The 57,671-nt window shown below is 44.6% G+C and carries 53 protein-coding genes and 3 tRNA genes (2 of these 56 running past the window's edge); 5 read left to right on the top strand and 51 right to left on the bottom strand.

All coding sequences use genetic code 11. The features are described 5' to 3' along the window. The 35 genes from smc to murJ form a co-directional block, all read right to left on the bottom strand. Positions 1 to 2,321: the 5' portion of a chromosome segregation protein SMC gene (gene smc, locus B2U56_RS01130; protein WP_286951683.1), read on the bottom strand. It extends 1,099 nt beyond the left edge of the window; only the first 2,321 of its 3,420 coding nucleotides appear in the window; it begins with the start codon at positions 2,319 to 2,321; the stop codon falls past the left edge of the window. Further along, positions 2,296 to 3,795, bottom strand: a complete 1,500-nt coding sequence (locus B2U56_RS01125) for an Rne/Rng family ribonuclease (protein WP_286951680.1) — start codon at positions 3,793 to 3,795, stop codon at positions 2,296 to 2,298. The genes smc and B2U56_RS01125 overlap by 26 nt, the downstream gene beginning before the upstream one ends. After that, positions 3,788 to 4,447, bottom strand: a complete 660-nt coding sequence (locus B2U56_RS01120) for a DUF2344 domain-containing protein (protein WP_286951678.1) — start codon at positions 4,445 to 4,447, stop codon at positions 3,788 to 3,790. The genes B2U56_RS01125 and B2U56_RS01120 overlap by 8 nt, the downstream gene beginning before the upstream one ends. Continuing rightward, positions 4,444 to 6,279 carry a TIGR03960 family B12-binding radical SAM protein gene (locus B2U56_RS01115; protein WP_286951676.1) on the bottom strand — a complete coding sequence of 612 codons (1,836 nt, stop codon included), beginning with the start codon at positions 6,277 to 6,279 and terminating at the stop codon, positions 4,444 to 4,446. The genes B2U56_RS01120 and B2U56_RS01115 overlap by 4 nt, the downstream gene beginning before the upstream one ends. A 21-nt stretch (positions 6,280 to 6,300) precedes the next feature. Further along, positions 6,301 to 7,410, bottom strand: coding sequence for a rod shape-determining protein RodA (gene rodA / locus B2U56_RS01110; protein ID WP_286951675.1), 1,110 nt, complete (start codon positions 7,408 to 7,410; stop codon positions 6,301 to 6,303). Positions 7,411 to 7,422: 12 nt separating this feature from the next. Continuing rightward, complete coding sequence (gene minE, locus B2U56_RS01105; protein ID WP_286951673.1) at positions 7,423 to 7,695, bottom strand: cell division topological specificity factor MinE; 273 nt, start codon at positions 7,693 to 7,695, stop codon at positions 7,423 to 7,425. A 21-nt stretch (positions 7,696 to 7,716) separates the two neighbouring features. Next, on the bottom strand, positions 7,717 to 8,520 hold the full coding sequence (gene minD / locus B2U56_RS01100) for a septum site-determining protein MinD (RefSeq protein ID WP_013048007.1): 804 nt from the start codon (positions 8,518 to 8,520) through the stop codon (positions 7,717 to 7,719). Positions 8,521 to 8,546: 26 nt separating this feature from the next. Next, a complete protein-coding gene (gene minC / locus B2U56_RS01095) occupies positions 8,547 to 9,215 on the bottom strand; it encodes a septum site-determining protein MinC (RefSeq protein WP_286951672.1) in 669 nt (222 codons plus the stop codon). Positions 9,216 to 9,252: 37 nt separating this feature from the next. Next, positions 9,253 to 11,013, bottom strand: a complete 1,761-nt coding sequence (gene mrdA, locus B2U56_RS01090) for a penicillin-binding protein 2 (protein WP_286951670.1) — start codon at positions 11,011 to 11,013, stop codon at positions 9,253 to 9,255. After that, the gene (gene mreD / locus B2U56_RS01085) at positions 10,982 to 11,443 is read right to left on the bottom strand and encodes a rod shape-determining protein MreD (RefSeq protein ID WP_286951668.1); all 462 of its coding nucleotides are present in this window, start codon (positions 11,441 to 11,443) and stop codon (positions 10,982 to 10,984) included. Before mreD ends, mrdA begins: the two co-directional genes overlap by 32 nt. Further along, positions 11,440 to 12,234 (bottom strand): rod shape-determining protein MreC, encoded by a 795-nt coding sequence (gene mreC / locus B2U56_RS01080; protein WP_286951667.1) that lies wholly within the window; start codon positions 12,232 to 12,234, stop codon positions 11,440 to 11,442. Before mreC ends, mreD begins: the two co-directional genes overlap by 4 nt. 17 nt (positions 12,235 to 12,251) lie before the next feature. Beyond that, positions 12,252 to 13,331 carry a rod shape-determining protein gene (locus B2U56_RS01075; protein WP_286951704.1) on the bottom strand — a complete coding sequence of 360 codons (1,080 nt, stop codon included), beginning with the start codon at positions 13,329 to 13,331 and terminating at the stop codon, positions 12,252 to 12,254. Then, complete coding sequence (gene radC, locus B2U56_RS01070) at positions 13,328 to 14,002, bottom strand: RadC family protein (protein WP_286951664.1); 675 nt, start codon at positions 14,000 to 14,002, stop codon at positions 13,328 to 13,330. The genes B2U56_RS01075 and radC overlap by 4 nt, the downstream gene beginning before the upstream one ends. Then, positions 13,999 to 14,646, bottom strand: a complete 648-nt coding sequence (locus B2U56_RS01065; protein ID WP_286951661.1) for an MBL fold metallo-hydrolase — start codon at positions 14,644 to 14,646, stop codon at positions 13,999 to 14,001. The genes radC and B2U56_RS01065 overlap by 4 nt, the downstream gene beginning before the upstream one ends. After that, positions 14,646 to 15,095 (bottom strand): D-aminoacyl-tRNA deacylase, encoded by a 450-nt coding sequence (gene dtd, locus B2U56_RS01060; RefSeq protein ID WP_286951660.1) that lies wholly within the window; start codon positions 15,093 to 15,095, stop codon positions 14,646 to 14,648. The genes B2U56_RS01065 and dtd overlap by 1 nt, the downstream gene beginning before the upstream one ends. 6 nt (positions 15,096 to 15,101) lie before the next feature. Further along, positions 15,102 to 17,417, bottom strand: a complete 2,316-nt coding sequence (locus B2U56_RS01055) for a RelA/SpoT family protein (protein ID WP_286951659.1) — start codon at positions 17,415 to 17,417, stop codon at positions 15,102 to 15,104. 19 nt (positions 17,418 to 17,436) lie between these two features. Beyond that, complete coding sequence (locus B2U56_RS01050) at positions 17,437 to 19,101, bottom strand: single-stranded-DNA-specific exonuclease RecJ (protein WP_286951657.1); 1,665 nt, start codon at positions 19,099 to 19,101, stop codon at positions 17,437 to 17,439. Further along, positions 19,098 to 19,511, bottom strand: a complete 414-nt coding sequence (locus tag B2U56_RS01045) for a LapA family protein (protein WP_286951655.1) — start codon at positions 19,509 to 19,511, stop codon at positions 19,098 to 19,100. Before B2U56_RS01045 ends, B2U56_RS01050 begins: the two co-directional genes overlap by 4 nt. 28 nt (positions 19,512 to 19,539) lie before the next feature. Further along, entirely contained in the window at positions 19,540 to 20,997 is a 1,458-nt protein-coding gene (locus B2U56_RS01040) for a radical SAM protein (protein WP_286951653.1), read from the bottom strand. A 179-nt stretch (positions 20,998 to 21,176) separates the two neighbouring features. Further along, entirely contained in the window at positions 21,177 to 22,055 is an 879-nt protein-coding gene (secF, locus tag B2U56_RS01035) for a protein translocase subunit SecF (protein ID WP_286951652.1), read from the bottom strand. An 18-nt stretch (positions 22,056 to 22,073) separates the two neighbouring features. Continuing rightward, positions 22,074 to 23,468: a protein translocase subunit SecD gene (gene secD / locus B2U56_RS01030; protein ID WP_286951651.1), complete on the bottom strand. Its 1,395-nt coding sequence runs from the start codon at positions 23,466 to 23,468 to the stop codon at positions 22,074 to 22,076. 117 nt (positions 23,469 to 23,585) lie between these two features. Beyond that, positions 23,586 to 23,990, bottom strand: coding sequence for a preprotein translocase subunit YajC (yajC, locus tag B2U56_RS01025; RefSeq protein ID WP_286951649.1), 405 nt, complete (start codon positions 23,988 to 23,990; stop codon positions 23,586 to 23,588). An 85-nt stretch (positions 23,991 to 24,075) separates the two neighbouring features. Next, positions 24,076 to 24,705 (bottom strand): redox-sensing transcriptional repressor Rex, encoded by a 630-nt coding sequence (locus tag B2U56_RS01020; RefSeq protein WP_013047991.1) that lies wholly within the window; start codon positions 24,703 to 24,705, stop codon positions 24,076 to 24,078. Between the two features lie 44 nt (positions 24,706 to 24,749). Beyond that, positions 24,750 to 26,036: a phosphopyruvate hydratase gene (gene eno, locus B2U56_RS01015; RefSeq protein ID WP_286951647.1), complete on the bottom strand. Its 1,287-nt coding sequence runs from the start codon at positions 26,034 to 26,036 to the stop codon at positions 24,750 to 24,752. 36 nt (positions 26,037 to 26,072) lie between these two features. Next, on the bottom strand, positions 26,073 to 26,348 hold the full coding sequence (locus B2U56_RS01010) for a S4 domain-containing protein (RefSeq protein WP_286951645.1): 276 nt from the start codon (positions 26,346 to 26,348) through the stop codon (positions 26,073 to 26,075). Positions 26,349 to 26,394: 46 nt separating this feature from the next. After that, positions 26,395 to 28,140, bottom strand: coding sequence for a DNA primase (gene dnaG / locus B2U56_RS01005; protein WP_286951642.1), 1,746 nt, complete (start codon positions 28,138 to 28,140; stop codon positions 26,395 to 26,397). Between the two features lie 91 nt (positions 28,141 to 28,231). Continuing rightward, positions 28,232 to 30,187, bottom strand: a complete 1,956-nt coding sequence (locus B2U56_RS01000) for a sodium-translocating pyrophosphatase (protein WP_286951640.1) — start codon at positions 30,185 to 30,187, stop codon at positions 28,232 to 28,234. 123 nt (positions 30,188 to 30,310) lie between these two features. After that, complete coding sequence (locus tag B2U56_RS00995) at positions 30,311 to 30,958, bottom strand: molybdopterin-guanine dinucleotide biosynthesis protein MobB (protein WP_286951639.1); 648 nt, start codon at positions 30,956 to 30,958, stop codon at positions 30,311 to 30,313. 9 nt (positions 30,959 to 30,967) lie between these two features. Beyond that, the gene (locus B2U56_RS00990) at positions 30,968 to 32,176 is read right to left on the bottom strand and encodes an AI-2E family transporter (protein WP_286951638.1); all 1,209 of its coding nucleotides are present in this window, start codon (positions 32,174 to 32,176) and stop codon (positions 30,968 to 30,970) included. A gap of 12 nt (positions 32,177 to 32,188) precedes the next feature. After that, positions 32,189 to 33,721, bottom strand: coding sequence for a glutamine-hydrolyzing GMP synthase (gene guaA, locus B2U56_RS00985; RefSeq protein ID WP_286951635.1), 1,533 nt, complete (start codon positions 33,719 to 33,721; stop codon positions 32,189 to 32,191). Positions 33,722 to 33,849: 128 nt separating this feature from the next. Beyond that, the gene (gene groL / locus B2U56_RS00980; protein WP_013047983.1) at positions 33,850 to 35,487 is read right to left on the bottom strand and encodes a chaperonin GroEL; all 1,638 of its coding nucleotides are present in this window, start codon (positions 35,485 to 35,487) and stop codon (positions 33,850 to 33,852) included. A gap of 37 nt (positions 35,488 to 35,524) precedes the next feature. Next, a complete protein-coding gene (gene groES, locus B2U56_RS00975) occupies positions 35,525 to 35,815 on the bottom strand; it encodes a co-chaperone GroES (protein ID WP_013047982.1) in 291 nt (96 codons plus the stop codon). Positions 35,816 to 36,018: 203 nt separating this feature from the next. After that, complete coding sequence (gene tsaD / locus B2U56_RS00970; protein WP_286951632.1) at positions 36,019 to 37,032, bottom strand: tRNA (adenosine(37)-N6)-threonylcarbamoyltransferase complex transferase subunit TsaD; 1,014 nt, start codon at positions 37,030 to 37,032, stop codon at positions 36,019 to 36,021. Positions 37,033 to 37,038: 6 nt separating this feature from the next. Then, a complete protein-coding gene (locus B2U56_RS00965; RefSeq protein ID WP_286951630.1) occupies positions 37,039 to 37,581 on the bottom strand; it encodes a hypothetical protein in 543 nt (180 codons plus the stop codon). Positions 37,582 to 37,600: 19 nt separating this feature from the next. Then, a complete protein-coding gene (murJ, locus tag B2U56_RS00960) occupies positions 37,601 to 39,157 on the bottom strand; it encodes a murein biosynthesis integral membrane protein MurJ (RefSeq protein ID WP_286951629.1) in 1,557 nt (518 codons plus the stop codon). A 43-nt stretch (positions 39,158 to 39,200) separates the two neighbouring features. Here murJ and B2U56_RS00955 point away from each other — a divergent pair, with 43 nt between their 5' ends. Further along, positions 39,201 to 39,677 (top strand): hydrogenase 3 maturation endopeptidase HyCI, encoded by a 477-nt coding sequence (locus B2U56_RS00955; protein ID WP_286951627.1) that lies wholly within the window; start codon positions 39,201 to 39,203, stop codon positions 39,675 to 39,677. Here B2U56_RS00955 and lptB read toward each other — a convergent pair. The 5 genes from lptB to thrC form a co-directional block, all read right to left on the bottom strand. Beyond that, a complete protein-coding gene (gene lptB / locus B2U56_RS00950) occupies positions 39,650 to 40,378 on the bottom strand; it encodes an LPS export ABC transporter ATP-binding protein (RefSeq protein WP_013047977.1) in 729 nt (242 codons plus the stop codon). The two genes, B2U56_RS00955 and lptB, sit on opposite strands and share 28 nt — an antisense overlap. Beyond that, positions 40,378 to 41,136, bottom strand: coding sequence for an LptA/OstA family protein (locus B2U56_RS00945; protein ID WP_286951625.1), 759 nt, complete (start codon positions 41,134 to 41,136; stop codon positions 40,378 to 40,380). The genes lptB and B2U56_RS00945 overlap by 1 nt, the downstream gene beginning before the upstream one ends. Positions 41,137 to 41,197: 61 nt before the next feature. Then, positions 41,198 to 41,710, bottom strand: coding sequence for an ACT domain-containing protein (locus B2U56_RS00940; protein ID WP_052292794.1), 513 nt, complete (start codon positions 41,708 to 41,710; stop codon positions 41,198 to 41,200). Between the two features lie 32 nt (positions 41,711 to 41,742). Next, on the bottom strand, positions 41,743 to 42,651 hold the full coding sequence (gene thrB / locus B2U56_RS00935) for a homoserine kinase (protein WP_013047975.1): 909 nt from the start codon (positions 42,649 to 42,651) through the stop codon (positions 41,743 to 41,745). Next, positions 42,648 to 43,697: a threonine synthase gene (gene thrC, locus B2U56_RS00930; RefSeq protein ID WP_013047974.1), complete on the bottom strand. Its 1,050-nt coding sequence runs from the start codon at positions 43,695 to 43,697 to the stop codon at positions 42,648 to 42,650. Before thrC ends, thrB begins: the two co-directional genes overlap by 4 nt. Positions 43,698 to 43,750: 53 nt before the next feature. Between thrC and B2U56_RS00925 the strand changes: the two genes are divergently transcribed. After that, a complete protein-coding gene (locus B2U56_RS00925; protein ID WP_286677210.1) occupies positions 43,751 to 43,978 on the top strand; it encodes a hypothetical protein in 228 nt (75 codons plus the stop codon). Positions 43,979 to 44,027: 49 nt separating this feature from the next. Here the strand turns inward: B2U56_RS00925 and B2U56_RS00920 are convergent, their stop codons facing one another. Both B2U56_RS00920 and B2U56_RS00915 read right to left on the bottom strand, forming a co-directional pair. After that, a complete protein-coding gene (locus B2U56_RS00920; RefSeq protein WP_013047973.1) occupies positions 44,028 to 45,284 on the bottom strand; it encodes a class II fructose-bisphosphate aldolase in 1,257 nt (418 codons plus the stop codon). Between the two features lie 158 nt (positions 45,285 to 45,442). Further along, positions 45,443 to 46,783 (bottom strand): sodium-dependent transporter, encoded by a 1,341-nt coding sequence (locus tag B2U56_RS00915; protein WP_286951619.1) that lies wholly within the window; start codon positions 46,781 to 46,783, stop codon positions 45,443 to 45,445. A 516-nt stretch (positions 46,784 to 47,299) separates the two neighbouring features. Between B2U56_RS00915 and B2U56_RS00910 the strand changes: the two genes are divergently transcribed. Next, a tRNA-Gln gene (locus tag B2U56_RS00910) sits at positions 47,300 to 47,373 on the top strand. Between the two features lie 8 nt (positions 47,374 to 47,381). Beyond that, positions 47,382 to 47,457, top strand: a tRNA-Glu gene (locus tag B2U56_RS00905). 83 nt (positions 47,458 to 47,540) lie between these two features. Here B2U56_RS00905 and speD read toward each other — a convergent pair. Both speD and B2U56_RS00895 read right to left on the bottom strand, forming a co-directional pair. Next, positions 47,541 to 47,951, bottom strand: coding sequence for an adenosylmethionine decarboxylase (gene speD, locus B2U56_RS00900; RefSeq protein WP_273312624.1), 411 nt, complete (start codon positions 47,949 to 47,951; stop codon positions 47,541 to 47,543). A gap of 167 nt (positions 47,952 to 48,118) precedes the next feature. Next, positions 48,119 to 48,194 (bottom strand) — tRNA-Ala (locus B2U56_RS00895). Positions 48,195 to 48,355: 161 nt separating this feature from the next. On the opposite strand from B2U56_RS00895, the gene B2U56_RS00890 reads away from it, so the two are divergent. Next, positions 48,356 to 50,104, top strand: coding sequence for a phosphodiester glycosidase family protein (locus B2U56_RS00890; RefSeq protein ID WP_013047969.1), 1,749 nt, complete (start codon positions 48,356 to 48,358; stop codon positions 50,102 to 50,104). Here B2U56_RS00890 and B2U56_RS00885 read toward each other — a convergent pair. The 7 genes from B2U56_RS00885 to B2U56_RS00855 form a co-directional block, all read right to left on the bottom strand. Then, a complete protein-coding gene (locus B2U56_RS00885) occupies positions 50,074 to 50,937 on the bottom strand; it encodes a mechanosensitive ion channel family protein (protein WP_013047968.1) in 864 nt (287 codons plus the stop codon). The two genes, B2U56_RS00890 and B2U56_RS00885, sit on opposite strands and share 31 nt — an antisense overlap. A gap of 22 nt (positions 50,938 to 50,959) precedes the next feature. Next, on the bottom strand, positions 50,960 to 51,469 hold the full coding sequence (locus B2U56_RS00880) for a hypothetical protein (RefSeq protein WP_286951616.1): 510 nt from the start codon (positions 51,467 to 51,469) through the stop codon (positions 50,960 to 50,962). 35 nt (positions 51,470 to 51,504) lie between these two features. Continuing rightward, on the bottom strand, positions 51,505 to 52,326 hold the full coding sequence (locus B2U56_RS00875) for an SDH family Clp fold serine proteinase (protein ID WP_013047966.1): 822 nt from the start codon (positions 52,324 to 52,326) through the stop codon (positions 51,505 to 51,507). A 115-nt stretch (positions 52,327 to 52,441) separates the two neighbouring features. After that, entirely contained in the window at positions 52,442 to 54,934 is a 2,493-nt protein-coding gene (locus B2U56_RS00870) for an ATP-dependent Clp protease ATP-binding subunit (protein WP_286951614.1), read from the bottom strand. A 27-nt stretch (positions 54,935 to 54,961) separates the two neighbouring features. Next, positions 54,962 to 55,444, bottom strand: coding sequence for a CtsR family transcriptional regulator (locus tag B2U56_RS00865; RefSeq protein ID WP_013047964.1), 483 nt, complete (start codon positions 55,442 to 55,444; stop codon positions 54,962 to 54,964). A gap of 90 nt (positions 55,445 to 55,534) precedes the next feature. Next, on the bottom strand, positions 55,535 to 56,137 hold the full coding sequence (plsY, locus tag B2U56_RS00860; RefSeq protein WP_286951612.1) for a glycerol-3-phosphate 1-O-acyltransferase PlsY: 603 nt from the start codon (positions 56,135 to 56,137) through the stop codon (positions 55,535 to 55,537). 2 nt (positions 56,138 to 56,139) lie between these two features. Further along, positions 56,140 to 57,671, bottom strand: the 3' portion of a protein-coding gene (locus tag B2U56_RS00855) for an acetate--CoA ligase family protein (RefSeq protein WP_286951610.1). Its footprint extends 520 nt past the window's final position; 1,532 of the gene's 2,052 nt are visible here — the last part of the coding sequence; the start codon falls outside the window, past its right edge — the gene reads right to left on this strand; the stop codon is at positions 56,140 to 56,142.

The raw sequence follows: 57,671 nt of genomic DNA, 5'->3' as shown, positions 1-57,671 counted from the left end.
GCAGAGGCCAATTCTCGCTCAAGTTCTGTCTCGTCTGGAAAATCCCCAAAAGAGGCTATTGCTTCCTCCAGCTCTTTTAAACGAAGCTGAGTACTTTTCAGCAATTTTTCGCTGTCTTCAACATCATTAAGGAAGAAGGATCGTTCTTTTTCCAGTCGAACTACCTCTTCTCGTTGCCACTCAAAACGTATGGAATGAGATAAAAGTTTTTTTTCCGCCTCTTGTTCCTTCTCTTTCCAAAAAGCTCTTTCTTTTGCAGTAACACACTCTAGCTCCTCAGCTTCTTGCAATAGTGAGGCAACTCTTTCAAGGCTTTCTCTCTTATCTTTGAGATTTTTTTCAAGATTTTCTATCTGTAGGCGTCTTTCTATGACGCCACCTGTTTTTCTAAATTTTCCTCCGCTTACACTGCCACCTACTGTAAAAACATCGCCTTGGAGAGTAACGATTGGGAATGAAGCGCCTGCTCTGGCAAGGTTCATTCCTACATCATACTCCTCAACAATGAGAAGATCTCCCAGCAGGTGGTTCACTGCTGGGCCCCATAGCTGTTCTGATGCAATAAGGTCTGTAGCCCATCCTACTGTCCCCTGACACGGCAAGGGGAAACCATAGTTAGGATTCCTGGGATGACATTGCTCCAGGGGAAGAAATGTTATACGGCCTGCCCTCTTTTGTTTAACAAGCTCTATCCCTAGCTGAGCCTCTTCAAGGGATTTAACGAAAAGCCAGAACTGCCGCCCTCCGAGGTAAGCTTCCAGTGGGGCTGCAAGCTTTTCCTCACATTTAAAAGCATCTGCAGCAAGCTTAACCTGGATAGGCAACTTCCCTAATTTTTGTGCCGCCAGAATAACCCGTACAGATTCTGGATAAAGCCGCTGTTCTGTATTTTCAAGGACAGTTTCAAGCTGGTTTTCCAAAACATCCACATTCTTTTTTAACTGAGAAAGAGATGTCGCTAACTGCTGACATTGGACATAGATTTCTCCATGGCGCTCTATTACTTTTTTATAACTTAGATGAGTATACTCAAATTCCTTTTTATAAGTTTCTGCCTCTTTCTCCGCAACAAACACTTTGTTTTTTGCTTCTTCCAGTTCTTTTTCGTTTTTATCAAGGGCCTCGCTACGAGCCTGTAAGCGAGAAAGGATTCTGGCGCACTCACCTTCTACGTGAGCATATTCATTGCCGTATTCCTGTCGCCGCTGCCGCTCTGCTCGAAGGGAAGAGCGAAGGTTAGAAAGTTTTTGCCATAAGGCAGATACTTCTTCTTTTTTCTTATGAAGATCCTGGGTCAAAGAATAGCTCGTCCCCCTTGCCAAAGTCGCTTCTTCATCAACTTTGGACAAAACTTCTTCCACATGCCTTTTTTCCTCTTTCTGAGCAATGAGCCGTTCGCGAGCAGATTTTACAGTAAGGGCAGTGGCAAAACACTGACGCCTCAATGTTTCTCTTTGGGATCCAAGACTCTCAGTTCTTTCTTCGTGCACTTTTTTCTGCTGTTCGTAGGAATTAAAAAGAGACTGATAAAAAGAAAGCCCTTCTTTCCAAATGGTTTCCCACTCTGCCGCCCTATTTTTTCGCCTTTCCAGAGCATGAATGCGACTCTGAAAAGAATAAAGCTCCCTTTCTAAAAAAGCTCTGCGTGAAAAATAGTAGCCTCGCCGTTTCTCGTCAAGTTCATCGAGTAAGCGGCGAGCCTTTTCAGCAATGATAACCATGGGAGCTATTTCATCACAGCGGGATGTCAATTCTGAAACAAGCGTTTCTAGGCGTACAAGCTCCTCTGATGCAAACTTAAGTTTCTGATTCGCATCCTCTCTCTTTTTTCTGTATTGGTCTATGCCAAAAAGAGCCTCGAGGATAGACCTTCGCTGTTGAGGACGATGATGGATGGCTTCTGCCACTTCTCCCTGGCCTATGAAAGCAAACTGCTCACCTTCCATATGCCATTGCCGCTTTACATCATCTAAATCCTGCAGACGGATCCTCATCCCATCTACAAAAAGAGATGTTCCTGTTTCAGGAGAAAACTCTCTTTTTATAGTGCATATCTTGGGGTCTTCACGGATACAAAGGGATACTTCCGTTTCAGTAGCAGTAGGGAGACTGATGCTTCCCTGAAACAGAAGATCACTCTGCCTTGTTATTCTCAGACAGCTTGGGCTCCCTTCTCCGAGTACCCAGCGCAATCCATCAAGGATGTTGCTTTTCCCACTGCCGTTAGGCCCTACTATCGCTGTAAAGCCGGGAGAAAAGGTCAGTTCGTGGCTTCCGCCGAAACTTTTAAATCCTTTAAGACGAAGCCGTTCGATAAACACGAATCTGTGCCTCCCATTGCTCCATTTGCTCAATACGACGTTCTACTACGTCGATAGGCCCCTGCATATCGAGACGATACTTATTCCACGCAAATTCAGGCGCTGCCGCTATAAAGATTCGTCTTTGCAACTCTTCTTCCCAAACGGCAAGATAAGTGTCCGCTATATATTGAGCAATAACAGGGTGAGTTTCAAGGAGCATGGCATCTGCTTTATTAGAAAGAGAAACTTTTCTCAAAAAACGCTTAATATGCATGGCCACGCTATCTTCCTTCAAAACCCATCCATAGCCCCCGCAAAATGGACATCCACGGGTCATGACCGAACGCACATCAGGTCTCGCCCTTTTTCTTGTAATCTCAACTAGACCTAATTGGGAAACGCCAAATATCCTTGCACGATACCGATCTTTTTGAAACACTTCATCCAGGCGTTGAAGAAGTTTTTGTCTGTCTTCTTCATACTCCATGTCGATAAAGTCAATGACGACAATTCCGCCAATAGCCCTCAGTCTTAGTTGACGTGCTATTTCATCCGCTGCCTCGAGATTAGTGTCAAGGACAGTATGGCGCAGATCCGTATCTCCCACATACTTACCTGTATTCACATCAATAACAGTAAGGGCCTCTGTATGATCAATAATAAGATAGGCTCCTGAACGTAGCCATACCTTGCGATCAAGGGCAGTTTCAAGCTCCCTCTCTATGCCATAAAAATCAAAGATGGGCGAGCTTCCTTCATATAAGCTCACTTCAGGTTCCTGCCCCTCAAGTATGCGATTAAGATAATCCTTGACTTTATGACACTCTTCTTCGCTGTCTATAACTATTTCACTTACATCGCCAGTGAGCTCGTCCCTGAGAACCCTTCCTACAAGCCCAATATCCCTATAAATGAGGCATGGAGCTGCCTGTACCTGGGCATCATGGCGTATCTCTCTCCACAGGTCTACAAGAGTGTGAAGATCATGGGTAAGGGTTTCTTCGTCAACCCCTTCAGCAGCGGTGCGAATGATCACACCGTAACCCTCCCCTTCATCACGCAGTTTTTTAGCCAGGAAACGGAGTCGCTTACGTTCTTCCTCGTCTATTATTCTTTTAGAAACACCTGTTTCCTGTCCATCAGGGACAAGAACTAGGTAGCGCCCCGGCAAAGAAATTCTCGAAGTTACTCTGGCGCCTTTATTTTTTCTGGCTGCCTTCACAACCTGCACTACCACTTCCACGTTCGGCTTCAGGTTTATACCCTTCGCATCATTTAAATATAAAAAGGCATTCCTGCCGTCCCCCAAATTTACAAAAGCGGCGTGGATGCCAGGCAAAACACTATCCACCCTGGCTTTATAGATTTCTCCTGTCTTTTGACGCTCCCACATTCGCTCAACAAAGATATCTACAAGTTTTCCTTTTTCCAGTATTGCAACTCGCATCTCTTCAGGATCTAAAGTGTTGGCTATGATTTTACGATCAGTCATGGCGTAACATCCCCTCAGTTTTAAAATTCCGAGGCAAACGGGGAAGTACCCGCTGTGTAACTACTGGTTCCACTTCTGATCCGTTCCAGCATCCTACCGATGTTCTAACAATTTTCACATCAGACCATCCCTTGGTGTACCCAGCTTCTACTAATTTTTTCACTAAAGTTCCCGGGCCGAAGGCAAAAGGCGTTTTGAGAATCAGCTTAATAAAAGTGCCTTCTACTGCGCTAAAGACACGTTTCTCCTGCAAGAAAATCCCCTGTTCCAGGTCATGGGCCAGTTTTTCGAAATATGTGGGGGAACGAAACCCTAGTAAATAGCCAGACGCATCACAGCTTTTACTGAGAGAAGGGCCTTCATACACTTCCCCACCTGTAATAGTAAAAGCTTCTGGAATTACGTTGTTCCATCGATCTAAAGTCCCTTCATCCCATTTTTCGATCCAGATATCAGCCGGTTCCGCAAAAGCGACGACTCCAACTGGAAGTTCTGGTCCTAAGCTGACTCGAGGCCGGGGCGTGAAGCCCTCGGACAAAGCAAAGACAAGACCCGCCCTTCGTCCAGATCTGTAAATAAGCTGAGGAATCACGACGTGGGGAATAAAGCATCCACGTCCGCGCTTTGAATAAGTTATCCTTACGCGGATCATAATGAGCATTCCCCCTTTGACCATTGACAACCACTATTCTGCCAACCGCAACCATGACAACTGTTCCATCGACAATCTGGTGTCAGTTCCCCTTTAAATGCATTCTCCTTTTCCTTCCACAGGAAAGCACGAGAAACTCCTGTATCAATATGATCCCATGGAAAGCCTTCTTCTTTTGATCTACTTCGAGATGTATAAAAAAGCGGATCTATGCCGGTCTCATCAAAAGCATCAAGCCAGCGTTGCAAAGAAAAGGTTTCACTCCACCCATCGAATCGGGCTCCCTTTCTCCAGGCACACTCAATGGTTTTAGCCAAACGCCGGTCGCCACGAGCAAAAACACCTTCAAGGAAAGTTTGCTCCGGATCATGATACTTTAAAGAAATCCTGCGGTTATATATCTGCCTTTTAAGGAACTGTCCCTTTTCACGAAGTTCTTCCATGGTATTTTGAGGTTCCCATTGAAAGGGGGTATGGCCTTTAGGTACAAAACCAGCAACGGAAACAGCAACGTTGACCTTACGCTTATAGGCTTTGCCGAGGGTCAATGTTTGAAGGGCTATATCGATTATGCCCTGAAGATCTTCCTCAGTTTCAGTAGGGAGACCCATCATAAAATAGAGCTTCACACGATCCCATCCATGTTTAAAAGCGGTTTCCAGTGAAATTTTTATGTCTTCCTCTGTTACTCCTTTATTAATTACATTTCTGAGCCGTTGCGTTCCCGCTTCGGGGGCAAAGGTCAAACCTCCTCTACGCATGGCTTGGAGGCTTGCTGCTAAATCTATGGAAAAAGAATCCATCCTTAAACTTGGCAGACTTAACTTGACTCCTTTTTCATCAAGAAAGGGAGTTAGATCATTCAGCAACGGTGTTAGACCTGAATAATCGCATGAAGCCAAAGAGACCAGCCCCACTTCTTCCCATCCAGACGAGAGGACTAATTCCCGCACTATTTTACTTGTTTCTTCAGGTCCCCGTTCTCGTACAGGACGATATATTATGCCTGCCTGGCAAAAACGGCACCCTCGCGTACAACCCCTGAAAATTTCAACTGGAACTCTATCGTGAACTACACCAGCAGACGGCACAATAAGGTTGTCTGGATGAAAAGCATCTTTGAAATCCTTCACTAACTGTCGACGTACAGGCAATCTTGAGCTGGAAGAGAATATAGTTCCCCCGTCTCCATACTTCACATCTACAAGGGAGGGGATATATATTCCTTCAATTCCTGCAAGGGAATTGAGACGTTCTTTTCTTGATAAACCTTTTGTTTCATACAGAATATCAACAATCTGAGGAAGTAAGACTTCGCCTTCTCCAAGACAGAAGACATCAATAAATGGGGCGACAGGCTCTGGCGTTAGCGTCCCTGGTCCTCCAGCAAAGACAATGGGGTCACTCTCAGTCCTTTCTTCTCCATATAACGGAATCCCGCCTAGATCAAGCATGGTGAGTATATTGGTAAAACTCAATTCATATTGAAGGGTAAACCCTACCCCATCAAAAGAAGAGAGTGGGCGCCCTGTTTCAATGGAACCAAGATAGAGTTCGTTTTTCCTCAGCAATTCCTCCATGTCTATCCATGGACAATAGGCCCGCTCAACATCGGATTTGGGTAGACGCTTAAGAAGATTATACAGAATCTGAAAACCAACATAACTCATGCCTATTTCATATACATCGGGAAAAGCCAAACAAAACCTAACCAGGGATTGCCCTGATTCTTTAGGCTTCACAGGCCCCCATTCACACCCCGCATAGCGCGACGGGTGGGCAACTTGGGCTAATAACGGCCACAAGCCATCATCAAAATCCGGGATCTCCATACAAATCCTCCCTACTAAAATCTATTCATAATCTTTCATCGTTGAAAGATACACACTCATAACAAGGGCAATTGCAACAGACACGGCTAAAAGAGAACTGCCTCCATAACTTAGAAAGGGCAAGGGGAGTCCTGTGATAGGAAGAAGCCCCATACTCATTCCGATAGATTCTACAACCTGAAACCATATCCATGCTGCCAAAGAAGCTACTAAAACTTTCCCTCTTTTATCTTTACATCGAAGGGCCGCATTGATTATTCTCCAAAAAACAACGCAAAAAAGCACTAGAACTATAAGCGATCCCAAAAAACCGAACTCTTCTGCATAAACACTAAAGATAAAATCAGTATGAGGTTCAGGTAAGAAACGAAGTTTGCTTTGCAATCCATGTAAAAATCCTTTTCCCAACAATCCCCCTGATCCGACTGCGATTCTTGATTGTATAACGTTATATCCTGCTCCTAAGGGATCTAGGGCAGGATTAATGAAAACAAGGAGTCTTTTTTTCTGATACTCCTTTAAAAATTGCCACCCAACGGGTAAAAACACGAATGCCAGGCCTGTCAAGGTTAACACATATCGTTTCGGGGCTCCTGCGACAACAAGTGCTATTAATATCATGAGCCCATATACAATAGAGCTGCCCAGGTCTGGTTGGATAAAGACTAAAAGAGTCGAAATCCCAGCAAGGATCAATCCACCAATAAAACGAGAAAGATTTTCTGGCGGGTATCTACAGAAATGCTTAGCCATTACCAAGGCTAGGCCTATTTTGCCTGCCTCTGACGGCTGGAAGCGAAGTAGTCCCAAATTTAACCAGCTCTGGGCCCCTTTCACAGTCAATCCCATAAGAAGCACGACTAAGAGCGAGCCGACTGAAATCCAGTAGATAAAGTACGCCCAATTGATCAGTCGACGGTACCCTACCTTAATAACCACGAAAAAAACAACGAGAGAAATAAGACCCCAAACAAGCTGCCTCATGGCAAATCCACTAGCTCTGCGGCCCACTCCCATTTCCGCGCTATATATAGATAATACTCCCAAAACAAAAAGAGCGAATACCGATATGATCAGTACTTTATCTCCATATGTAAAAATTTCTTTAATAGAGAATCTTTTTTCGCCCATCCTAATTCAAGTTCATTGCTCACTCTGTGATTTTCTCTTAATTCTAACGACCGGGATATTTGCGACAAAAGCCACAGATTTATTAGCCTTGTCAAGATCCATCTCAATATTGTCCGTATCGATCTCCATATATTTAGAAAGAACTTCAATCATATCTTTTCTAAGTTCTTCCATAAGGCCAGGGGAGATATCAGAACGATCGTGTATCAAAACAATCTGAAGTCTTTCTTTTGCTGTCTTTTTTGTGCCTTCCCGTCCAAAAAGTTTTTGTAGTATTCCTAGCATAATGTCCTCTCCTCCCGGTTTCTAAAAACCCAGCAGCTTCTTGATCCCAGAGAAAAACCCTGAGCCTCTCTGGCTATCGAGATTTAAAAAGGCAACTTCTTTCCCAAGCAGTCTGTCCGCTATGTTTGAGAAGGCCATAGATGCAAGGGACGTATCGCCGCTGGTAAGAGGCTCCCCTCTGTTTGCTGATTTGACAACACTGTCATCATCGGGAACAATTCCAATAAGCTCAATGGCCAGCACATCGAGTACATCCTGTACGTCAAGCATTTCCCCTTCTTTGACCATACTGGGTTTAACCCGGTTAATTACGAGACGAATTGGTTTTTTTTCCATTGATTCCAAAAGGCCAATAATGCGGTCTGCATCTCTAACTGAAGGAATTTCTGGAGTTGTCACAACGAGAGCCTCAGTCGCCCCCGCCGCTGCGTTCTTAAAGCCACCCTCAATACCTGCAGGGCTATCAAGAAGAATAAAATCAAAACCTTCTTTTTTCAGCATTTCGCAGAGTTCCACCATCTGGTCTGGACTTACGGCATCCTTGGTGCGAGTCTGGGCTGCTGGAAGCAGAAAAAGATTGTCGACCCGTTTATCCCGAATAAGAGCCTGGGGAAGGCGACAAGTCCCTTCAATTACATCGATAAAATTGTACACGACGCGATTTTCCAGGCCCATTACCACATCAAGGTTCCTAAGGCCAATATCAGCGTCAATTGCAACCACTTTATAGCCAGCCTTTGCCAAAGCAAAAGAAACGTTGGCCGTAGTGGTCGTTTTTCCAACTCCGCCCTTCCCGGACGTTACAACTATGACTCGAGGCTCCACGAAAATCCCTCCATTCCCAATCTCTGTTATATTTTTAGTTCGCGAACAAAAAGAGAATCATGCTCAAGAGTAATAAGGACTGAGTGTGCCCACCACTCCATAGAGCTATCCAGGTAACTTCCCACCTTACTGCCAAGACGAACTTGTTTTGCCTGAAAATCCCCCACCACTATGCTCTGTTCAGTATTCCCGTCTGAACCAGCATGGGCCAGTCCTTTTAAGCGGCCCCAAATACAAATATTTCCTGAAGCTATCACTTCAGCGCCATCATTGACATGACCGATGATAACAACGTCGCCGCCATGCTCTATGCGCTGCCCAGAGCGAAGGGACCGCATGAGAAAAAGCGTGTCATAATTTTTGCTCTTACCATGGGGCTTTTCCCGCGCTGGCTCCCCTGTTTTTGCGCCAAATGCCTGAAGCAAGTGCTGACTCTCTGCATCATAAGTGACCCACGATGATACAAAAACACCTTTAGACCATATAAAATCCTTAAGAATACTTATGATAAAGTCTTTACTTAATATACGTCCTTGAAAATCGAGTATCACTTTCATCTCTAACAATGCTTTTGCTTGAGACGAAACACGTTCAAGCTCCATAAAAACTTCTTTTTCTTTCAACTCTTCAGGGACAATAAGACGCAGCCCCCCTCCTGTTCCCTTTAGTAGAACTGGAGTTTGAAACGTTTCCATAGACTCCATACTCCTTCCTCCCTGAGGTTTAAAGAACCTATTTTAGCGAATCATGCCCCACAAGGTAAGCAAGCACTTCTCCTACAATTGGGGCCGCTGCGGAACTTCCGTGCTCTCCAGCCTCAATCACAGCAACAGCTACATAACGAGGTTTATCTGTAGGAGCATACCCTGCAAAAAGAGCGTGGTCAGGTCCATGGGCATTTTGTGCAGTTCCTGTCTTTCCTGCCACTGTGACACCAAAGCTTCCAGCTCTCCACCCAGTTCCTCTTTTAATTACGTTCACAAGCCCTTCATGTATTGTTTTTATGTGACTTTTAGAAAGGTTCAACTTCTGAGGAGGAACCATCTCTCCCCTATAAAGATGAGGGGTTATGAGATTTCCCCCATTAGCAAAAACAGCGTACATTCTGGCTATCTGTATAGGGGTCATGAGCAAGAAACCCTGGCCTATAGAATAGTTTACCGTATCTCCCTGGTACCATACCTCATTGACAACTTTTTCTTTCCACTCTCGGCCCGCTCTATTACCTGAAAGTTCCCCCGGTATATCTATACCTGTTAAATTTCCCACCCCTAATTTCTGCCCCCAGCGAGTCAATCTGTCAATGCCAACTTTAATTCCTGCTTGATAGAAGTATACATCACAAGATTGACTTAAAGCTTCTTTTAATCCGGTTGTTCCATGCCCGCCGCGCTTCCAGCAGCGAAAAGCTCTTCCCCCCAATTGGAAGGATCCCCCACAGAAGTACGTCGTTTTAGGTGTGATTTCTCCTTCCTCAAGGGCAGCGAGAGTTACCAGAGGCTTAAAAGTAGAAGCTGGCGGGTACACCCCAGCAATGCTGCGATCAAGCATTGGACGTTCTGGATCCTTCAAGAGAGAATTCCACTCCTTGGCAGACACTCCCCACGCCAAAGGGTTATTGTCATAGGAGGGAGCCGTATAAAGAACAAGCACAGCACCAGTCTCCACATCCAATACTACAACAGATCCTCTATTCTCTTTCATTAGGTCAGCTGACAATCTTTGAGCGCCAAGGTCAAGAGTGAGATAGATATCTTTCCCCTTAACTGGAGATTTAAAGTCTATTTCCTGTACTCGTCTCCCTCTGGCATCTACCTCAATAGATTCTTCTCCAGGCATGCCCCGCAATAGGGATTCATAGGAAAATTCTATGCCAGCTTTGCCAATAAGGTCTCCCCCTACATAGTCCCCTTCTCTTTTCGACTTCAACTCATCTTCGCTAATCTCAGCCACATATCCCGTTACATTTGCCGTTAAAGCTCCAGATGGGTAGGTGCGACGCCAGACTGGTACTGGAAAAAGCTGAGGTGGAAACTCCGGATCAGCTATAAGATCAACCATTTGAGTTAGAGTAAGATTTGACACCACGCGAACAACTCTGTAGGGAGCCCAGTATTGCCGCTTGACCGTATTCTTAATCTCCTCTGATGTCAACGGGATTCCGTGTTTATTCAATATTTCAGATGTTTTAGATACAAGCAGATCTTTCTCCAGATCGAGAGGATACCCCATAATATCGAAAGTACGAATATTGGTGGCCAGTGGAGCGCCATTTCGATCATAAATATTCCCTCGAGAGGGAGCGAATCGAATAAAACGGAGGCGATTTCCTGTCGCAAGTTTTATATAACTATCCCCATGAATGATCTGAAAGTAATAAAGAGCCCCCATAAGAAGTCCCATGGAGCATAACATCACAATTCTCCATATTCTGAGACGTCTATCGATATCACTTCGGTCGCTAGGCATCGTTTTGTCCCACACTCCAGGCATAAAGAAGGCAAGCTCCAAAAACCATTGGCAAAAGAACCCCCTGCTGCACTAAAAAAACTTTTAGAAGGGTCTGTTCTCTTATCCCCCACATAAGAAGCCTGATAAAAGTTAAAAGCAAATGGGCACTCCAGATTAAAAGGCCAAAGGCTGGGACACTTCGTGCTGAAGATGGGAGGGAAAGCCAAATCCAACGGACAAGGATAATGGACGCCACATAAAGAGCTGAAGAAACACCAACCAACCCTGGCCACCTTAAATCCCACAGAATACCGCCAAGAAAGCCACTCCAAAGAATATAAGCACCTTCATCCTCATGCTTCAGAGCCATGTAAAGCAAAACAAGGAGAAAAATTTCAGGCACTAAAAAGTGACCTGAGGAAAAAACACGAAGAAGATCTTGGACATACCATGCTATTACAAAGGATGTCATGGTTTTGTTCCCTCTGTTAATACCTCTACTTGGTAAAGGCGGATAAAATCTGCCCCTGGTTCTATCCTATAAGCAACAAACCCCCCAGAAGAATGGCGAAGCTCTCCAGTTACAGAGCCAACTGGAAGCCCCGGGGGCAAACTTTCACTAACCGGCGCAGTGCTTACAGTCATTCCTTTCTCTATGGATCTGCCTTCCGAAATATACTGCAACCAGATCTGTCCCTGCCCATCACCTGTCACCACACCAAGATCCCGGGTCTGATCCACAACCACAGGTATAAGGAGAGATGAGGAAGTAATAAGTTCCGCCCAAGAATATCCGGCTTCAACTCGGGTAATACGTCCCACTAAAGATCCTTTTTGTAAAACAGGGAATCCAGGTTTTAAATTTTTTTCTTCCCCTTGATTTATTCTTATCTCTGTCCACCAGTTGTGGGGTGAGCGCAAGGTTATTCGAGCGTATTTTGTAATTTGATTCATTCGTTCCACATAACTTTCGACCTTTTCTTGACTTATGGCAACTTTCAGCATCCAGTTTTCCTGAGACAGCCTTTGGTTCTCTGTAATGAGAGTGGATCGTTCTCTGAACCAGGACGAAGCCTTGCGAAGAGTATTGTTTAATAACACCGCTGGGGTCTCAGGATAATACAAGATTTTCCCTACCCAGTCAGAGGGAGTTCGAAAAAGAAGAATTTGAGGGGCAAGAGCAAGCAACATGAAACTAGCGGCAAGAGCCACAAGCCCATGGATGACTTCTTTATTGAAATCACCGGAATCTGGTTTACGCATTCCCTATCTCCCGAACATTACTGAGAGCCTTTCTCCACAGAGAGAAGAACTTTTTTCATATCGTCAAGATTCTCAAGTATTTTCCCTACCCCCTGTGCTACGGAAAAGAGAGGATCCTCCGCCAATATTACAGGGGTACTCAAAGCGCGAGAAAACCGCTCAGATAGTCCTCTTAGCTGAGAAACCCCGCCCGAAAGTATTATTCCCTGATCTACTATATCTTTTGCAAGTTCAGGTGGGGTCTGCTCCAGGGCGACTTTTACCATATCTTCAATTCGGCGTATTATAGGCTCAAGGGCTTCTCTAACCTCGTACGAGGTCACCATGTCAGCCTTTGGCAACCCATCTGCCAGATCTCGCCCCTTTACGACCATTTCCAGTTCGTCTTCCATAGGGAGAGCCGTTCCTATCTGCATTTTTACTTCTTCTGCAGTGGTATCACCAATAAGGAGAGCATACTTTTGACGGAGCATGGCAATAATAGCTTCGTCCATATCCTTACCTGCCGTACGAAGGGAGTTCGTAACCACAATGCCGCCCAGAGAAAGGACTGCGACCTCGCTTGTACCGCCGCCAATATCAAGTATCATACTTCCCCGAGGCTCTTTTATTGGAAGACCTACTCCGATGGCAGCAGCAATTGGCTCTTCCACTACATAGGCTTCTCTGGCTCCAGAGCCCAAAGTGGCATCTACAACTGCTTTTCTTTCTACCTCTGTAACCTCGGCAGGCACTGATATGACTACTCGGGGATGGGCGAGTACAGTACTTCCCCCCGCAGCTCTTTTAAGACAATATCGAATTAATTCTTCTGTCATATCGTAATTGGCTATAACACCATCCTGCAGCGGCCAAATAGTATAAACTCCTGTAGGTGTTTTGCCCGCCATAGCCTTTGCTTCATTTCCGACAGCTATAACTTCTATTTTGCCGCCGCCTTTTATTTTTTTACGGATGGCTACAGCAGAAGGCTCGTTAAAAACTATCCCTTTCCCCTTAATGTATACCACTATATTAGCTGTCCCCAAGTCAATCCCTACGTCAGTACCGAACATCCCAGAAATAAATCTGAACACTTGTACACTCCCCACCTTCATGCGGTATATCCTGGAGGAATTTGCACCCATTCCCCCCTAGCTGCTATAAAGTGCCCGACAAAGCTTATGTCAAGCACGCTAAGACTGCGCTCAACAAACTCGGTTAGCATTATATCTTCCCGGCTTGGTCTTAATGTGCCGTTGGGATGGTTGTGGATCAAAACCATTCCTCTAGCATCAAGACGTACGGCCTTTCGAAATAAATATTTTACATCAAGGAATGCTCCTTCAATACCTCCATATGATACTCTTTCCTTTGAAATCACGCCTCCTTTTCTGTCAAGGAAAAGAGAAACTATGATTTCTCGCTCTTCTTCTGAAAGGAGTCGACACAGAAAGCTTAAAGTTTTCCTCCATTCGTCTCTTTCACTTTCTATATTTGTATCACATGCCATCAATCTTTTGCCTAGTTCAAGAGCCGCGACCAGCACTGCCACTTTAGCTTTACCCATCCCTTTGACCTGAAGTATTTCTGAAATTGAAGCCTTTGAGATGCCCTTCAACCCCCCGAAAAGATGGAGCAACTCCCCGGACAATCCTAGTACATCCTTGTTTCCGCTACCCGTTCGAAGAAGGATAGCAATAAGCTCCGCAAGAGAAAGAGCCGACGCCCCTTCCCGAAAAAGCCTTTCCCGTGGTCGTTCTGAAAAAGGCAGTTGTTTCAATTTCACTTCACTTGTGACTCCCTATCAGGCCAAAAAGGATTCCATTCTCTCTCTTGGCCTATTGTGGTTTCCGGGCCGTGACCGGGGAGCACTGGCATCGTGTCAGGCAAAACTGTTAATTTACGAAGGGAAAGAGCGAGGATTTCACTATCTCCGCCTGGTAGATCCGTCCTTCCCACACTCCTGGCAAAAAGAGTATCTCCCGATAAAAGAAGAGATTCATTATGCTTTTTCACCACATAGCAAATGCTGCCAGGGGTGTGCCCTGGGGTGGCTATGACAGAAATCGTATATTCACCTATCTGGATCTGGTCTGAATCCGCAAGCAACAAAGAAGCATTCCAGCCTTCAAAATCCAGCCCCATCCACTGGGAAAGATTCAGATTTGGATTGTTCAATAGTTTCTCATCTTCTGTCGCAACAGCAACTCCTTTAGATGCATAAGGAGCAAGCATGGGGATTCCCCCAATATGGTCAATATGCCCATGAGTTAAAAGAATCCATTCAAGATGAATCTTCTGTTCCTCTAAAAAAGCGATGACATCGCAGACCTCTCCGCCTGGATCGACAAAAAAACCTCTCTTATGACTATCCCAGAAGAGGTATCCATTTGTCCATAGAGCCCCCAGGGGGAAACGTTTATAATCCATTAGGCTCCCTCCGGTGTATCAATAATAAGGGTGACCGGCCCATCGTTAACAAGCTCAACCATCATATGAGCCTGAAAAACCCCTGTCTGAACTGGTATATTCCGTTCTTTTGCCTTTGTTACAAAAACGTTATAAAGGGCGTCAGCTACTTCTGGTGGCGCTGCCTCAACAAAAGAAGGACGCCGCCCCTTTCGACAGTTGCCATACAAAGTAAACTGAGAAACCACAAGCAACTTCCCCCCCACATCCAAGAGAGAGCGGTTTAGCTTCCTTTCCTCGTCTTCAAACACCCTCAAGTTTACTATTTTCTCCACAAGCCATTCTGCATCAGCCGCTGTGTCTTTTCCTGAAACGCCTAACAAAACAAGAAGCCCTTGATCTATGGAACTTACTTTTTCTCCTTCTACGCAAACAGAAGCAGATGAAACTCTTTGTACAACAGCTCGCATACATCTTCACCCCCGGGTTACTTCTATAACGTTCTTAACCGCATTAAGTTTGGCAACAATAGCATATAGATGTTCGATATCCCGTACTCTGATCTCAATTTTCATCCGGGCGAGTGTTCCCCCAACTACGTTCGCCTTTATACCCACAATGTTTCCATCACTTGCCATTATAGCTTGAGCCACGTCTGTAAAAAGACCAGATCTATCCATTGCTTCAAGCTTCAGCCTCGTAGTATATCTGTTCCCCCGTGTCCCTGACCCCCATGAAATCTGTATAAGCCTTGTTTCTCCTGCCTCTTCCACATTCGGACAACCTGATCTATGAACAGTTATTCCTCGGCTACGGGTCGAGTATCCTACAATCTCATCCCCTGGGACTGGAAGACAGCAATTTGCGATAACCACCTGAACGCCTTCCGCTCCTTCTACTATAATATCGGAATCTGTTTTCTTTATGCCAGCAAGAGGCATCTCTTCCGGAATTTCTGGTAAAGCGGGAACTTGCGTTCTACCAATAAGTTTCTGTATAAGCGTCGATGGGCTTAAAGTGTTATTGCCTATGGCGACCAGGATATCCTCACCGTTGGCATGCCCTATATCCCGGGCTATCCTGTTAAGAAGAGGAATCAGGTCTTCATATTCGGCACTGAGATCTTCTATATCCCTTCTTTTAATTTCCCTCTCAAGAAGTTCATGCCCTCGCTCGATCTTTTCTTGCCTTTCTGCTTTTTCCTGCTGTCTAAAGAAGGAACGAATTTTGCCTTTGGCCTTGCTGCTGCGGGCCATTTTAAGCCAGTCTCGGGAGGGAGTTCCTTGAGGTGAAGTAATAATTTTAACAATGTCGCCATTTTTTACTTCATAGGTCAGAGACACAATCCGGTTATTGACCATAGCTCCCACACAGCGGTTTCCAACCTGGGTATGAATGGCATAGGCAAAGTCTATAGGTGTTGATCCCTTGGGCAAAGACACTACTTTCCCCTGGGGGGTAAATACGAAGACATCAGATGTGAGAACATCTTCTTTTAGGCGTTCAAGGAACTCCGTCGGTCCCCCTTCATGATCCCCTTCGAGGGCCTGGCGAATCCACGTAAGGCGGGCATCCAGATCATCAAGGACATTGCCACCCTCTTTATATCTCCAATGAGCGGCGATCCCATATTCCGCGAGACGGTTCATTTCAGCAGATCGTATTTGAACTTCCAGGGGTTCTCCTGTAGGACCAACTACAGTGGTATGAAGTGATTGGTACATATTTGTCTTTGGATTAGCTATGTAGTCATCAAATTGACCTGGGATAGGTTTCCAAATAGTATGGACAATACCCAAAACGGTGTAACAAGCAGCCACATCATCCACTACAACACGCAAGGCTAGGAGATCATAAAGCTGCTCTACGGGAAGTTTTTTGCGATTCATCTTTTCATAGATGCTGTAAAAATGTTTGGCCCGCCCTTTTACTTTAAAATGAATGGATTCCTGTTTTAAACGATCTTGAAGGATTTCTATAGCTTTTTTAATGATAGCTTCCCGCTCAGGCAATTTCTTTCGCACTCTGCGCCGTATCTCATAATACATATCGGGGTCGGAGTATTTAAATGCAAGGTCCTCTAATCCTCTCTTTACCTGGTAGATTCCAAGTCTGTGAGCGAGGGGAGCATATATTTCCAGCGTTTCTTTAGCAATTCGCAGTTGCTTATCCCTGCGAAGAGCTCCTAGGGTCCTCATATTATGAAGTCTGTCCGCCAACTTAATAAGGACAACACGAATATCCTTGGCCATGACAACAAACATTTTACGAAGATTTTCTGCCTGATAGTCTTCAAAAGATTTAAAGGGAAGTTTGCCTAATTTCGTTACGCCATCTACAAGAGTAATAACATCATCGCCAAATGCTGCTTTGACCTTCTCTGCGGAAAGGGCGGTATCCTCTAAAACATCGTGAAGGAGAGCCGCTATAAGAGTAACTAAATCGAGTTGCATGTCTGCAAGTATTGAGGCTACATTTATGCTATGTACAACATATGGGTCGCCACTTGAGCGTTTTTGTTCACCATGAGCATCCGCTGCCATAACAAAGGCTTCGCCAAGTTTCTTCAGTTCTTCTTTGGTCAAATAATATGTCACTTTCGACCATAGCTCATGCCAAGCGAACTTAACAGAAATAGTTCGTTCTGTCTCTGGTATCCGTCCAATATAGCTATCTCGCAACTTCCCCAGAGACTTCTTATCGAGCCCAAGGCTTTTAAGGTGGCGCTCTTGCTCTCTTGGATCTATTGGGTCTATTTCATATTCTAGGGAATCTGTGTGAATTTCTACCATGGCTCGATCACCCTTTAAATCAAGAATCTAACACTATATAATCGAGCATAAATTGAAGACGGGGCTGACCACGCCAAAAATCAACTCGAGGGTGGTATACCCAGCCTGTAATTTGCGACGAGGAAAGGGTTTTCAGAATTTCGACACTATTGAAAGCCACCAGATATTCTGAACCCAATTGTATCTTTAAATGAAGCCCCGTTTTCCCAAGGGGTAAGAACTGCTCATTTCCACATCTTTCGCAATACAATAAGGGGCAAGGATTTCCCATGCCAAAAGGACCAAGATCCAGAGCTGACTTCCAGTCCTGCAAGGTAATTTGAGACGGATGAAGGGCCAGGGCTGAAATTTCCGGATCCTCATATTCCACACTGGCAAGGATGTGTTCTAAATCACCCCTGAGCTTTTCCCAATTATCTTTTGACACAGAAAAACCCGCTGCCTGCTTGTGCCCTCCCCAAGCTTCGAGTTGATCTGAAAGGTGATCAAGAATCTGTACAGCATTACCCCCTTCGGGCATACGCAATGTCCCTCTAATCCAATCCTGAACAGGAGCAGCTAAAACTACGGGTGCATTCTTTTCAGAACAAAGACGGCTCGCCACCCCGCTTAGAACTCCTACTGGCCACGATTCCTCGAAGAGAACGTGCTTAGATCGTTCCTCTACCACCTTTACCGCCTCTTTAGTGATACGGGTTGAAAGGTTTTGCCTCTTCCTGTTTAAGGAAATAAGCTCTTCCACATGGTTTTCAACTGGCTCTTCACCTGTCAGCACTTTTACTGCAAGGTCCGCAAAGGCAAGACGGCCTGCTGCGTTTAAGCAAGGAATAACCTTCATAGCAAGTTGTTCTTCATTTACAAAACGATGGAACAGACCAAGGCGTTTTATAAGTAGTTCCAGCCCAGATCTGGAGGTATAACGAATTCTTTCAATTCCTTCCTTAACCAACGCTCTATTAAGGCTGCCTAATGTCATACAATCAGCAATAGTCGCAAGGGCCACCAGGTCGAGATGTTCTGCAAGCCATTCCATAGGCATTATTTTAAATTGATAGGCCCACAGCCAAAGAACCGCAGTAGCACAAAGAAGCTTCCCTTCCTTATCACCATCTATCTGCGGATTAACTATGAAAGAGGCTGGCAACTCCCCTTTCTCCGGGAGGTGGTGATCAAAAACAAAGACATTCATTCCAGTCTGTTGCGCTTCCTTTAAAATATCCCCATCCTTTGTGCCACAGTCCACGATGATCAATGTATCACAACCTGCGGCAAGAAGTTGTTGTACAACCTGGCGATGGAGCCCATATCCTTCCATATGTCGATGAGGAATATAGTAACGTACCCCTGTTGCCCTCTCTTTACATAATTCCATTGCAAGAGTAGTAGATGAAACGCCGTCAACATCGTAATCTCCATAAACAACTACATTTCCAAGGGATGATAGCCTCTGCCATCTCTCGGCCATCGCTCTTGCGCCTTCTCCAAGAAAACATGAGGCTGCAAAGAAATCAAGGCTCGGACTAAGCCAGGCCCGAGCCTTATCGATATCATGGAGAGAAACTCTTCCCTGCATTTCTAATATAGCTGCTACAAAGGGTGGACAGCTTAATTCTATAGCAATTCTGTGGCAAGAATCCTCAAGAGTGGTCACATTTAATTTAGATCGCAAACAAAAAGATGTCACTGTTGTTCATTTTCCTCTCTTGGTGTAGTTTCAAACTCTTCTTTCAATGTTTCCAAAGGCTCCGAAGGAAGAACAATACAGTTCTCTTTGCCTTCCTCAACATAGGAAGTTACATTTGATGTGGCATTTAAAGCATTCAGCAAAGAAGTGCGTTCTTCTTCCAGTTTTTTCATTTTACCATCGAGCTCTCGAATCTGTTTCTTATACTTCCCACGAGATTCAAGGGCTGCTGACATGGAAACCAACCACATGAGAACGCAGCCTCCTGCAAAAACAGCCACTTCCCAGATACCTTGAGGAACCTGCCGTGTCCAAATTAAAAAATTGACAGTAATTTCTCCTGTATTTTGAAAGGCGAATACAGCCGATATTAGCATAGCAAGTCCTACTGCCAAAGCATAACTTCTCATGTGACTCCCTCCTAAGGATCCAGCCATATTATTTTTCTTTAGAACCAGTGGGTAAGGTCATCCTTTCAAGCCATTCTTTCTTATCTTCTTTCTCGAGGCTCTTCAGATATTTTCCCTTTTCTCTTTTTTCCCATAAGGGATCGTAAATTTCCTTTATCTCTTGCGCATATTCATCAAGCGCACGAGGAATCTCTCCTGAGAGAAGATTGCCCAAACCCCCGTGACATGGTCTGGCTCCAAATTTAGTTACCACTTCCCTGAGTACATCTGGATGATCCAGAATCATACATGGACGAAGAAGATTATCTTCTCCGTCGTAGGGGAGCTGGTTACGAATATACGTGAAGAAAGGACTTCGTGCAATGTCAACAAGGGATTTTTGGCGAATATTATCCACAGCAAAAGGCACAAAAACACATGGTTCTACGCTTCCATCTGAAATTATATGCCAATATCGCTCTCCTGCCGCCATACATCCGTCAACATAGGGACCGTCGTTCCAAAAATCACCGATAAAAATAGGACAATCATCTCTGTGGCGCCATTCCTCTACTTTTTCGTGAAGTCTTGCCCTTTGATGGGGTGTTGCCATATAACTTAAGTCCGGATTTTCACCTACAGGAACATATTGGAAAAACCAGCCGACTTTACAGCCCCGCTGAATCATGGTCTGAATAAACTCATCACTGGCCATATAATCTGCAGCAGAACGAGTGTAAGTGGCACTGAAACCAAACATGACCCCTGCCTCGTTTAATCTTTGGTAAGCAGCTATCACTTTATCATAAACGCCAGGACCACGGCGAAAATCCGTTTGTTCTCGACTCCCTTCAACTGAGATCATAGGCATTACGTTGCCAAGTTTAACAAGACGATCCACCATTTTCTCATCAAGAAGGGTTCCGTTTGTGTATACCTGGAAATAACAATCATTATGTTTTTCCCATAAGTCTAAAAGATCGTTACGGAAGAAGGCCTCTCCCCCCGAAAAAGTGAAAAAATACATCCCGAGATCCTTAGCATCTTTTAAGAGATTGTCCAGCTCATAAAAGGTGAGTTCTCTGCTCGTATCATACTCTGCAGCATAGCAGCCTTTGCAGTGAAGATTGCATTTCATCGTGGGGCTGATCACCATAAAATTAGGAAGGTGAACATCATATTCTTTCTCTTTTTGATCCCTGATACCCCGACCAAGAACCATAAAGTTAACAACTAGATTGTGAATGAACTTGGAAAGGCAATGGGGGTTAAGCTCCAGAGCAATTCTTTTAACGAAACCTACAAAAGGATCATTCTTTTCTATCATGTCAGCGAGCAGTTTAAATGTTTCTCTATGATAGCGTGCCGGTGCGATGCTGGCTATTCCCCTAAAAAGAGATGTTAAGTTTTTCTCATCCCCTTTTTTGAGCATGGAGGCTGCCTTTTCAATAGCTTTTTGAGAAAGAATTCCCTTTGCTCTATCAATCACAGTAATGGCCACTTTCATCATCTCCTTTAAGTGATTTTGATTTTGACCATTTACTTTGCAAAAAGGTAGATTTTATTCATTTTAATGGAGTATTTATATTTAGTAAAGCAACGCCAAACCCTGTTCACTTTATAAGAAACAAGGGGGCCCTAAAAGCCCCCTTGTTGTCATGCCATAAAAAGTTTAGATAGTTACTGCTACTTCTTATTATCGGGATATCTCAAATACCATTCGGCCAGAAGGGAACTTGCAATACAGATTGAACTGTATGTTCCAACCAAAATACCTAAAAGAAGCGCGAAGGAGAAGTTGGCTATTACAGCGCCACCCCAGATGAAAAGGGCTAAAACTGGGAAAAAGGTTGTTAAGGATGTATTGATAGTTCTAGAGAGAGTCTGGTTTATAGACATGTCTAGTACTTTAAGAAGTCCCTCCTGCCTTAAATACTTCCAATTTTCCCTCACCCTGTCAAACACTACTATTGTATCATTAAGAGAGTAACCCACAATAGTTAAAATAGCAGCTATGAAGGGTAATGATATCTCGCGTCCCAGCAAACTGAAAATTCCCAGGGTTATAATAGTGTCATGCATAAGGGCAACAACACTGACAACAGCAAAGCGAAATTTAAAGCGGACCGTGATATAAGCCAATATTCCAAGAAGAGCTAAACTCACAGCCAGAAAGGCTTCTCTTCGTAATTTTTCACCTACTACAGGACCTACCTTTTCAAATCGCAGTACTTCCATACCTGGATACTTATCTTTCAATGTTTGAATCACTTCTTTGCGTGATTCTTCAGAATCTACATTCACTCGAATAATGACGCCTTTATCACTATACCCCTGAATTACAGCCTGTTTCTGACCAATTTCCGCCAAAGTATCCCTGACGTCGCCAACAGGAACTTGTGAGGCGAACTCTACCTGAATAAGATTCCCCCCTGTGAAATCAATACCGAGGTTAAGTCCCTTGGTAAAAAGAAGCACTAGACTCACTACTACAAGCCCCAGGCTTAGAAGGATCGCTTGCCTTCGATATTTCATAAATGGAAATGAGAAATTTTTTCTGAACATGTCGCAAACCTCCCTCGCCTATGAACGATTCCCTATAAATGAGGCCTTAGAACCGCTCATAAGAACCTGTAAAAGCACACGCGTCACTACTACTGCGCTAAAAACGCTTGCCAATATACCAATGCTCAATGTCACAGCGAAACCTCTCACTGGACCACTTCCAAAGTAATAGAGCACTCCTGCTGCAATAAGAGTAGTAATATTGGCATCAAGTATGGTGGTCAAGGCTTTTTTAAATCCAGCATCAACTGCCGCGGTAGGCGTTTTCCCCAATTTTGCTTCTTCGATTATCCGCTCGTAAATTAATATATTTCCGTCAACAGCCATGCCTATGGTTAATATGATGCCAGCAATACCAGGTAGGGTTAGAGTTGCCTTTAAGCTAATAAGGCCCGCAAAAACCAATAGGATACAAACACTAAGGGCAATATCGGCAGCTATGCCAAGAGTCCTGTAATAAAGCAACATAAAGCCCAGAACTAACAAGGTCCCGATAAGCCCCGCCTTAAGCCCGGCGTTGATAGAATCTGCTCCCAGGCTTGGCCCCACTGATCTATTCTCAAGAACGTCTACAGGCACGGGCAGTGCTCCTGCACGAAGCATAATAGCCAGTCTCTGAGCTTCCGCAGTAGAAAAACGTCCTGAGATCTGTGCATTTCCACCACTTATCCGTTCCTGAACTACCGGGGCCGAAACCACATTCCCATCAAGAACAATGGCGATCTGTTTTCCTACATTTTCCACTGTGGCCTGTTCAAAGAGTTTTGCCCCCTCAGAGTTAAATTCAAGGGTAACTACAGCACGGCCAAGATTGTCAAATTGTGTTTTGGCATCTACAAGGTGTTTACCGCTTACAAGAGATGGGCCCAGCAAAAAGTATCGGTCTTCTTCATCCTTGGCAACAATATCACCACCTGCAGCCCCCACTTGCTTCTCTAGCTCACTTTTATATGTTTCTATTTCTTTTTTTGCGTCGTTCCATCGCTTCTGAGCAGCCTGAAATTCATCATCACTGGTATAATTCGGACGCTCTGGACCAGGAGGCGTCGCAGGAGTCGCACCAAGCACTTTCCTAAACTCAAGCAATGCTGTCTTGCCAATTAATTCAAGGGCCGCCTCCGGATCTTCCACCCCTGGCAAGTCAACAATAACGCGATCACGCCCTTCCCTTTGAATAACGGGCTCCGCTACGCCGTACTGATCAATACGGTTCCTTAGAACAGCGAGAAGGCGCTCTATGCTATCATCTGTCAGCGCACTTCCAGGAATAGACTTTGCCTGGAGAACAATATGAGCTCCACCTTTCAAGTCAAGACCTAAATTTATCCTCCCTTTAACAGGGAAGACCGAAAAGAGTGCGGCCAAAACCACTACAACAACTATAGCAAGCCGCCAACGGTCTTTTTTCAACATGACTTTACCCTCCCTAAACCTCAAGTTCCGCGTTTTTTCACAATTGATAAAACCAAAGCAAATGGAGTGGACACTCTGAATGCCCTCTCCATTTGTATATAAATTTATTATGTTACCTTATTTTTTCTCGTTTTCTTCGGTTGTCTTTTCTTCTATTTTGTGTTCCTCAGAAACTTTTTTAGGTTCTTCAGAAACTTTTTCTTTCTCTTGCTCAGCCGAAGATGATCTCTTGTTGACAATTGAAGACTTAAGAATGCGCACCTTTACGCCGTCAGCAATTTCAAGGATGATGCTATCATCTTTAACTTCGCGAATAATACCAAAAAAACCACCCGCTGTTATAACCTGATCGCCTCGGGTCAAGGCCGCCAACAGATCATCATGCTGTTTCTGACGTTTCTTCTGGGGACGAATAATGAAGAAATAAAAAATAAGCACAAATATAACAAGGGGGAAAAGCATTCCCAAAAGACCACCTTGTGCTCCTCCTGCTCCAGTTGTCTGACCGCATTGCTGATTCAAAGAAAACGCCTCCTCTACTTAATTCATCCTTTGGGTTTTAACAAGTGATATTCTAACAGAATATCGTAAGCGTGAAAGGAGCTTTTTAGCGCTCTTCACGATGTTTGAGGTAGAAAAGCAACTTTTCCAGTTCTACTGAGATATCAACGCTATAAATAAGCACACTATCAGGTGCCACTATTGACAAGGGAGAAAAGTTTAAAATCCCCTTGACTGTTCCCGCCTGTACTATTTTGTCCACACATTCCTGGGCTACAGAAGAAGGCACCGTGAGTATTACGACCTCTATGCCATTTTTTCTCATAACATCACTGATGTCATCTACGTGGTAGCAAGATATGCCTGCTATTTTTCTCCCGACTTTTTCTGGATTCACATCAAAGAGCGCCTTTATATCAAATTTGGGACTTTTAAAGGCTTTATGTCCGAGAAGAGCTTCACCCAGGCGGCCGACCCCTATAAGCGCTATAGGCCACTTGCGAGGTGAGGCCAGGATTCCGTCAATATGCCTGTATAGTTTTTCTACGTGATATCCAACCCCCCGCTTTCCTATTTCACCAAAATAAGAAAGATCTTTTCTTACCTGACTTGCTTTAAAGGCCAGCATTTCCCCTATTTCCTGGGAAGACACTACTTTTTGCCCCTCATTATAAAGCTGTTCTAACAATCGGTGATATTGAACAAGTCTTTCAACCGTAGGTTCTGCTATTTTCATAATTTCACGTCCTTAGTTTTTCTAAAAAATATGAAAAACCCTTATTACCTGCAAATATTAAAACGAGTCAAACCTGCATACTCTGTGCCCAGACCGCTGCTTATTTCTTCTTCTATACGTAAAAGCTGGTTATATTTTGCCACACGATCCGTACGTGCAGGAGCTCCACTTTTAATTTGACCAGCTCCAGTTGCGACCGCTAGGTCGCTGATGAAAGTATCATCTGTCTCTCCTGACCGATGAGATATAACTGTACTATATCTCTGTCGTATAGCCATATCAATAACTTTCATGGTTTCTGTCACAGTTCCGATCTGATTTAATTTAATCAAAATGGAGTTAGCAACCCCTTGACAAATTCCCCGCTCAAGACGTTCAGGGTTGGTTACAAAAAGGTCATCTCCCACTAACTGCATACTTTTGCCCAAGTTTTTCGTCAAAACAGACCAGCCGTCCCAGTCATCTTCAGCCATGCCATCTTCAATAGAAACTATAGGATAGGCTTTGCATAGATCACCATAATAAGATACTATTTCTTCTCTTGTTAAGATCTTGCCTTCTCCTTCAAAATTATAGCAGCCGTCTTTATAGAGCTCGGAAGCAGCTACATCAAGTGCCAGGCTAATTTGATCACCAGGAGTGTAACCGGCACTTTCTACTGCCTCTAAAATCAAATCAAGGGCTTGCCTATTGCTTTGTAGGTTAGGGGCAAAACCGCCTTCGTCACCAATCCCAGTGCTGTAGCCGCGATTTATAAGAGTTTTTTTTAGGGCGTGGTAAGTTTCCACTGCCATTCGAAGGGCCTCTGTAAAAGAACCTGCACCATGGGGAACAATCATAAACTCCTGGATATCCAGATTATTATCAGCATGGGCGCCACCATTAATTACATTCATCATAGGGGTTGGCAACAGATTGGGTCCTATGCCCCCCAAATAGGCCCATAGAGGAAGACCGTGGTCCTCTGCCGCAGCTCTGGCCACCGCCATGGAGACACCAAGCATGGCATTAGCGCCGAGGTTGGACTTATTCTGAGTTCCATCCAGTTGAACCATAGCCATATCAATGGCCATTTGTTCAGAAGGATCTGCCCCTATTAATTCTGGCCCTATTTTATCATTTACATTTCCTACAGCTGTCTGTACCCCCTTACCCATATAGCGATCTCCGCCATCTCTTAATTCAAGAGCTTCATGGGTTCCTGTGGATGCTCCCGATGGGACAGCTGCTGTTCCAATAATGCCATTATCAAGCCAAACTTCCACTTCAACAGTAGGATTTCCCCGGGAATCGAGGATTTCTCTGCCATATACACCCGCAATTACTCCCATGCCTATCATCTCCATTTTTAATTTTAATGAGTAATGCTACCACGGCTTTTCGTCGCTATTAACTCTTCGTTCTTCCTGCAACACATAAGGTGGGGACTGTTTCTTTCTGAGTTCTTTTTCATCATCAACTAAGACTGTAACTTTTAGAATCCGTGTCATATATGCAATTTCAACAGTATCCCCTACACGGACTTGAGCAGAGGAACGACACTGGCGACCATTGAGCCGCACCGCACCTATATCTATCATTTCTTGCGCCACGACCCTTCTCTTTACAAGTCGGGACTCTTTAAGATATTTGTCTAGCCTCACACATTGTTCCTCCATACACAAATTCAAATTAAGTATAACAAAAATTCTATGAGCGAGATTTCAATTTTTTTGCAATTTTACTATACTCTTCGAGGTCTTCCTTTGAAGCTTCTCCTCGAAGCATCCTTTCATGAATCTTTTTAAAGACCTCTTCTCCTCTCCTTCTCTCTAAAGCCAATGAGATCGCATCCCAACAATCCTGATCTTCACTGAAAGAATCGCAGAAAGCTCCTCCACCGGCAAGAATGGCAAAGGGTGTTGTTTCATTTAGAGTTCTCCAATGTTCCTCAAGGCTTTCTGGGGAATGGCCTGAGAAAATAGCTGCTAACATGTTTTTTACACCTTCATTTTCAACGAGGCGAAAAACTTCCTCTGGCCGCGCCACCCGCCTCCGGGCTATATCGTTCCAGAGACAGTATACAAGAGCGGCTTCGAGAGGATCAACAACTGAATTTCGAGAAGAGTTTCCATTATTATTCATGTTTTTATAACTCTGCTCTGAAGAAATTATTTTTTGTGATTTTTTCGCTGAGCGAATTAATTCCAGCTGCTCTTGCAGTTCATAAGGGAGAATCCCCAGGGCGGCACTGACACTTGAAAGAAATGGAGCTATATCAATAGGGCTAAGTTGAGATAACCCTTGTAGCAAGTCCTCCGCAGCCGACCTTCTTGTATCAGGATTTTCCAGTTGCTTTTGCCTAAGGGAGAGATGAAAAAGCACAAGAGGCAAAGCTCTCTCCATTGCTTTTCTAAAAAGCACTCTCCCTTCTTCGTTAGCAAGAAGGTCATCTGGGTCTTTTCCTGAAAGCAGTTCTACAACACGAACATCAAGGCCGCACTGCTGCAAAACATACATGCCTCGCACCGCAGCTTCCTGCCCTGCCGTGTCAGAATCGTAACAAATAAAGCAATTGTTAGTAAAACGCTTTAACAACCGCGCTTGATCTTCTGTAAGGGAAGTTCCCAACGAAGCAACTGCCTCTTTATACCCTGTCATGTGCAAACGGATAGCATCCATGTACCCTTCAACAAGAATCACTCTGTTTTTTTCACGTATTTCCTGTTTAGCCATATGAAGCAAATAAAGGTTCTGCCGTTTGCTATATAAGACACCTTCCGGACTATTTATATATTTTGCGCTATCTCCATCAATGATTCTGCCGCCAAAAGCAAGAAGCCGACCAGACACATCTCTAATAGGGAAGATCACCCTCCCTCGAAACCTGTCATATATGCCTTTCGCCCCTTCAATAACAAGACCGCAATCAAGGGCTTCTTTCAAAGAAACTTTTTCTTTTAAAAGAAGGCGCCATAATGAATCCCAAGTAGGCGGCGCCCAACCTATCTCAAAAAGAGAAGCGCTCTCTATATTCATTCCTCGTGAATTAAGGTATTGTTGTGCCAAACGGCCGCCTTGATTTTTCAATGATGAGCGATAAAAAAACAAAGAAGTTTCCATTATATCGTAAAGTGAGCGTTTCCCTTTTCTTGGAAAATGGCTTGAACTTGTTTCAACTTCAACCCCGGCTCTTTGAGCAAGAAGTTCCAAGGCCTCTCTAAAATTCAATCCTTCTATTTTCATTATGAACGAAAAAACATCTCCTCCTTCGCCACACCCAAAACAATGAAATGTCTGGCGGTCTGGAGAAACGATAAATGATGGCGTTTTTTCCTGATGAAAGGGACATAGTCCCTTTAGATTTTTACCAGTTTTGTGCAGGCGAACGTAATCCCCCACAACATCTGCTATGTCAAGCCGATCTTTTATCTGACGGACTACATCATCACCCACTCGATCTCACCTCCATAAAATAATAAAGAGAGGGGAAGGATGGAGGTCCTTCCCCTCTAAATGATACACCCTTTTGAAAAATCCTGTCTTTTTATATAAAGAGAGGAGCAAGAACCAGGGCAACGACAGTCATAAGTTTGATCAAGATGTTCAAACTGGGTCCAGCCGTGTCTTTAAAGGGGTCACCTACTGTGTCTCCCACAACAGCTGCGGCATGATTGCTTGTTCCCTTGCCACCAAAGTTGCCTTCTTCAATAAACTTTTTTGCATTGTCCCAGGCACCACCAGAGTTCGACATGAAAATAGCCATCATGACACCTGTGACGATAGCTCCACCAAGAAGCCCACCAAGGGCGGCAGGACCTAGGATATACCCCACTAGGACTGGAGTGATAACAGCCAGCAGGCCGGGAAATACCATTTCTTTAAGAGCAGATCCTGTAGAAATATCTACACAGCGTTCATATTCCGGGCGCCCCGTCCCTTCCATAATCCCTGGGATTTCACGGAACTGTCTTCTCACCTCATCTATCATGGACTGAGCGGCTCGTCCAACTGCCTGAATCGTCAAAGCACTGAACAAGAAAGGCAACATCCCACCTATAAACAGCCCCACCATGACATAAGGATCCTTCAAATCGATAGCATCCAGGTTCACAGCGTGAGCATAGGCAGCAAAAAGAGCCAACGCGGTGAGAGCCGCAGACCCAATAGCTAACCCCTTACCCATTGCCGCAGTCGTATTTCCAACAGCATCGAGCTTGTCAGTAATCTCGCGAACTTCATGGGGAAGATGGCTCATTTCAGCGATACCACCGGCATTGTCCGCAATTGGACCGTAGGCATCAACGCTCAATGTCATACCTGTAATAGAAAGCATTCCTACAGCAGCGCAGGCGATGCCAAAGAGGCCTCCAAACTTAAACCCTACAAGGGTTGCCACACAGATCAAAATAACAGGGATAACAGTAGACTTCATTCCCACAGCAATGCCTGAAAGGATAACCGTAGCTGCCCCAGTTTCAGATGATTTGGCAATCTGCTTAACCGCATCATAGTCTCCTGAGGTGTATATTTCTGTAACATAACCAATAAGTACCCCTACTGCTACCCCGGAGAGAACAGACCAGAACAGGGTAAGATCTCCGAATACCGACGTGGTAATAAAGTAAGAACCAAAGATCATTACGCCACCAGTTACAAAGGTCCCAATACGAAGGGCAACTTGAGCGTTCCCACCTTCTTTTACCCTGACAAACATTGTACCAACAATTGCGGAAGCTATGCCAAGGGCAGAAAGCAAAAGAGGATAAAAGACCCCTCTATCTCCAAACATAGTCAGACCAATGGCCATGGCAGCAATAATAGAGTTGACATAGGACTCAAAGAGGTCTGCGCCCATCCCCGCGATATCACCCACATTGTCCCCTACGTTGTCTGCAATAACAGCGGGATTCCTGGGGTCATCTTCTGGGATTCCTGCTTCTACTTTTCCCACAAGATCCGCTCCTACGTCCGCAGCTTTCGTATAAATACCTCCACCGACACGGGCAAAAAGAGCGATAGAGCTAGCGCCAAAACCGAATCCTGTTACAATATTGGGGTCTTTGAAAAGAGCGTAACAGATCATAATTCCAAGAACCCCCAGCCCAACAACAGACATCCCCATGACGCTTCCACCTCGGAAAGCAATCCCCAGAGCCTCGTTCATTCCCAAGGTAGCGGCAAAAGAAGTTTTACCATTAGAACGAGTAGCAACAGTCATACCGATATATCCGGCGACAGCACTAAAAAGAGCCCCTACAAGGAATGAAACAGATGTGCCCATCCCTATTGTAAACCAGAGAAGAGCGCCCACAAGAAGAGCAAAGGGGAACAGCCAGCGATACTCCCTTGAAAGGAAAGCCATCGCTCCTCCATGAATAATTTCTGAAAGTTCATTGACCCTTTCGTTTTCAACTTTAAACCTTTTGACTTTGCCATACGCGAAGAACGCGTAAGCAAGAGCCAGAACTCCAGATCCGACAACGATCCAAAACGCATCCATATAAAGAAACCTCCCTTAATTCAAAAAAGCTTGAAAAAGACAGCCCGCCTCAAGGGCGGGCAACTATGGCCAAAAACTCAATCAATTATAGTAAGGAGAGCTAGCAAAGACAAGTGATAAAACCTATTTATCTTTTTCTTTCTTTATAGATATTGCAATATCTCCATTTAATTTATCAGTTTTCTTGAGCGAAGAAAGCATCCCCTTGATTCCCCCCTCTATGAAATCGGAAACAAAGGGTCTTAGAGGAATTTTTTCTCCTTCGATTATTAAAGATAGCCGTTCAGAAGACCTTTCATACAATGCGATGATAAAATCAGCAATAGAAGACTCTTCTCCAAAAGAAAAAAAACGCTTGGTGCCATCTCTCCCCCCTTTTTTTGCTGGCATTGCTTCATAATATGCGACTATGCCAGGAATGTTCCCGGGACATGTATCCGCTTCCCCCAGCCATATTTTATGACAGGGAAAGGATTTTCCACCTTCTAGAAGTAGAATGTCAAAGTTGCTCCCTATTCTGTTTTGAATGTCATAGATCGATATCTCTCCAGGCTTTTCATACCGACACCCATCAACACCCCAATAAAGAGCGGGAATCCCCTGCGACAAGACCTTTCCTGTGTCTGTGTCCATTGGCGATAAAACTTTTTCATGAGAATGCTTTATATACGCAACATGGATCCCTGCCTCTTTCAGATACTTGAGCAATAAAAGGCAAAGTTTCGTTTTGCCGCTATTTTTCATACCGGAAACAGCAAAGATATAAGCCATTGTTAAGGATCACTCCTCTTTTTTCTTCAGCGATACGGCAGAGGATGGTCTAATCCCATATTCTCTGATGTAGTTTTTCCAAATATTACGGTAGCTGTCAAGAAGAAAAATAAAAAGACTTATGACCAATGGTCCGAGGAAAAGACCGAGGAATCCCCATGATGCCAGACCACCAACAACACCTATAAAAATGATCAGGACATGGGCCTTTCCTCCACCAGAAATAAATATGGGGCGGATAAAATTATCGACCATGCTCACAACTATTAATCCCCAAATGGCGAGAATGAACGCTTCTTTGATCTGCCCGCTGTAAAAGAGGTATATTGCGCCAGGTCCCCAGACAAGGGGCGTTCCTATAAAGGGGATCATGGCAAGCAAGGCCATTACCGCGCCAAAAACAGCCGGACTGGGAAGTCCTACATACCACCAGCCTAAAGCTCCAAGAAAGCCCTGCACTCCTGCAGTCAGGGTAATGCCATAAATGACAGCCTGAAGGATTTGTTTCGCTCTGTTAAAAAAAGCCTCTTTCTCTTTTAAAGGAAGGGGAACGATATCATTGACATAGTCAAGAATGATATGGCCGTCCCGTATCATAAAAAACGAGGCCACAACAATCACTATAAGCTGATAGAGGATGCGAATGGTATCCCCAAGAAAGGATCGCGACAGAGTAGCCAGCGTTGAGGCTATCCACGAACCAACTTGTTCTATTACGTTGACGAGAAAGGGGTATTCAGCCAAAAAAGGACGTATTCTCTCCGCCAAGACGTCGGGAAAGAAAACACTCATTATAGTCTTCCCCTGCTCTACATTCACTTTCGAAAGCACTGTAGCAAGATGCCCATATATTCTGATGCCCTCTCTAGCAAGGGTTACTCCTACAAAAATTGACGGAACCACGATCAGAACAATAATCACAGCAGTTGTTAAAGAAGCTGCTATATTAGCATATTTTTTCTTAAGAATTTTTTCATAAATCAGGGTGTAAAAAGGATAAACAAAAAAAGACAAGATCGCAGACCATGCCAGTGGCCGAAGAAGATTAAATGATACCAGATACGCAAGAGCCCCCAAGGCTAAAAACACAACCGTAAAGGGCAGAAAAAAACTTCTAATCCGTTTATAGGGACGCCTGCTCTCATACGCCAAAAGTCTCACCCATTTCAGTTTTTTTACAGAAAAGACGCAGTCATACGGCTGCGCCTTTCCGTGCAAATCTATTACTCTTTATTCCCACTCTATTGTAGAGGGCGGCTTGCTGGTAACATCTAGCACAACTCGATTAATGCCTTTGATAGAATTACAAATACGTCTTGCTGTCCTATCGAGAACATCATACGGAACTCGAACCCAATCAGCCGTCATTCCATCACTTGATTCCACTGCCCTAAGGGCGATAACTTCTGCGTATGTTCTTGAATCTCCCATTACTCCAACGGTCTTTATTGGCAAAAGGACGCAGAAGGACTGCCAAACTGTAAAGTATGTCTCGCTTTTTGAAAATTCCTCCCTGAATATTTCATCTGCCGCCCTTAATGTATCAAGACGGTCCCGAGAAATCTCGCCAAGGCAACGAACAGCTAAACCTGGCCCTGGAAAGGGCTGTCTGTTTACAATTTCTTCCGGAACGCCAAGCAACGCACCTATGGTTCGAACTTCGTCTTTGAATAGATCCCTTAAGGGCTCAAGTACTTTTAATTTCATATCTTCCGGCAAACCACCAACATTATGATGGCTTTTAATGACTGAGGCCCCTTTCCCTTTGTGCCCGCTTTCTATGACATCAGGATAGAGAGTGCCTTGAAGCAACCATTCCGCATTGTGTATTTTGGCTGCCTCTGCCTCAAACACTCGTATAAATGTTTCACCAATAATCTTTCTCTTTTGTTCTGGATCAATAACTCCTTTTAATGCGTCAAGAAAACGGTTACTGGCATCCACATAGTGTACATTTAGATCAAGCTGTTTGTACTTTTCAAGAACCCGCTCCGCCTCACGATGTCTTAACAATCCATTGTTCACGAAGATACATTCAAGGCGATCGCCAATAGCCTTTGATGTAAGGACAGCTGCAACAGTAGAATCAACACCCCCTGAAAGACCGCATATGACCCTGGCGTTTTCTGTCTTCTGCTGTACATCTTTTACCATCATATCGATCCAGCTTCCAAGATCCCAATCGCCAGTGCAGCCACAAATGTTAAAAAGGAAATTGGACAGGATCGTGATCCCGTTTTGTGTATGTGCTACTTCTGGGTGGAATTGCAGTCCCCAAATGCCCTTTTCTTCTATAGCAAAGGCTGCAGGAACGCCGCCATCTGTTTCTGCCAAAAGCAGTGCTCCATCAGGAAGTTTAGCAATATGGTCTCCATGGCTCATCCACACCTCAAAAGTTCCAGGAGCACTTTTGAAGAGCAAAGAATTTAAATCTTTCAATGAGATGGCGGTCCTGCCATACTCTCGGCTCGAACCAGACTCGATCTGCCCACCGAAAAGTTTCGCAATCAGCTGCATTCCATAGCAAACCCCTAATATGGGGACTCCAAATTCAAAAAGCTCCATAGGAACCGTTGGACTATCTTCGTCCATGACACTCTGGGGCCCGCCAGATATGATAATGCCACGTGGCTTGCGTTGGCGAATATCATCTATGCATACATCCCAAGGGATAATTTCGCTATGTACTTTCAGTTCCCTGATCCTCCTGGCAATCAATTGAGTGAACTGAGAGCCACAGTCCAGAATTATGATATTATCCATTTGCATTCCTCCGAAAAAGAACTAAATTCTCAAGGTAAATACGTTATATGAATTATATTACCAGAAAGGGAAGAAGTGTAAAAGAAAAAGCCCCCACAAAGTGGGGGCTTGTATCTTTATAACAAATTCTAGTACATGCCTTCCATGCCGCCCATTCCGGGGCCGCCAGGCATGGGACTTGCACCCTTGGGTTCCGGCTTATCGGCAACAATAGCTTCAGTAGTCAGAACCATGGCTGCTATGGAGCCAGCATTCTGCAAAGCGCTCCGCGTAACTTTAACGGGGTCTATTATTCCGGCTTCAATCATATCTACATATTCGCCAGTAGACGCATCAAGACCATTCCCAGCTCTTAAGCCGCGGACTTTCTCAACAATGACATCGCCCTGGAATCCTGCGTTTTGGGCGATAAGGTGCAGGGGGGACGAAAGGGAACTCAGAACAATAGTTCCACCTGTTTTTACATCACCATTAAAGTTCTCGAGGAATTTCTCGAGGGAGGCAATGCAGTTGATTATGGCTACGCCGCCACCCGCTACAATACCCTCTTCTACTGCAGCTCTTGTAGCATTAAGTGCATCTTCTATGCGGTGCTTCAGTTCTTTCTGCTCTGTTTCGGTAGCGGACCCTACCTGTATAACGGCCACGCCGCCAACGAGCTTGGCAAGGCGTTCCTGTAGTTTTTCTCTATCGTAATCGGACGTAGAGTCTTCAAGTTCGCGTTTGATCTGGGCTGCCCGTTTGCGGATCTCGTCTGGATTACCAGAACCCTCAACGATGGTCGTCTCTTCTTTGGTAACACGGATTTTCTTTGCTTTACCAAGCATGGAAATGTCAGCGCTATCAAGCTTAATGCCTACATCTTCACTCACAACCTGACCACCAGTTACAATGGCGATATCGCTAAGCATGGCTTTGCGGCGTTCACCAAAACCAGGGGCCTTCACTGCGGCGACCTGCATAACGCCTCTCAGTTTGTTGACTACAAGGGTGGCGAGAGCCTCTCCCTCCACATCCTCAGCAATAATCAGAAGAGGTTTGCCAGTCTGCACTACTTTTTCAAGCACTGGGAGAAGGTCTTTTATATTGCTGATCTTTCCATCGTGAATAAGGATATATGCATCATCAAGAGCGACTTCCATTCTCTCAGGATCTGTCACCATGTAAGGGCTGATATAGCCTTTATCGAACTGAAGTCCCTCGACCATTTCAAGAGTTGTTCCAACAGTCTGGCTGTCTTCAACAGTGATAACGCCATCCTGTCCGACTTTTTCCATGGCTTCTGCTATAAGCTGGCCTATGCCGGAATCGTTAGCGGAAATTGCGGCGACCTGGGCAATCTTATCACGGTTCTTAACGGGAATAGCCATTTTTTTCAATTCATCCACCACAAAGTCGATGGCTTTCTCTATGCCCTGTCTCATAAGCATCCCATTGGCACCAGCAGCAACGTTCTTCATGCCTTCGCGAATGATGGCCCTGGCAAGAACTGTAGCGGTAGTAGTTCCGTCTCCAGCAACATCGTTTGTTTTAGAAGCTACTTCTTTAACAAGCTGAGCGCCTGTATTTTCAAAAGAATCTTCAAGATCGATCTCTTTTGCGATGGTAACACCATCATTTGTAATCGTGGGTGAGCCAAACTTCTTCTCAAGGACAACGTTCCGTCCTTTGGGCCCAAGGGTAACCCCCACTGTATCAGCAACTTTATCAATACCACGCAGCATGGCGTGGCGGGCTTCTTCACTAAAAGTTAGGATCTTCGGCATTTTTGTATTCCTCCCTTAAAGATCTAATTCTCGTCTCTTACTTTTCAACAATCGCAAGCACATCGCGTTCGCTGAAGATGATGTATTCGTCTCCGTCAAGCTTCACTTCAGTTCCAGCATATTTGCTGAAAATGATGCGGTCGCCAACCTTGACTTCAAGAGGAAGCTTTTGGCCGTTTTCTAAAACTTTTCCTGTGCCAACTGCTACAACTTCTCCCTCTTGAGGTTTCTCTTTTGCAGTGTCTGGAAGAACAATTCCTCCCCTTGTCTTTTCCTCCTGATTGATGACCTTCACCACGAGACGATCACCAAGCGGTTTTAAATTCATTCGAAAATCCCTCCCTATAATAATATCCTGTCTCGTATATTAGCACTCCTTGTCATTGAGTGCTAACCGAACGGCTTAGATATTAATTGCCCTACTTTTGAATCTCAAGGATAACTAGAAGCGTTTAGCCATGTTTATTCATGATATTATCCTATTAACTCTTAATTTCTATCTTTTTCTTACTTTTTTAATTTTAATAAGCGCTAAACCAGCGGCCATGAAGGATTGGGGGTTAAAAAAAGGTCGGAAATAAGGCCTCTTTTATACCCGTTATATGCAGCAGCTGCTATCATTACCCCATTGTCCGTACACCTTATTGCTGGTGGAATAAACACATTCCAGTCTTTCTTTCTCTGTAAAGCGTTTCGTAATCCTCGATTGGCAGCTACTCCCCCTGATATAGCAACTTTTCGTATGCCCGTAACTTCGACAGCTCGTTCCACTTTCGTCATCAAAGCCTCCACTGCCGCTTTCTGAAAAGAAGCGCAAAGATCAGCGATAGGAAGATCAACGCTTTTTTCTTTCAAATCTTTTACCGCCCATAGTACCGCTGTCTTTAAGCCGCTAAAACTAAAGGCAATCTCGTCACTTGATCTTAAAGGAACGGGAAAGGAAAAGGCTTCGCTATTTCCCTTATGGGCAAGAGAATCGATAATAGGGCCTCCAGGATAACCAAGGCCCAATAGTTTGGCTACTTTATCATAAGCTTCTCCAGCAGCATCATCTCGTGTAGCTCCCAAGAGACTGTAGTTCCCAAAATCCTCTACTAAAATTATTTCTGTATGCCCGCCAGAAACAATAAGACAGATGAAAGGGGGTTCCAGATCAGGAGAAGCAACTACATTCGCAAAAAGGTGCCCTTCAAGATGATTAACGCCCAATATGGGAATATGCCATGTCTGAGCAAGAGCTTTGGCTGTCATAACCCCTACAAGAAGAGATCCCATAAGCCCTGGCCCGGCAGTTACTCCAATTAGTGACAGCTCCTGGGCAGGATCGCTAACTCCCGCATTTTCTAACGCTCTGTCGACCAAGGGAAGAATCGCCTCAAGATGTTTTCTCGAAGCAAATTCCGGAACTACACCGCCGAAGGGAGCATGATCCTTTATCTGGCTTGATATCAAATCAGCCTTAACATCCCTTTGTCCATCTAGTATTGAAACAGCCGTATCATCGCAGCTGCTCTCTATCCCTAATGTTAAAAATCGTCTTTCCACTCATTGTCACCTCTTTGGAACATTCAGCTCTCCAGAAAAATCACCCAATGAAATAAGAATATTCCGGCCCTTGGGAACATATTTTGCAGGCACGGAAAAAGCCAAGGTCCCCGTACTATCAGGGGGGAGCTCGCCAACGGCCATGAAATCTTTGCTCGTAAGTATATCGTCGCCAGTTACTTTATACTCACCGATTCGAATCATTTCTGGAGAAAAAGACCATCGTTTTATGGCTTTGTATCGCATGATAAAGAGCGCCCTGTTCTTTAGTTTTTTATCTGAATAATGGTTTGAATGCCATTTCAGCCATTCCGGTGCATTGGGATCTGAGGCGACAGCATGGGAAAGGGTGCCATCTACATATACAAATGCCGCCTGGGCACGAGACCCAATAACCATATCTCCCAACGCTGTTCCTTCAATCCATATAACAGTTGTTCGCTCGTCAATCTTCTCTTGCAGAGAGTTAGAAGCCCACCCCAAAGTTCCAGTCAGCCCCATTAACAGGATTGAAACCAGCAAAACCAGTTTCATTTTATTCCTTGTCATTATGTTCTCCTTCCTTAATCTATTCTTTATCCCTTCGCTTAAGAGCACCTCTAAGCCATTGCCACTCATGAAAATGAAAGGCCAGTGTCCCTCCCATATATATCAAAGCCCCCAGAAGCATGACTATGAAGAGCCAGCCGCATCTTAAAAGCAACCCTGCATCTATAGGATAAGGACATAGAGATTTAAACTTCCACACTGTAAAAGCCATAGCGCCTAAAACTATGGAAATACGAAGGGTCCATTTTACGCCTAAAATGTCAAGAGGGTGATTAATGCTTCGGGCAAGAAGATACCCTCCTGCAAATGATGAGAAAGTGAACCCCAGGGAAGTGGCAAGAGCAAGTCCAGCAAAGCCCATAGGTTTGACGAGAAGCAAACAGAATACAACATTGGATACCACGCTTGCGAGAGTCACGAGCAACGCCGATCTAGGGTTGCTTTGAGCATAGAGCCCCCGAAGAAAAACTGTCGTACAGGCCATTCCCGGGAGCCCCCAGGCATACATGGCCAGAGCTATACCAGTGGCGTGCCATGCCCACGCATTAAAAGCCCCTCGATAAAATAACAGGTTTACTACTTCATCAGAAACCAGCACAAGACCTATTGTCACTGGAAGAATAACAAAAAGGGCAAATCTTACCGCATCTCGCATTGTTTCTCGAAATTCCTTTTCATCTCCAACTGCGCAGCGGGAAAGTTCAGGAAGGACTGCCTGGGAGATGGCAATGACAAAAAGCCCCAGAGGAAGCTGTATCACTCTGTTAGCATAATTCAGCACAGAAATAGCGCCATCCTGGAGAAAAGAACCTAATACGCGGCTGATGACAGGATTTATCTGATTCAATGAGAGACCAGCAGCATAAGGGAAAAAAAGTTTCATCATTTTCCGTAATTCAGGATCTCTTGAATTCGGTTTTTCCGGTAATAGCAGAACTCCATTCCAGGCGCTCCAAACCCATTGAAGCACCATCTGACAGACCCCTCCTGCTAAAACAGCTATAATGAGGGTCCATATTCCTAGCCGCGACGCAGCGAAAAAGAGAATCAGAAGATATACCACATTGCTCAGGGCAGGAGCAATGGCCGGTACAAAGAATGAATCAAGACTATTTAGAACACCCATGGCCAATGCCGCCAAAGACACCAGAATTAAAAAAGGGAACATCCATTGCGTCATGGAAATTGCAAGTGAAGCTTTGACAGAGTCAAAACCTGGCGCCATAATTTTAACGAGAAATGGTGACAGAATAACGCCCGCGAAAACGACAGCTGTTCCAGCTACAAGGAGAATCCATAAAGCCTGTCTTGCCAAGTGAGATGCCTTTTCTTTCCCTCTTTGAACCAGGGATTGAGAAAATACAGGGACAAAAGCCGCGGACAGGGCTCCCTCTGCAAGCATTTGCCGTGAAAGGTTGGCAAGGGTATAGGCAACATAGAAAGCATCAAGCTGGCTTGACGCTCCAAAAAGTGCCGCCGTTACTATTTCTCGGGCTAGTCCTAGAATTCTGCTAGCAAATGTACCAACCATCATGACCAGGGCATGACGAACCATTCGGGAAACACGAGAGGACATATAATACGCCTCCTGAAATAATTAAGAGAAATGAGGTGCTTCTTTGAGTACTATAACACTTTGGGGTATTGGCAACCCACTTTTCGGCGATGATGGCGTGGGACCCTTTATCGCAAAAGAGCTGCATAAAAAAAGGGCTCTACATCCGATCACTGCCATAGACTGCGAAACTATACCTGAAAATTATATTGCCCCATTAAAACGGAACCTCCCAAATCTGCTTTTGATCGTTGACGCTGCAGATATGGATCTTCCGCCGGGATCTGTCCGTCGTATTCCACTCCATATGGTGGAGAATGTTTCTTTTAGTACTCACGGCCTCCCATTAGGGATGCTTCTTGAAGATATCGCTCAGAAAATTACAATTATCTATATTGGCATACAGCCTTTCAGCCAGAACCTGGGTGAATCTTTGTCCCAGAAGGTTAAGGACGCTGCTGAAAAATTGATTCTCATACTTGAAAAGCAGCATTTTGAAAAAATTCCTTTGCTTTACCAGGAAAATCTGTCTCCTAAATAAAATTTTCTTGCCACTTCGCTCTGAGCCACCTCATCAGGAGAGCCTTCTATAACAATCTCTCCCTGATGAATCAGATATGTTCGATCTGTAATGGCCAGAGTATCGCGGACATTATGATCTGTGAGTAATATTCCATATCCCTTTGCCCGAAGGCTCAGAATGATCTGCTGGATGTCGTAGACTGCGATAGGATCAATCCCGCTAAAAGGCTCATCTAACAAGAGGAAATCTGGCATTATAGAAAGGCACCGGGCTATTTCCACCCGCCTTCGCTCGCCGCCGCTGAGCGCATACCCAGGAATAGAAGCAAGAGATGTTAGCCCTAATTCTTCCAGGATATGGGAGACCATGGTTTCTATTTCTTTTTGGGGTTTTCCCAGCTCCTGCAGCACGATCTCAATATTTTCTTTTACTGTGAGGTTCCTGAAGATAGAAGCCTCCTGAGGAAGGTATCCTACTCCTATTCGAGCTCGGCGAAACATAGGAAAGGGGGTAATGTCCTTTGAGTCAATCATTACGCGCCCCGAATCTGGCTTTATAAGCCCGACTATCATATAAAACGTAGTCGTTTTACCAGCACCATTAGGACCAAGAAGTCCTACGATTTCACCCATATGCACATCAAGATCCACTGATGAAACTACAGTTCTCCCTTTAAAGGCCTTACAAACCTTTCTGGCTTTAAGCGTCTTTGCGCCCATTATTGCTTTTTCCCTTCCTTATCCTGGATCTGAATTGTTATTTGTGGTTTTCCAGAAGCCAATATTTTCCCTGATTGAGGGGAATAAAGTATCTCTTCTGCTCTAAGGGTTCGTTCTGGCTGTACCGCAAGAGCATTCCCCCATACTTTTATATTATCCTGGGCCTTAGAATAAACCGCATTAGAGCCAGTTATACGTGTCTTCTGCCCATCTGTTTCTGTAATAACAATGACCACATCGCCTGACGCCTGTATGTCAGTGGTTTCCCCGTTAGAGATGTTCCCTTTAACAGTTGAAGCGGAAAGGAACATTTTTTGTTTCGTGTCTTCAAACTTTTTTACTTTTTTCGCAATGAAACTGCTTTCACTGACTTCCAATTCCTGGGCATCTATTATGCGTGCCCCCAAATATCCAGAAACATTTTCCCGAAGGGAGTATCTGCCTCCATTTGAAAGATGTCCTTCTAAAAAGACACTCGTAAGGTCAACAGGTTCGTTCTCCCATTTTCCAAAGATGTGAACCCCCCCAGATAAAATTACATGTCCCGTCTGGGAATTGCCTTCTCCCATTGGTGCTGTTATCTCTAACTCCATCCTCTGAATTCGCACATTGCCTTCGGCTGTAAAATCCCCCGTTCTGGAGTGATACACCATGGTATCAGCTGTTACATGAGCTTCTATTCCCCATAGGGCTCCTGCATAGATAAAAAGAAAGGCAATAACAGCACAAGCTCTCACATACCTCAGGCCTTTTTTCATTAAGCTACACCACCCATAAAAAAATATGGTGTTAAAAACACCGTCGCTATTCTACCTTATATCAGTCACTGGAAGAAGACCTCTGTCTGGTGCTCTTCTCTTCTTTAAACTCCCACTCCAGCGCCTCTACTGCGTCATCCACATAAGATGCTGCTACCACGCAGGTTACAAAACACTCAGTCGCCAAAATCATATCGATATTGATTTCTCTGTGAGCTAGAGCTGAAAAAACCCTTGATGGAACTTTAGGGTCAAAATCCTGTGGGAAAACCGATACTTTGGCTATTTCAGTGTCAAAGGTCACACCTTGAGCGCCAATTTCCATAGAAACGGCACGACAAACTCGTATTGCCCCTTCTATTCCACTTTTCTGCACAAGGAAGGCTATATCGTTCACCTGCCCTCTCATTACACTCTGTACAATCATTTCAACCTTAATATCCGCATCAGCAAGGGCTGCAAAAAGGGAAGCAGCTATGCCAGGGATGTCTGGTACTCCAAGCAAAGCGACCTTAGCCACATCCAAATTTTTCACAACTTGCCTGTTTGGCTTGTTCTCGTCTCTCTTCGTCATCTTAAAAATACCCTCCCTTCATTGTCAACAGCCTAAAAGATGCTCAAGCCTTCGCGATCTTCCCTCAATACGAAAAAGCGCGACCGGATACCATGTCGAGAAAAAATCGAACACATAAGTTTGGCAATATCTCCTGCCAATCCCCTGGCAAAAGCAATCATACTCGGGCCAGAACCGCTAATAGCCACTCCCGAACAATTTGGTGCATTTGAAAGCTCCCTTAATATTTCTTCTCCCCCAGGAAAAAGGCGGGCCCTAAAGGGCTGATGGAGGCGATCACCCATAGCCCAGGGAAGATTGCTCCAGTTTCCTGTACTCCATGAAGCCGCAAGAAGAGCAGCTCGGCTTATATTATAAACAGCATCTTTCAAAAAAACTTTCGTCGGGAGTGCTTCTCGTGCACTCTGAGTACTCACCCGAACTTCAGGCACTGCGACAACAGCCACCATGTCCTCAGGTAAAGGCGGCATTTTTACAAAGCGGATAATTCCTCCATCCACTCCACTGACAACCATCCCTCCCATACAGCACGGAACAACATTATCAGGGTGCCCCTCTAACTCTACCATAAGAGATAAAAGTTCATCCTTTTGAAGGGAATTTTCCCGTAATGTGTTTGCTATGGCAACACCTGCCACAATGGCCGTGGAGGAACTGCCAAGCCCCCGAGCCATAGGAATGGCGTTAAGAGAACACAAATCCAGACCCGGGGGATCAATCCCCCATTTGTTGCAGGCAAATTCATAACTCTGGATAAGAGCGTTGTTCTCTCTACCGAGTTCACCGCTCCCTTCTCCTATTATTTCAAGAACATAGGACCCTTTTTTCAAAAAAGCTCGCACATCAAAAAAGTTATACAGGGACAATCCCAGTCCCAACGTATCAAAACCTGATCCCAGATTAGCGCTGGAAGCCGGCACCTTCACCCTAAAGAGCCTCATAATCCTAAAACTCCTTTCAGAGCTTCCAACGTTCCCTCTGCTGAAATTGGCCCTGGTAAACCCTGAAGAGGGCTGTCAGGATCTTTCAATCCATTCCCTGTCAGAATAAGGACAATTCGCAATCCTTCAGATAATTTGCCAGCCCTCTTCTGTTTCAAGAGAAAGGCAAGAGGGGCACAAGAAGCAGGTTCTGCAAATACTCCATCCTGAGATGCCAATTCTCTTTGTGCCTCAAGAATCTCTGTGTCTGTTACAGCATCAAACTTCCCATTACTCATTTCTATTGCCCGAACGGCCTTCTCTGCATTCACTGGGTTTCCAATGCGAATCGCAGTTGCAACTGTTTCTGGTTTTTCTACTATCCGTCCAAGCACAAGGGGAGCGGCCCCCTCAGCCTGAACACCCATAAGGCGCGGCATCGAGTCAATCTTTCCTATTTCTTTGTAGTATTCCAGTCCTGCTGCATATGCACTAATATTTCCCGCATTCCCCACTGGCAACACAATCCAGTCAGGAGCTTTTTGCAACTCATCACAAATTTCCCATGCAGCAGATCTCTGCCCCCAGAGGCGATAGGGATTTATAGAGTTTACAAGAGTTATTTTTTTCGAAAGAGCTGCTTCTCGGGCCAGCTGTAATGCCTCATCAAAATTTCCCTTGACGGCGACAACCTTTGCCCCATAAATCAAGGCCTGTGTTAATTTTCCTAAAGCAACTTTTCCTGCGGGGAGTAAAACAAAGCAGGCCAAACCAGCAGAAGCAGCATAAGCAGCTGCAGAGGCAGATGTATTACCAGTAGAAGCGCATATAACCGCCGTCGTTTTTTCTTCAAGGGCTTTTGCGACAGCCATGACCATACCCCTGTCTTTAAAAGATCCCGTTGGGTTTAAGCCGTCAAACTTGGCCCAAAGTTCCACTTTTAATTCACGACTTAGATTTTTTAAGTGAATAAGAGGAGTGTCACCTTCCATGAGCGTTATACGGGGTGTCGCCCTTGTTAAGGGCAAATCTTTTTCGTATCGATGCAATATACCCTGCCTTGCCATTTCCTTACCTCCCAAAAATAAAAAGGCCCACATCTCTCCTTAATTTGGAGACGATGTGGGCTCACTCGCGGTTCCACTCCATTTCCGGACATGCCGGCTCTCTTTCCGCTATTGGGGCGGCTTCCCTGTGCCTTATCCCTCTGGCTTCGACACCTGCTCCGAGGTGGTCTTCATCCTGTCTTTCCGTGAAAAGCTCTCAGCCCGTGGCTTTTCTTCTCTGTTTCGGACGGGGACAAAACTACTCTCCTCTTCATCGCTTGCTACAAATCATTCGTATTTGAGGCAACTTTATATAATTACTTTACATGTCTGTCAAGAGCTGCACAGAATTTAATCTGAATAGTCTCCCCCATCCTTTAGAGAATGTCCCGGAGCTCGATCTTCTGTATAATCTGATCTTTTTCCCAAAATAGCCTGCTCGGGGGCGCCATTATGATCAGAGCGTTTTGCAATAACCTCGAGCACCCTGTCTGCTGAGTCCACAGCGTTAAAGGCTTTGATAAAGCGGCTGGCCCATTCCTCTGTTTCGTCGATAATACGGCCAATGATTTCAGGGGATTCCTCTAAGATCACGTTTCCTAGCGGAAGATTCGCTTTTTTATAGTTCCCATCTTTTCTGCTGTAGCTCTGACTGTCACACCACTCTACAATTTTCTGCCATGTCTTTTCTGAAACGCCGCGATGGGGTTCTTTAACATATGAACCGTTCTCTGCTATGGCATTTCCCGTATCAGAATCCATTTTTATCCCAAAGACAATATTCTGAAAAAGGGTTGCGACGTTCCCCTTATTGATTCCAAAATTAGCGAATTTAGCCACCTTCTCAATGGGAGTTCCTGAAATACCGTGCTGGGCTATAGAAACACCAAAGGGGCGAATAACATGAGCAATGTCCTGGGTACGCTGAAGATCAATTCCTTCCTGCTGTCCTGTATCGTACGTTCCATGAAGGCTTCCATTGGAAATAGCTAGAAGGTCAGGGAATATTCCCCATGAATTAAGTCCACCAATGAAGAATTGAGCCTCTTCAACTGTGGTTAATTCCCCTGGTCCCTTTATCTCGCCCACTTCTACTTCCAGTCCCAGATAGGGAGGAATGTGCATGGCTATGTCCCGAGTGAAGCAGAGGTTTTCCCAATCCGGCATATGGGAAGCATCTATAGCTACAGACGTCCAGCCTTTTTGAATCACAGATGGAAGATGCCCCACCGCTTTAAATAGATCCTTTTCAGACTTAATGGCATAATGGTCGACGTGAAGGCCAAAAACGATACCATGCCCTAATTCAGCGGAAGTTTTCACCGCATACTCGGGAAGATTATCAAAATTACCAGCGCAGTATGTTGATTCCGACTTTGCGATCTCAATAAATACAGCGGCATTTAATTTTTGAGCTGCTTTGAATACCCCTTTTATAGTTAGCGGATTTCTTGCATTAACTGCAAGGATGATAGCATTAGCTTCCCGAAAAGCCCTGACAATGTCCCGTCCGCTTACTAAGCCTACTTCTTCATTTTCCCATAAAGCCTGAACATTCAGGGGACGTTTCTTCAGCATCTCTTTATATGAGGCGCTGTTTTTTCTCATTTATTGTCACGCTCCTTGTATAATTTCATTTATCTTTTAATCTGGAATAAAGGAATCTACAGATGACATGCAATATAATACACTATACCATAAGGTTTCCAGCTAAAAAAAGAGAGGACATCTTAATAAGATGTCCTCTCTACAGACAAGTAGAACCTTTAACGAAGACCGCTCCACATAATCATGACGATAGCGATAGGAGCTAAAAAGCGCAGTATTAAAAGCCATGGCGACATTAGCGCAAAATTGAGTCTGCCCTTATTAGAGATATCATCTTTAATTCTATCTGTTACAACCCACCCTACAAAAAGGCAAATCAGAAGACCGCCTGTAGTTAAAAGGATATTGTTGCACATCCAATCCATGGCATCGAGAAAACTTTTACCAAAGAGATTGATAGGATAAGCCCCCTGGGACAGGGCTGATGGAACCCCAAAAAGAAAAATAGCCGTCCCCATAAGGAGTGAACTCTTCCCTCTGCTCCAGCCCAGTTCATCTTTACAGTAAGAAACAACAACCTCAAAAAGTGATACTGACGAGGTAAGGGCAGCTATAAAGAGAAGTACAAAAAAGAGCGCCGACCAAACCATGCCGCCCCACATCTTCGAAAAAACGGCTGGTAAGGTAATAAAAGTGAGGCCAGGCCCTGCTCCTGCGTCGATACCAAAAGCAAAAACAGTAGGGAAGATTATTAATCCCGCAAGAAAAGCAACAAGGGTATCAAGAAAAGTAACTGTGACAACTGACTTTGGGATATTTTCATTCTTCCCAATATAGCTACCAAACGTGATGAGGATTCCCATACCAAGTGAGAGAGAGTAAAAAGCCTGTCCAAGAGCATCTATAATAGTGCTTCCGGTGACTTTCGAAAAGTCTGGTTTAAGATAAAAAGCAATGCCTTTTGATGCTCCAGGAAGTGTCAAAGCCCTGGTAACAAGAACAAGCAGGACAATAAAAAGCCCAGGCATTAGAATTTTACTGGCACGCTCAATACCTTGTCCAACTCCTTTATACACTACAAGAACAACCATAAGCATAAAAACAAAAAAAGCCAGGAGAACTTGAGTGGGATTGGCGATAAAGCCTAAAAAGGAATCCTGAGCAGCTGATATATCATGAAGCGACATGAGACCTGTGAAAGACTTAAAAATATAAGCAAAGGTCCACCCTCCGATAACAGCATAATAAGAGAGGATAATAAAAGCCACAGCCAGCCCCATCCAACCAACGAGAGGCCATACTCCACCTTTGAGCTCCCTGAAAGCCCCTACTGCATTCTTTTTTGCCGCGCGCCCGATGGCAAACTCTGCCAACATTACCGATGCCCCAATAGTAAATGCCAAAGCAATATATATCACTAGAAAGGCAGCCCCACCATTTTTCCCCGTAATGTAGGGAAAGCGCCAAATATTACCAAGACCAATTGCCGACCCCGCTGAAGCGAGTAGAAAGCCAATTCGACTTCCCCACTGCTCCCTTTCCATTTTTTCCTGTTTCATATAAAAATCCCTCCCTGAATATTGTTTGTATGTTCAAAACAAAAAACTCTACACGAAAATGCCCTTTACTTCTTTAAATGTTTAACTTTTTAAAAAATTAGTGTGATTGAATGGATGTATAAAAAAAGGGGTCGAACCCTGAAAGGGCCGACCCCCGAAAAGTCTGCTGGCTAAAAATCAAACGCCAGTAGGCACTCCGGAAGAGGACCCGCAGCTAATAATGACTAGAAGTATAATTATTATGTTAATTAATATATTTAGATTGACATTCACTGCTTTCCCCTCCTTGCCTCTGGTGTATTCTGTATCCTTAAAAGTGACGACATTCTACATATTATTTTTAAACTTGTCAAATTTTATTTTATTAAATATTTCAGAATTCTATCCCAAAAAGTATTTCTGAAAGAAGTCTTGACTTTCAAATTGATCATCTCGCCGCCCTGAAAAGGAAAGGGGGTTGCAGTTTCATAAAGACCATGATAATATACCCTTCGCTGCGTAAGATGCAGATGATATTGGGGAATGGTGCAACGGCAGCACGCCTGACTCTGGATCAGGTAATCCTGGTTCGAATCCAGGTTCCCCAGCCAGAAAACAAGGCCCCATCGACTAGCGGCCGAGGTCATCACCCTCTCAAGGTGGAGACACGGGTTCGAATCCCGTTGGGGCTGCCATAATAAATGCAAGAGGCCAGGTTTTACCTGGCCTCTTTTGTATTTACTCCATCCTAAAAAGTAACACGAGAAGAAAAAATCATCTACTCTACTTCTTCTTTCAGCCTCTCTTCCCAGGTAATAAACGAGTGGTAATAAATTTCGTCGCCATCATCAATACCACGGGTAATTTCTGTTATATGGGTATGGGCGGCACCAACCTGTTCAAGCACATATTTCACAGCAACCTCAGGCATGCTGTGCTCACCACAAGTATATATGTCAAGAGCCATATATTGTGCTTCAGGCCACGTATGAACAGATAGATGCGATTCGCTGATAACCACAACGCCGCTCACTCCATTGGGAGGGAATCGATGAAAGGACACGGACCAGACTTGGGTATTCGCTCTCTTCGCTGCTTCCACTAGGATTTCCTGCAAACGTTCAACTTGTCCGATAACGCCCCCACACCCTGAAGCCTCAACAATAAAGTGGTAACCCTTCGGTGACATTTACCCTCCTCCTCTTTATACAAACAAAATAGCCATTGGGCCAAGTGGAACAAGTATAGTACAAAAGAACATCAAAACACAAAAAAGAAAATATAAAAATATTGGAAACTTCAAACAGGCCTTAAAAGGAAAAAAGCAGCTGCGTAGTGCAGCTGCTTTAAATATTCTGGTGGAGCTAAGGGGGCTCGAACCCCTGACCTCTTGAATGCCATTCAAGCGCTCTCCCAGCTGAGCTATAGCCCCTCATTGCGAAACGTGAGTATTATAAGTAGCAGTGACAGTTCTGTCAACCTCCGAAATGGCCATTCTCTGCTTTCTATACAAAAAGAGTCCTAAGCACGATTGCCCTCCTGTAGAAGGGATGAGAGAATAATTATATATCACGTTGAAAAGGAGTTCTGACTATGGCACGTAAAAAGACAACAACAGCCTTATGGTGTATCTCCTCTATCATATTCCTATTGATATTTCAGGCTATTCCCGCTGAAGCCATAAGCAGGGGAATAATGGCCGAAGCAATCATCGAATCTCTGGCTATCCCAAGATGGACAGGAGAAGAACATTTCTCAGATGTGCCAGAAAACCACCCTGCATTCCCAGCTGTAGAAACAGCACGGGCATATGGCATTATCTTCCCAGGAGAGCGATTCCATCCAGATCTAGAAGCGACTCGCATGGAAGCATTGCTTTTCGCCTTCAAAGCCATGGGGTGGTCTCACGAGGCAAGACTCATTAACTTTCTTGTCCCTAAGAATAATCCGCAGATACCTGAGTATATGATCCCATACCTAACTTTGGGAAAAGCATGTACTCCTTGTGCTCCTGAAGTTTTTCTATCTGATCCCCTGGAAAATCTAAACCCCCAGGATCTTCAAGAGCTAAAAGACTGGCTTATACAATGTCGACGTTCTATTAGTTGGGATCAGACTTTTCATGGAGAATACGCTTCCCTACGGGTCTGCCGTGAGAAAATTGGCACTCCGCCAAGTTCCTGGGCTATATTCATAAAGGAGTTCCAGGATAAAGAAAATGCCCTGTCCCTCCAAAAGAATTTATCAGAACAGGGTTTGTCGGCTTTTATGGCAAATACTGAATGTGCTTATGCTGTTTATGTTGGACCATACACAAATTATGTTAAAGCATGGGAAGTTCTCGCTAGAATACCCGCTGATCTGGCTGGACAAGTTGTTCCCTATAGCGAACAGGGAGGCAATGCGCTCTTCTGGGCTGCCATACAGATAAAGGACGAGCAATCTCCTTTTATTGTTACCGCCCATTCTTTAGGAAAATATATTCTCCCCCTAAGTCAAATGAATAAAGAGTTAAAAGCAGAAGGAGCTATAAATGGAGGATTTTTTACAAAAGGGAAACCAATAGGAACGCTATTAATCAATGGCATTCCCCTCTTTCCTTCATATGAAAGGCGTTCCGCTGTGGGCTGGACTGCCAAGGGTAAAGCTCTCTTCGGAAGTGGCGAGTTTCGAGCCGTACTACGAAAAAATGACCGTATTGCGCCTATCGGCTCTTTAAACACTTTTCCGTCACAAAACGGTTTGGCTCTTTTCTCCCCGGAAGCTGGCGCCCTTCCCCGTCCTTTGCAATCTGACGCCGAGGCATTCTTACTTCAGCAAGGGGCCGTGAAAAAATTAAATCGAGGGGACAAAGCTCGGCGAATCGTGCCGGAAGGACATGTTCTTCTTGCTGCAAGGGGATATGGCATACAGATAGTTAATTCTCTGCTGGAACATGGGAATCCCCTCTCAATAGAAGTACAATGGAGAGATTCAGCAATGCGGGAAGCCATATTTGCCCTGCAGGGCGGCCCTATGCTTTTATTGGATGGACAACTTCAAACTAAAAATGAAGGGTTTTCAAAAGGTTTCCGAGAACGTAGACATCCTCGAACCCTTGTTGGCACTGATGGGAAGGCGCTCTGGTGGATTGTAGTAGATGGCCGAGACCCCTGGCACAGCAATGGAGTTACCCTTATGGAGGCAAGCCAGCTTGCACATAACCTAGGTCTCTCGACAGTACTAAATCTTGATGGTGGCGGTTCCTCCCAACTCCTGTGGAAAGGAGAAATCGTCAATGCCATTCCTGGAGGGAAGGAACGCCCTCTCCCTTACGGAATTTTCTTTGGCTCCAGAGAATGAAGCCTTACTTCTGTTTGTGGTATGGCCATAGGGATATTTGCCTCATCAAAAGCTTCTTTCACCCTCAGGCGATATTCCCTGGATAATGCCCACTGATCTCCTGGTGTCGTATCAAAAAGTGTTCTCAAAACCATGGAGCTGTCAAGAAAATCAAGAATACCCTGAACTGTGGGAGAGCCTATAAAAAGAGAGGAGTTTTCCCGCTGAAGTGTATGTGCTGTCTCTTCCATTATTTTCATTGCTTTCCGTACATCTGAATCGAAAGGAACTCGGATCTTGATCGCGGCGCGAGACCAGTTTTTAGTATAATTTGTAACGCCATTGATGCTTCCATTAGGAATAATAATGAGATTTCCATCAATATCGCGTAAATGGGTGGTGCGAAGAGTCAGTTTTTCTACTGTCCCACCTCCCATAGATGTATTTATCCAATCTCCCACTCCGTAATGGTCTTCTAAAACAACAAAAATACCATTTAAGAAATCACGAATAATATTCTGTGCAGCCATGGATATTCCCAAGCCCGCCAAGCCGACACCGGTCAAGATCGGAGTTATGTTGACACCAAAACTGCCAATGAGACTCAACACAAAAATAACGGCAATAAGCCACTTCACCACATTTAGAGTTATTCCTTTCAGTGTTTCGATCCGCTGTAGCGCCGCTGGCCTGCTTCCGTTTTTTCCGTTTTTCACCAGCCGCTTATGGAGCAGGTCAAAACCACGTGAGGTTGTCAAAGAAACTACTTTATTTACAATAATCCAGACAATAACAATCCCAATGGCAATGGCGATTTGATGAGCGAAGGGGAATGCCATTTTTAACTTATCCATCTTTTACTCTCCCGTAAGCCTGTTAAACTTTTGTTTTATCTTCAATGGTAAGGTCTGGTCGGTATTTGTTTACAATACACTGAAAGATCTCCCATTGATCACTTCGGAAGGGAATTTGCCATCCTTTCCCATCCTCTTTGAAAAAACGCGCATAGAATAAATTTTTTTTGCGAAGGATTACAACAGACTGGATAGTTTCCCAAGGTAATATTTCTCGCCTTTTCTTCCCCCAGACTGTTCGGACATAAATTACCCCTTCTGAAGAAATACTCATCGAATTATTGATCCCACCCATGGAAAGGCATACTATCCCCACCAAAACATAGGGGAACATAAGCATAAGCCCCTTTATTTTCATAGAAAAAAGTTTGGCCATGCCTATAGCTAAAATAAGAAATCCCACAACGAAGGTTATCCCGCGTATCCATTTGGGAAAGGCGAGGGCAGATGTCAAGATGCTGGTTTCTTCAAGGGGAGGTTCGTTATTGAAACAAGAAGTCTTACTCAAACATTGAGGCGCTTTGTCAAACATTTTCACCATATCTCCCGCCTTGCGTCTAAACTATTTTAATCTGGGGCTGATGGATAAGGAATAGGAACATACTGTACAGATGGCCTTCCTATCCCCGACTGAGGATAGAGTTTCATAATATTGCAAACTTGAGAAGATAGATCTGTATTCACGGGCAAGCCGAGGGCTTGGGCTTCCTCTGCCGTAATCGGATAATCATGGGTCCATCGGCCTTCGGTCAGCACTAAAGCCAATTCTGTTGCTTTTTCATCACCCATTCGGTCTTTTAACAGATTGAACACAAAAGAGCGGGTCTGCTTTACAGCCTTCCGGCTCACGTCAGCAAGGATGAGAGTCGTATCCTCCACCTCTGATACAGGTTTCTCTTCTACGGCTCTGAGAATAGAGGCTGCCGGATATTGCCCTATCTGCGGATCTACAGGGCCAAGCACTGCATGTTTATCCATAAGAATTTCGTCTGCGGCAAGGGCTATGAGAGTGCCGCCAGACATAGCGTAATGGGGAACGACCACTGTAACCTTTGCTGGATGCTTCTTCAATGCATAAGCTATCTGCTCCGCGGCGAGGAGCAATCCCCCCGGGGTGTGTATAATAAGATCGATAGGGGTTCCTTCAGAGGTAAGGCGAATGGCCCTCAATACTTCCTCAGAATCTTCAATGTTGATGAAGTTGCGTGAGAACATCCCAAAAAAACCAACGCTCTCCTGACGATGGATAAGGGTTATGATCCTCGTCTTTCTGCGTTTTTCGCAGGCCCTTAGTGCAGTAATTCTTCGCCAATGTAAGATCTGCTGCCTCAATTGGGGGTAAATAAAAAAGAAGATGAACAATAAAAACCACGAATTAGAACTTCCCATGGGACACCTCCTTCATTATTTTAAGAAGAACCGTGCATGTTATTGTACAGGGGATGAAACGCTCTGTCAGCAGGAGAAAAAATAAAGGGGTTATTTTTTATGAAAGAAGGCGGCTCTAAACCGCCGCCTTCTTTTCTTTTTTCCTTTTTTGAGGTTTTGTACACTCAAAAGTCATTTCACCTTTGTCCTCATCAATAGAGACGAGACTTCCCTTCTTGATCTTGCCCTCAAGCAGCATGTCTGCCATCCGGTCTTCTATAAGCTGCTGAATTTTTCGCCGCAAGGGTCTGGCACCATATCTTGGGTTATAACCCTTTTCGAGAATAAACGCTTTTGCCTCTTCACTAACCTTAATATCTACATCCTGATAACGCAACCGTTCCTTTACGTCGGATAACATGATATCAACGATAACAAGCATTTCCTTTTTGCTCAGAGGCCTGAAAACCACCATCTCATCTACTCGATTAATAAATTCAGGGCGAAATGTTTTTTGCACCGCATCCAAAATATCAGATTTAGTTTTATCCCAATCGAAATAACCATCCGCTTCTCCTGATATTGAGAATCCAAGGGATGTCCCTTTGACCCAATCTTTGGCCCCAATATTGCTGGTCATAATAATAACAGCATTCCTAAAGTCAACTGTATGACCCTGACCATCTGTAAGCCGGCCATCTTCCAGAATTTGAAGCAAGATATTGAAAACGTCCTCATGGGCCTTTTCTATTTCATCGAACAACACTACTGAATAAGGACGTCGACGAATGGCCTCCGTAAGCTTTCCACCTTCATCGTACCCCACATACCCAGGAGGGGCCCCTATCAGTTTTCCTACTTCATGGCGTTCCATAAACTCGCTCATGTCAAGGCGGATCATGGCATCTTCGCTGCCAAAGAGAAAATCTGCCAATCTTCTGGCTAACTCAGTTTTACCGACGCCTGTGGGTCCTAAGAAAAGAAAACTGCCCACGGGACGACGGGGGTCTTTCATGCCGCTCCTCGCTCTACGTATAGCTCTGGCAACGGCACTTACCGCCTCTTCCTGGCCAATAAGCCGGCAATGTATCTCTTCCTCCATCCTAAGCAGTCGCTGGGTTTCTTCTTCTGTCAACTGAGTTACTGGAATATTCGTCCACTCGCTCACTATAGTGGCAATATCATCAAAAGAAACGAGAGGTTTCTCTTGATATCGCCTGGACTGCCAATCTTTTTTCTTCTCTTCGAGTTCCTCCGATATCTTCCGTTCAGTATCTCGTAAACGAGCAGCTTTTTCAAATTCCTGAGAGGTTACGGCAGCCTCTTTTTCTTTTCGAACCTCTTCAAGATCATGTTCTATATCTTTAAGATTTGCGGGAATCTCCATGGTTTTCAAGCGAGCTCGGGCAGCTGCTTCATCGATCAGGTCAATCGCCTTATCGGGAAGAAAACGCTCTGTAATATATCTTGATGAAAGGCGAGCGGCAGCGACAAGGGCATCGTCTGATATCTTTACCCTGTGATGGGACTCATATCGATCTCTGAGTCCCTCAAGTATGCTGATCGTATCGTCTACCGAGGGTTCCTCAACCATTACTGGCTGAAAGCGCCGTTCAAGGGCTGCGTCTTTTTCTATATATTTACGATATTCATCTAATGTAGTAGCGCCAATGACCTGAAACTCACCTCGCGATAGACTTGGCTTGAGTATATTGGCAGCATCCACAGCTCCCTCTGCGCCACCGGCACCGATTATGGAGTGAATCTCATCGATAAAGATGATAACATCCCCTGTTTCTCGAAGTTCTTTTAAGAGTTTTCTCATCCTCTCTTCGAATTCGCCGCGGTATTTTGTTCCGGCTACGAGATTTCCTATGTTCAGCTGAACTATTTTTTTCCCTCTCAAAATTTCAGCAATATTACCATCTTGAATCTTCTGTGCCAGTCCTTCCACTATTGCAGTTTTCCCTACTCCAGGATCCCCAAGAAGGACCGGGTTGTTTTTGGTTCGTCTTGCAAGAATTTGTATCACTCGCTGAATTTCTTTATCTCGGCCTATAACGGGGTCAAGTTCGTCTTTTCGACTCTTTTCTGAAAGATCTATACCTAGCTGATCGAGGGTAGGGGTCTTGGAGTGCACGTTTCTTTGCCCTTCGCCGGATAGATCTGGCTGTACCCCCCTATCTGCTTCGTTATTTGCTATAAAACGGCTTATTTCCCGCTGAACAATAACACTATCTACACCAGAAGACAGAAGGATCTGAGCTGCCACACCTTCCCCTTCGGCTAAGAGACCGAGAAGCACATGCTCTGTGCCTACATAGTTAACTCCCATATTCCGAGCTTCTTTAATGGCAAGATCAAGCACCCGTTTTGCTCGTGGGCTCAACGGAAGATCAATAGGCTTTAATATAGGCTGTCCCTTTCCTACGAGTTCTTCTGTTTGCCGGCGGACTTCCTGAAAGTTCACGCCAAGTGAATTGAGAACCTGAGCAGCGACACCCTCTCCTTCTACGAGAAGGCCAAGAAGGATATGCTCTGTTCCGATTACGTCGTGCCCCATCCGAAGAGCCTCTCTATGGGCAAGCTGAACTACTTTTTTGCCCCGTTCCGTAAAAAACTGCCACATGGTTTTCCACCCTTTCAAATAATGCTCTTATGCAAGGGCCAGACCTCGAAGCATTCGTTTTAAGATCTCGGCCTGCAAAGCATTTCGCTTGTAAGGAGATACATCGAAATCAGAGCTGGCCACTTCATCTAAAAACCTCATCGCCACTTCTATCACGAGACGTTCTCTCGCAGAAAGAAGCTCTCTGTCCTGAAGGGCAGCTAAAAGACGTTTTGCATCCTGTTCACTTACAGCATTACCCACTATATCTTCAATATGACTTATCTTTTCTTCCGGCACATCGTAACAGATACGAACTATGCGGATATAACCATGTCCCCCACGCTGGCTTTCTACTATATATCCTCTTTCAGGAGTGAAACGGCTTCTTAAAACGTAGTTGATCTGACTCGGGACACAACCGAAGAATTCCGCAAGGTCTTTACGTCGTAAAGAAATAGCTTCTTCTTCCATTTCTTCTTGAAAAAGCTTATTAATATAATCTTCAATAACCTCAGTCAGGCTCGACATAACATAAACCTCCTACCCTGAATCGTTGGTGTCCTTATTGTAGAGAATTGGTCAACATTAGTCAAGGTTGTTTCAGAAATAGGGGGATGATTATTTTTTGCCTACTTGGTTCTCTTCTCCGCTGCGTATACGTTTTATGTTCTCTTTGTGGCGGACAAGAGCCAGAAAAGCCATGGAGAGAACTGCCAAGACATGAGAAGAATCCATTTTAAGGGTTATAAAAATAAGGGGGAGGCTGAAAAGAGATACTATTGAAGCCACAGACACATACCTTGAAATTTTCAAGGTCCCATACCATATTATGCCAGCTGCCAAAGCAGCATAGGAGCTATAGGGGGGTATCATAAAGAAAACCACACCAAAGGTCGTCGCCACACCCTTGCCGCCTTTGCCTTTAAGCCATATGGGGAAATTATGCCCGCATACACTAGCAAAAGCCATTAGAGCAAGAAGTGAGGAGCTTTCCACTTTCATAGATCTTGCTAAAACAAGCACCACTCCGCCTTTAATCATATCTATAATCGTCACGATAATTGCCCATTTTTTCCCCATCCGACGTCCAACGTTAGTGGCGCCTATGTTCCCAGAACCAAATGTGCGGATATCTTCACCACAAAATAATTTAACAAAGACATATCCTGTGGGGAAAGATCCTGCTAAATATGCAATTAGAATCCACATCCAGTTTGTCATTGTTACCTCCTTAGAACAAATGCATCCACAACAACAGCACCCTTTTTCTTTACAAAAACAGGGTTTATTTCCAATTGAACAAGCCTAGTTTCAGTACACGCCAATCTTGAAAGGCTGGCCACCATTTTAGCAAATGCTGCCACATCATAACCAGGGCGCCCCCAAACCCCGCGTAAAAGAGAGTATCCCTTCAATTCTCTAATCATCGCCATAGCACTTTCTTCGTCCACAGGAGCAACTCTCATGACAAAATCCCGAACGGCACTCGCATATATACCTCCGAGGCCAACAGATAGTACCGCTCCAAAGACAGTATCCCGTTTGATCGCAACAGTACACTCTATACCGTCCTCGAGCATCTCCTGAACAAGTACCCCCCTGATATCCGCTGCTGGGTTAGCCAGTCTGGCTTTTTCCAAGGTGCGGCCATAGGCATTTCTAAGTTCCTCTTCCCCTCTCAAATTTAATGCTATTATTCGGGCTTCACTTTTATGGACGATATTCGGAGACATCACCTTGAGGGCAACTGGATAGCCAATAGTTTCTGCTGTTTCAATAGCTTCTTCCAATGAGTGGCACAAATATTCTTTGGTAATATCTATATTGTGAAAAGCAAGAAGTCGTTTCGCATCATATTCTGTCATGCTTTGGGGGAGGTCAGGGAGTCCTTCTTTCTCTTCCGCCACAGCACACTCCTCACAACTTACAGGCATTGATGCTTCAAGGGAAGGGATGCCGACACTCAAGCCCGCTAAGGCTCGAGCACATCGTCTTGGGCTGGTAAAAAAGGGAATACCTTCTTCCTTTAACATTTCCCTCACTTCTTCCTCTATGCCTCCCATAGAACAACACACCACCGGGTGCTTTCTATCCCTGACCACATCAAGCAACGCTGCCATAATATTTCGCACTTCTTCTCCCCGGCTTTCTGTTAAAACAGCAGCTATTATGTCCAAATTGGGAGAGTTCATCAGACGCCGGAGCAGGTAGGTTACATATTCTGCCCCCTCCACTCCAAGGGAAGCCAAATCGATAGGGTTATTTACATAAACGTCAGAAGGGAGGCTTTTTTTCAGCTCTCTTTGAAGATCTTCGGGAACTGATGGCACCTTCAGCCCCTCTTCAAAACAATTATCAGAAAAGGCAATGCCTGCTCCCCGGGAAGGAGAAACAATGATAGTTTTTCGCCCAGCAGGGGGGGGAAAGGAATTATAGACACAGGCCAGGTCTATTATTTCATCTGTGTCACGCAGGGGAAGAATTCCAAACTGCTTAAATGCAGCACTCCAAATTGCCGCATTCCCTGCACCAGCCGATACATGACTTGAAATAGCCTGGCGAGATGAAACATTCTGCCCGGCTTTAAGAACTCCAAGGCGTACTCCCCTCAGATTGGCTTCACGAGCCATTCTTAAAAAAGCTACTCCGTCACGCAATCCCTCCAGGCAGAAAAGCATTAACTTTACACAAGGATCATTTAGAATCCATGTTCCAACCTCAGCCAAATCTATATCTGATGTCCCACCTGTTGTTA

This window comes from Aminobacterium sp. UBA4987, from assembly GCF_002396985.1.
Taxonomy (GTDB): Bacteria; Synergistota; Synergistia; order Synergistales; family Aminobacteriaceae; genus Aminobacterium; species Aminobacterium colombiense.
The sequence above is the reverse complement of the archived record's forward strand: the minus strand, read 5'-3'. Positions and strand labels throughout refer to the sequence as shown.

Bases quoted from the DNA above. Each gene is read 5' to 3' on its own strand.
- B2U56_RS00945 (WP_286951625.1), bottom strand. From the start codon at position 41,136: ATGAAAAAAGGCCTGAGGTATGTGAGAGCTTGTGCTGTTATTGCCTTT.
- thrB (WP_013047975.1), bottom strand. From the start codon at position 42,651: ATGAGGCTCTTTAGGGTGAAGGTGCCGGCTTCCAGCGCTAATCTGGGA.
- eno (WP_286951647.1), bottom strand. From the start codon at position 26,036: ATGGGAGTAATTGCGGGTGTATATGGCAGAGAAATCCTCGATTCCCGG.
- secF (WP_286951652.1), bottom strand. From the start codon at position 22,055: ATGTTCAGAAAAAATTTCTCATTTCCATTTATGAAATATCGAAGGCAA.
- B2U56_RS00875 (WP_013047966.1), bottom strand. From the start codon at position 52,326: ATGGGAAGTTCTAATTCGTGGTTTTTATTGTTCATCTTCTTTTTTATT.
- B2U56_RS00885 (WP_013047968.1), bottom strand. From the start codon at position 50,937: ATGGATAAGTTAAAAATGGCATTCCCCTTCGCTCATCAAATCGCCATT.
- B2U56_RS00925 (WP_286677210.1), top strand. From the start codon at position 43,751: ATGTGGGCTCACTCGCGGTTCCACTCCATTTCCGGACATGCCGGCTCT.
- rodA (WP_286951675.1), bottom strand. From the start codon at position 7,410: ATGGGCGAAAAAAGATTCTCTATTAAAGAAATTTTTACATATGGAGAT.
- B2U56_RS01065 (WP_286951661.1), bottom strand. From the start codon at position 14,646: ATGGATTATAAACGTTTCCCCCTGGGGGCTCTATGGACAAATGGATAC.
- B2U56_RS00965 (WP_286951630.1), bottom strand. From the start codon at position 37,581: ATGACAAGGAATAAAATGAAACTGGTTTTGCTGGTTTCAATCCTGTTA.
- minC (WP_286951672.1), bottom strand. From the start codon at position 9,215: ATGGAAACGTTTCAAACTCCAGTTCTACTAAAGGGAACAGGAGGGGGG.
- mrdA (WP_286951670.1), bottom strand. From the start codon at position 11,013: ATGCCTGGAGTGTGGGACAAAACGATGCCTAGCGACCGAAGTGATATC.
- B2U56_RS01055 (WP_286951659.1), bottom strand. From the start codon at position 17,417: ATGGTAGAAATTCACACAGATTCCCTAGAATATGAAATAGACCCAATA.
- B2U56_RS01115 (WP_286951676.1), bottom strand. From the start codon at position 6,279: ATGGAGATCCCGGATTTTGATGATGGCTTGTGGCCGTTATTAGCCCAA.
- secD (WP_286951651.1), bottom strand. From the start codon at position 23,468: ATGTTGAAAAAAGACCGTTGGCGGCTTGCTATAGTTGTTGTAGTGGTT.
- mreC (WP_286951667.1), bottom strand. From the start codon at position 12,234: ATGCGTAAACCAGATTCCGGTGATTTCAATAAAGAAGTCATCCATGGG.
- murJ (WP_286951629.1), bottom strand. From the start codon at position 39,157: ATGTCCTCTCGTGTTTCCCGAATGGTTCGTCATGCCCTGGTCATGATG.
- B2U56_RS00940 (WP_052292794.1), bottom strand. From the start codon at position 41,710: ATGACGAAGAGAGACGAGAACAAGCCAAACAGGCAAGTTGTGAAAAAT.
- minE (WP_286951673.1), bottom strand. From the start codon at position 7,695: ATGCTAGGAATACTACAAAAACTTTTTGGACGGGAAGGCACAAAAAAG.
- B2U56_RS01120 (WP_286951678.1), bottom strand. From the start codon at position 4,447: ATGATCCGCGTAAGGATAACTTATTCAAAGCGCGGACGTGGATGCTTT.
- plsY (WP_286951612.1), bottom strand. From the start codon at position 56,137: ATGACAAACTGGATGTGGATTCTAATTGCATATTTAGCAGGATCTTTC.
- B2U56_RS01000 (WP_286951640.1), bottom strand. From the start codon at position 30,187: ATGGATGCGTTTTGGATCGTTGTCGGATCTGGAGTTCTGGCTCTTGCT.
- B2U56_RS00870 (WP_286951614.1), bottom strand. From the start codon at position 54,934: ATGTGGCAGTTTTTTACGGAACGGGGCAAAAAAGTAGTTCAGCTTGCC.
- B2U56_RS00920 (WP_013047973.1), bottom strand. From the start codon at position 45,284: ATGAGAAAAAACAGCGCCTCATATAAAGAGATGCTGAAGAAACGTCCC.
- B2U56_RS00890 (WP_013047969.1), top strand. From the start codon at position 48,356: ATGGCACGTAAAAAGACAACAACAGCCTTATGGTGTATCTCCTCTATC.
- thrC (WP_013047974.1), bottom strand. From the start codon at position 43,697: ATGGCAAGGCAGGGTATATTGCATCGATACGAAAAAGATTTGCCCTTA.
- guaA (WP_286951635.1), bottom strand. From the start codon at position 33,721: ATGGATAATATCATAATTCTGGACTGTGGCTCTCAGTTCACTCAATTG.
- B2U56_RS01125 (WP_286951680.1), bottom strand. From the start codon at position 3,795: ATGACTGATCGTAAAATCATAGCCAACACTTTAGATCCTGAAGAGATG.
- B2U56_RS01075 (WP_286951704.1), bottom strand. From the start codon at position 13,331: ATGAAGGTGGGGAGTGTACAAGTGTTCAGATTTATTTCTGGGATGTTC.
- B2U56_RS01040 (WP_286951653.1), bottom strand. From the start codon at position 20,997: ATGAAAGTGGCCATTACTGTGATTGATAGAGCAAAGGGAATTCTTTCT.
- lptB (WP_013047977.1), bottom strand. From the start codon at position 40,378: ATGGGCGCAAAGACGCTTAAAGCCAGAAAGGTTTGTAAGGCCTTTAAA.
- groES (WP_013047982.1), bottom strand. From the start codon at position 35,815: ATGAATTTAAAACCGCTTGGTGATCGTCTCGTGGTGAAGGTCATCAAT.
- B2U56_RS01045 (WP_286951655.1), bottom strand. From the start codon at position 19,511: ATGAGAAGTTATGCTTTGGCAGTAGGACTTGCTATGCTAATATCGGCT.
- B2U56_RS00865 (WP_013047964.1), bottom strand. From the start codon at position 55,444: ATGTCGAGCCTGACTGAGGTTATTGAAGATTATATTAATAAGCTTTTT.
- mreD (WP_286951668.1), bottom strand. From the start codon at position 11,443: ATGACATCCTTTGTAATAGCATGGTATGTCCAAGATCTTCTTCGTGTT.
- B2U56_RS00995 (WP_286951639.1), bottom strand. From the start codon at position 30,958: ATGGCTTATATCTTTGCTGTTTCCGGTATGAAAAATAGCGGCAAAACG.
- speD (WP_273312624.1), bottom strand. From the start codon at position 47,951: ATGTCACCGAAGGGTTACCACTTTATTGTTGAGGCTTCAGGGTGTGGG.
- B2U56_RS01020 (WP_013047991.1), bottom strand. From the start codon at position 24,705: ATGAAAATAGCAGAACCTACGGTTGAAAGACTTGTTCAATATCACCGA.
- groL (WP_013047983.1), bottom strand. From the start codon at position 35,487: ATGCCGAAGATCCTAACTTTTAGTGAAGAAGCCCGCCACGCCATGCTG.
- dtd (WP_286951660.1), bottom strand. From the start codon at position 15,095: ATGCGAGCTGTTGTACAAAGAGTTTCATCTGCTTCTGTTTGCGTAGAA.
- B2U56_RS00880 (WP_286951616.1), bottom strand. From the start codon at position 51,469: ATGTTTGACAAAGCGCCTCAATGTTTGAGTAAGACTTCTTGTTTCAAT.
- B2U56_RS00915 (WP_286951619.1), bottom strand. From the start codon at position 46,783: ATGAAACAGGAAAAAATGGAAAGGGAGCAGTGGGGAAGTCGAATTGGC.